This window comes from Anaerosolibacter sp., from assembly GCF_029240175.1.
GTDB lineage: Bacteria > Bacillota > Clostridia > Peptostreptococcales > Thermotaleaceae > Anaerosolibacter.
Genome location: NZ_JARBTM010000003.1, coordinates 1 through 57671, shown reverse-complemented (window position 1 = coordinate 57671; position 57671 = coordinate 1). Strand labels below are relative to the sequence as shown.

The 57671-nt window shown below is 41.2% G+C and carries 51 protein-coding genes (1 of these 51 running past the window's edge); 7 read left to right on the top strand and 44 right to left on the bottom strand.

Annotated features, from left to right (window positions below; translation table 11 throughout):
* The 36 genes from K0R93_RS02450 to yabG form a co-directional block, all read right to left on the bottom strand.
* A protein-coding gene (locus tag K0R93_RS02450) for a hypothetical protein (protein ID WP_300297391.1) crosses the window boundary here: on the bottom strand, window positions 1-644 show its 5' portion. It extends 382 nt beyond the left edge of the window; the window shows 644 of its 1026 coding nt (coding positions 1-644); its start codon is at window positions 642-644; its stop codon lies off the left edge, out of view.
* A 182-nt stretch (window positions 645-826) separates the two neighbouring features.
* Entirely contained in the window at window positions 827-2080 is a 1254-nt protein-coding gene (gene ablA, locus K0R93_RS02445; RefSeq protein WP_300297061.1) for a lysine 2,3-aminomutase, read from the bottom strand.
* A gap of 167 nt (window positions 2081-2247) precedes the next feature.
* Complete coding sequence (locus K0R93_RS02440; RefSeq protein ID WP_300297059.1) at window positions 2248-3285, bottom strand: zinc-binding dehydrogenase; 1038 nt, start codon at window positions 3283-3285, stop codon at window positions 2248-2250.
* A gap of 403 nt (window positions 3286-3688) precedes the next feature.
* Window positions 3689-5092 carry a sigma-54 interaction domain-containing protein gene (locus tag K0R93_RS02435; RefSeq protein ID WP_300297056.1) on the bottom strand — a complete coding sequence of 468 codons (1404 nt, stop codon included), beginning with the start codon at window positions 5090-5092 and terminating at the stop codon, window positions 3689-3691.
* A gap of 218 nt (window positions 5093-5310) precedes the next feature.
* Window positions 5311-6093 carry a DALR anticodon-binding domain-containing protein gene (locus K0R93_RS02430; protein WP_300297053.1) on the bottom strand — a complete coding sequence of 261 codons (783 nt, stop codon included), beginning with the start codon at window positions 6091-6093 and terminating at the stop codon, window positions 5311-5313.
* 10 nt (window positions 6094-6103) lie between these two features.
* On the bottom strand, window positions 6104-6520 hold the full coding sequence (locus K0R93_RS02425) for a DUF1934 domain-containing protein (RefSeq protein WP_300297050.1): 417 nt from the start codon (window positions 6518-6520) through the stop codon (window positions 6104-6106).
* 158 nt (window positions 6521-6678) lie between these two features.
* Window positions 6679-7788, bottom strand: a complete 1110-nt coding sequence (locus K0R93_RS02420; protein ID WP_300297047.1) for a D-alanine--D-alanine ligase — start codon at window positions 7786-7788, stop codon at window positions 6679-6681.
* A gap of 345 nt (window positions 7789-8133) precedes the next feature.
* Window positions 8134-8310 (bottom strand): small, acid-soluble spore protein, alpha/beta type, encoded by a 177-nt coding sequence (locus tag K0R93_RS02415; RefSeq protein WP_300297045.1) that lies wholly within the window; start codon window positions 8308-8310, stop codon window positions 8134-8136.
* 13 nt (window positions 8311-8323) lie between these two features.
* Window positions 8324-9688, bottom strand: a complete 1365-nt coding sequence (ypeB, locus tag K0R93_RS02410) for a germination protein YpeB (RefSeq protein WP_300297042.1) — start codon at window positions 9686-9688, stop codon at window positions 8324-8326.
* Window positions 9689-9707: 19 nt separating this feature from the next.
* Window positions 9708-10415: a spore cortex-lytic enzyme gene (gene sleB, locus K0R93_RS02405; RefSeq protein ID WP_300297039.1), complete on the bottom strand. Its 708-nt coding sequence runs from the start codon at window positions 10413-10415 to the stop codon at window positions 9708-9710.
* 279 nt (window positions 10416-10694) lie between these two features.
* A complete protein-coding gene (spoIIR, locus tag K0R93_RS02400) occupies window positions 10695-11390 on the bottom strand; it encodes a stage II sporulation protein R (RefSeq protein ID WP_300297037.1) in 696 nt (231 codons plus the stop codon).
* A gap of 106 nt (window positions 11391-11496) precedes the next feature.
* Window positions 11497-12669, bottom strand: coding sequence for a Ger(x)C family spore germination protein (locus K0R93_RS02395; protein ID WP_300297033.1), 1173 nt, complete (start codon window positions 12667-12669; stop codon window positions 11497-11499).
* Window positions 12662-13771 (bottom strand): GerAB/ArcD/ProY family transporter, encoded by a 1110-nt coding sequence (locus tag K0R93_RS02390; RefSeq protein ID WP_300297030.1) that lies wholly within the window; start codon window positions 13769-13771, stop codon window positions 12662-12664. The genes K0R93_RS02395 and K0R93_RS02390 overlap by 8 nt, the downstream gene beginning before the upstream one ends.
* Window positions 13755-15344 carry a spore germination protein gene (locus tag K0R93_RS02385; protein WP_300297027.1) on the bottom strand — a complete coding sequence of 530 codons (1590 nt, stop codon included), beginning with the start codon at window positions 15342-15344 and terminating at the stop codon, window positions 13755-13757. The genes K0R93_RS02390 and K0R93_RS02385 overlap by 17 nt, the downstream gene beginning before the upstream one ends.
* Window positions 15345-15359: 15 nt before the next feature.
* Window positions 15360-15581 carry a CLC_0170 family protein gene (locus tag K0R93_RS02380; RefSeq protein WP_300297025.1) on the bottom strand — a complete coding sequence of 74 codons (222 nt, stop codon included), beginning with the start codon at window positions 15579-15581 and terminating at the stop codon, window positions 15360-15362.
* A gap of 405 nt (window positions 15582-15986) precedes the next feature.
* On the bottom strand, window positions 15987-16661 hold the full coding sequence (locus K0R93_RS02375; protein ID WP_442870169.1) for a GntR family transcriptional regulator: 675 nt from the start codon (window positions 16659-16661) through the stop codon (window positions 15987-15989).
* 2 nt (window positions 16662-16663) lie between these two features.
* Window positions 16664-17533 carry a 4-(cytidine 5'-diphospho)-2-C-methyl-D-erythritol kinase gene (gene ispE, locus K0R93_RS02370; RefSeq protein ID WP_300297021.1) on the bottom strand — a complete coding sequence of 290 codons (870 nt, stop codon included), beginning with the start codon at window positions 17531-17533 and terminating at the stop codon, window positions 16664-16666.
* A gap of 279 nt (window positions 17534-17812) precedes the next feature.
* The gene (locus K0R93_RS02365) at window positions 17813-19387 is read right to left on the bottom strand and encodes a DUF3794 and LysM peptidoglycan-binding domain-containing protein (RefSeq protein WP_300297018.1); all 1575 of its coding nucleotides are present in this window, start codon (window positions 19385-19387) and stop codon (window positions 17813-17815) included.
* A 167-nt stretch (window positions 19388-19554) separates the two neighbouring features.
* A complete protein-coding gene (locus tag K0R93_RS02360) occupies window positions 19555-21834 on the bottom strand; it encodes a YcdB/YcdC domain-containing protein (RefSeq protein ID WP_330684990.1) in 2280 nt (759 codons plus the stop codon).
* Between the two features lie 269 nt (window positions 21835-22103).
* Window positions 22104-24461: a YcdB/YcdC domain-containing protein gene (locus K0R93_RS02355; RefSeq protein WP_300297012.1), complete on the bottom strand. Its 2358-nt coding sequence runs from the start codon at window positions 24459-24461 to the stop codon at window positions 22104-22106.
* Window positions 24462-24726: 265 nt separating this feature from the next.
* Window positions 24727-25674: a carbamate kinase gene (gene arcC, locus K0R93_RS02350; protein ID WP_300297009.1), complete on the bottom strand. Its 948-nt coding sequence runs from the start codon at window positions 25672-25674 to the stop codon at window positions 24727-24729.
* Window positions 25675-25687: 13 nt separating this feature from the next.
* The gene (gene argF, locus K0R93_RS02345; RefSeq protein WP_300297007.1) at window positions 25688-26683 is read right to left on the bottom strand and encodes an ornithine carbamoyltransferase; all 996 of its coding nucleotides are present in this window, start codon (window positions 26681-26683) and stop codon (window positions 25688-25690) included.
* 161 nt (window positions 26684-26844) lie between these two features.
* Window positions 26845-28077, bottom strand: a complete 1233-nt coding sequence (arcA, locus tag K0R93_RS02340; RefSeq protein ID WP_300297004.1) for an arginine deiminase — start codon at window positions 28075-28077, stop codon at window positions 26845-26847.
* 471 nt (window positions 28078-28548) lie between these two features.
* Entirely contained in the window at window positions 28549-28815 is a 267-nt protein-coding gene (locus K0R93_RS02335; protein WP_300297001.1) for a Veg family protein, read from the bottom strand.
* Between the two features lie 200 nt (window positions 28816-29015).
* A complete protein-coding gene (gene spoIID, locus K0R93_RS02330; protein WP_300296998.1) occupies window positions 29016-30452 on the bottom strand; it encodes a stage II sporulation protein D in 1437 nt (478 codons plus the stop codon).
* 31 nt (window positions 30453-30483) lie between these two features.
* A complete protein-coding gene (locus K0R93_RS19245) occupies window positions 30484-30657 on the bottom strand; it encodes a sporulation peptidase YabG (protein ID WP_334297383.1) in 174 nt (57 codons plus the stop codon).
* 195 nt (window positions 30658-30852) lie between these two features.
* On the bottom strand, window positions 30853-31593 hold the full coding sequence (locus tag K0R93_RS02320; protein WP_300296993.1) for a YkgJ family cysteine cluster protein: 741 nt from the start codon (window positions 31591-31593) through the stop codon (window positions 30853-30855).
* A gap of 351 nt (window positions 31594-31944) precedes the next feature.
* Window positions 31945-32685, bottom strand: coding sequence for a 3-oxoacyl-ACP reductase FabG (gene fabG, locus K0R93_RS02315; protein ID WP_300296990.1), 741 nt, complete (start codon window positions 32683-32685; stop codon window positions 31945-31947).
* Window positions 32686-32992: 307 nt separating this feature from the next.
* On the bottom strand, window positions 32993-34714 hold the full coding sequence (locus tag K0R93_RS02310; protein WP_300296987.1) for a sigma-54 interaction domain-containing protein: 1722 nt from the start codon (window positions 34712-34714) through the stop codon (window positions 32993-32995).
* 145 nt (window positions 34715-34859) lie between these two features.
* Window positions 34860-36038 (bottom strand): acetyl-CoA C-acetyltransferase, encoded by a 1179-nt coding sequence (locus K0R93_RS02305; RefSeq protein WP_300296984.1) that lies wholly within the window; start codon window positions 36036-36038, stop codon window positions 34860-34862.
* Window positions 36039-36210: 172 nt separating this feature from the next.
* Window positions 36211-37665 carry a recombinase family protein gene (locus tag K0R93_RS02300; protein WP_300296981.1) on the bottom strand — a complete coding sequence of 485 codons (1455 nt, stop codon included), beginning with the start codon at window positions 37663-37665 and terminating at the stop codon, window positions 36211-36213.
* Window positions 37666-37859: 194 nt separating this feature from the next.
* The gene (locus tag K0R93_RS02295; RefSeq protein ID WP_300296978.1) at window positions 37860-38702 is read right to left on the bottom strand and encodes a methyl-accepting chemotaxis protein; all 843 of its coding nucleotides are present in this window, start codon (window positions 38700-38702) and stop codon (window positions 37860-37862) included.
* A gap of 101 nt (window positions 38703-38803) precedes the next feature.
* Entirely contained in the window at window positions 38804-40198 is a 1395-nt protein-coding gene (locus K0R93_RS02290) for a GntP family permease (protein ID WP_300296975.1), read from the bottom strand.
* Between the two features lie 94 nt (window positions 40199-40292).
* Window positions 40293-41846, bottom strand: coding sequence for an acyl CoA:acetate/3-ketoacid CoA transferase (locus tag K0R93_RS02285; RefSeq protein ID WP_300296973.1), 1554 nt, complete (start codon window positions 41844-41846; stop codon window positions 40293-40295).
* 391 nt (window positions 41847-42237) lie between these two features.
* Window positions 42238-42657 carry a MaoC family dehydratase gene (locus tag K0R93_RS02280; protein WP_300296970.1) on the bottom strand — a complete coding sequence of 140 codons (420 nt, stop codon included), beginning with the start codon at window positions 42655-42657 and terminating at the stop codon, window positions 42238-42240.
* Between the two features lie 207 nt (window positions 42658-42864).
* Complete coding sequence (gene yabG, locus K0R93_RS02275) at window positions 42865-43593, bottom strand: sporulation peptidase YabG (protein WP_300296967.1); 729 nt, start codon at window positions 43591-43593, stop codon at window positions 42865-42867.
* 168 nt (window positions 43594-43761) lie between these two features.
* Between yabG and K0R93_RS02270 the strand changes: the two genes are divergently transcribed.
* Window positions 43762-44559: a glycosyltransferase family 2 protein gene (locus K0R93_RS02270; RefSeq protein WP_300296964.1), complete on the top strand. Its 798-nt coding sequence runs from the start codon at window positions 43762-43764 to the stop codon at window positions 44557-44559.
* Between the two features lie 115 nt (window positions 44560-44674).
* On the opposite strand, the gene K0R93_RS02265 is transcribed toward K0R93_RS02270, so the two are convergent.
* Together K0R93_RS02265 and K0R93_RS02260 are read right to left on the bottom strand one after the other, a co-directional pair.
* Entirely contained in the window at window positions 44675-45670 is a 996-nt protein-coding gene (locus K0R93_RS02265) for a CotS family spore coat protein (protein WP_300296961.1), read from the bottom strand.
* A 316-nt stretch (window positions 45671-45986) separates the two neighbouring features.
* On the bottom strand, window positions 45987-46757 hold the full coding sequence (locus K0R93_RS02260; protein ID WP_300296959.1) for a YhcN/YlaJ family sporulation lipoprotein: 771 nt from the start codon (window positions 46755-46757) through the stop codon (window positions 45987-45989).
* A gap of 203 nt (window positions 46758-46960) precedes the next feature.
* Here K0R93_RS02260 and K0R93_RS02255 point away from each other — a divergent pair, with 203 nt between their 5' ends.
* Window positions 46961-47149 (top strand): DUF6954 family protein, encoded by a 189-nt coding sequence (locus K0R93_RS02255; protein ID WP_300296956.1) that lies wholly within the window; start codon window positions 46961-46963, stop codon window positions 47147-47149.
* Between the two features lie 96 nt (window positions 47150-47245).
* On the opposite strand, the gene ltaE is transcribed toward K0R93_RS02255, so the two are convergent.
* On the bottom strand, window positions 47246-48274 hold the full coding sequence (gene ltaE / locus K0R93_RS02250; RefSeq protein WP_300296954.1) for a low-specificity L-threonine aldolase: 1029 nt from the start codon (window positions 48272-48274) through the stop codon (window positions 47246-47248).
* 434 nt (window positions 48275-48708) lie between these two features.
* On the opposite strand from ltaE, the gene K0R93_RS02245 reads away from it, so the two are divergent.
* Window positions 48709-49821, top strand: coding sequence for a glycosyltransferase family 4 protein (locus K0R93_RS02245; protein WP_300296952.1), 1113 nt, complete (start codon window positions 48709-48711; stop codon window positions 49819-49821).
* Window positions 49822-49898: 77 nt separating this feature from the next.
* Window positions 49899-50132 (top strand): hypothetical protein, encoded by a 234-nt coding sequence (locus tag K0R93_RS02240; protein ID WP_300296949.1) that lies wholly within the window; start codon window positions 49899-49901, stop codon window positions 50130-50132.
* A 15-nt stretch (window positions 50133-50147) separates the two neighbouring features.
* Here K0R93_RS02240 and K0R93_RS02235 read toward each other — a convergent pair whose 3' ends face one another.
* From K0R93_RS02235 to K0R93_RS02220, 4 genes are read right to left on the bottom strand one after another with little or no spacing between them, the layout of a single operon-like run.
* On the bottom strand, window positions 50148-51206 hold the full coding sequence (locus K0R93_RS02235; protein ID WP_300296946.1) for a CotS family spore coat protein: 1059 nt from the start codon (window positions 51204-51206) through the stop codon (window positions 50148-50150).
* Window positions 51196-52206 carry a CotS family spore coat protein gene (locus K0R93_RS02230; protein ID WP_300296943.1) on the bottom strand — a complete coding sequence of 337 codons (1011 nt, stop codon included), beginning with the start codon at window positions 52204-52206 and terminating at the stop codon, window positions 51196-51198. Before K0R93_RS02230 ends, K0R93_RS02235 begins: the two co-directional genes overlap by 11 nt.
* 12 nt (window positions 52207-52218) lie before the next feature.
* Complete coding sequence (locus K0R93_RS02225) at window positions 52219-52632, bottom strand: hypothetical protein (protein ID WP_300296941.1); 414 nt, start codon at window positions 52630-52632, stop codon at window positions 52219-52221.
* Window positions 52633-52646: 14 nt separating this feature from the next.
* Window positions 52647-53657, bottom strand: a complete 1011-nt coding sequence (locus K0R93_RS02220; RefSeq protein ID WP_300296938.1) for a CotS family spore coat protein — start codon at window positions 53655-53657, stop codon at window positions 52647-52649.
* A gap of 144 nt (window positions 53658-53801) precedes the next feature.
* Between K0R93_RS02220 and K0R93_RS02215 the strand changes: the two genes are divergently transcribed.
* The 3 genes from K0R93_RS02215 to K0R93_RS02205 all read left to right on the top strand — a co-directional run bounded on the left by K0R93_RS02215 (window position 53802) and on the right by K0R93_RS02205 (window position 56730).
* On the top strand, window positions 53802-54917 hold the full coding sequence (locus tag K0R93_RS02215; protein ID WP_300296936.1) for a glycosyltransferase family 4 protein: 1116 nt from the start codon (window positions 53802-53804) through the stop codon (window positions 54915-54917).
* Between the two features lie 83 nt (window positions 54918-55000).
* Window positions 55001-55699 (top strand): YkgJ family cysteine cluster protein, encoded by a 699-nt coding sequence (locus K0R93_RS02210; RefSeq protein WP_300296933.1) that lies wholly within the window; start codon window positions 55001-55003, stop codon window positions 55697-55699.
* Window positions 55700-56403: 704 nt separating this feature from the next.
* Complete coding sequence (locus tag K0R93_RS02205) at window positions 56404-56730, top strand: CGGC domain-containing protein (RefSeq protein WP_300296930.1); 327 nt, start codon at window positions 56404-56406, stop codon at window positions 56728-56730.
* A 25-nt stretch (window positions 56731-56755) separates the two neighbouring features.
* Here the strand turns inward: K0R93_RS02205 and K0R93_RS02200 are convergent.
* On the bottom strand, window positions 56756-57671 hold a 916-nt coding region (locus tag K0R93_RS02200), incomplete at its 5' end, for a mannose-1-phosphate guanylyltransferase (RefSeq protein ID WP_300296927.1).

Sequence of the window (57671 nt, the reverse complement as noted above, 5' to 3'; positions counted from 1 at the left end):
GTCTCATACCCATGGTTGATGAGGCAAAAACCCTTTTCTTCTATGATTGGTTCTGCGATTTGCTGTACCAGCAGGTCCTCTAGCTTAGGTAAGGAAAATATCTGGGTTTGATGGATGGTACGTTCAACCACCTGCCCCATATCTCTGCTCAAGACAGCTCCCGTTGCCAACAGGGCAGCCTCGGAAACAGCAGGAGAGGCTGCGGCAACACGATCAATGGCCCCGTCCACGATGACAAGATCCGCACCTAAGACCAGCAGCCTATCTGCTATTTCTTTCATTTCCTTATTGGTTCCCGGTCCTGCAACCTGTACATGGCCAGGGGTCTTTGCCTGGACGATGACAATCCTGCCCATGGCAGTTCGGTGGTCTGTGACCTCCAATATTTCCAGTCTTGCTTCTGCATGCTTTATGGTTTCTTCTGTGGTTGCAATCAACGTACCCTCATCTACATAGATCAGTGGTTTCTCGGTAAAGGTTACAATATCCTGTTTTTCCCCATCTCTTCCCGTGGAGGTAATGCCTAGTCGAATCCCCCGCTCCATGGCTTCATCGATCAAGGCATTCAGGGTCATGGTCTTCCCAGCATTTTTCGCCATCCCCACCACCGAGATGATCCGATACTTGTTTTCTATGAGATCCATTAACTGCACATTGCTTCCACCTTTCCTGATTTTCGGTGCACGGTTCGCGGTGCTCGGTGTTCGGAAAACCATTCTACTGCTTCTAAGTTTCGATTATTTAATCCGCAGAATAATACTCTATAAGTTTCCCAGAAGCCTACCCTAACCACCGGTCACCGGATCCCGGGTCCCGCGTACCGTCTTTATTCATGATGCCCGCGCTTGTGTCTATCTAAATCCCCTGGTTCTAGGGCCACTTGGTTTCCTTGCAGCAATCCGCCTACTCCCGTTAGTTTATGAGATTTTTCGCCTTTGCATACTGGGCATTGACATTCATCCTTATAAGGCTCTGGTTGAGTGTATGTTGTGATTACACCCTCGAAGTTTCTTAGGATCACCTTGTCTGGCGATTGGGAAATCATGTATTGCGGCATTACTGGAATCTTTCCGCCGCCGCCAGGTGCATCCACAACGAAGGTAGGCACTGCATAGCCAGAAGTATGTCCTCTCAAACCTTCGATAATTTCGATTCCCTTGGCTACTGGCGTTCTAAAGTGTTCGATGCCTACAGACAGGTCACACTGATAGATATAGTATGGTCTTACCCTCATTTTCACAAGGTTATGGACCAGGTCTCTCATGATATGAACACAGTCATTTACACCCCTTAACAATACAGATTGGTTTCCAAGTGGAATCCCTGCATCTGCCAACAGCGTTAACGCCTTTTTCGCTTCAGGTGTCATTTCCTTAGAATGATTAAAGTGTGTATTTAACCAAATTGGATGATATTTTTTCATCATGTTTACCAGTTCAGGTGTGATTCTCTGTGGTAGTACCACTGGCGTTCTAGAGCCTAATCTTACCACTTCAACATGAGGAATTTCTCTAAGCTTACTGATGATGTACTCAAGACGCTCATCACTTACCAGTAGGCAGTCTCCACCAGATAACAATACATCTCGTATTACTGGCGTATTTCGAATATACTCAATCGCCATATCAATGCGGTCCATTGGCATTACATCGTCCTGCTGACCTGCAAATCTTCTTCTTGTGCAGTGACGGCAGTACATAGAACACATATCCGTGATCAGAAGCAGTACTCTATCAGGATATCTGTGGGTTAACCCTGGTACTGGAGAATCTGTGTCCTCGTGAAGTGGATCGTCCATATCTGCATCACTCTTGCATGTCTCAGACATCGTAGGTACAGCCTGCTTTCTTACAGGACAATTTGGATCATCTTTATCCATAAGAAGTGCGTAGTACGGTGTGATACCCATTCTTAAGATCTCCAAGGATTTTGTAATTCCCTCTTCTTCTTCAGTTGTTAAATTAACTACTTTCTTTAGATCTTCCACATTATCAATTCTGTTCTGTACCTGCCAATGCCAGTCATTCCATTGCTCATCTGTAACGTCTTTCCATAGTTCTATTTCACTGTAGTGTCTCATTCTTTTTTAATCCCCCTCGAATTTTGGTAGATAACAAGTATTTTGTGCGTTCTATGTTTTCTCAAATTCTGGTTAGCCGTTAGCAGTTAGCGGTATTAGGGTAGTAAGAGCTGCGGAGCACTTGCTGAAAACCGCTAACCAGCTAACTTGCTAACCGCTAACTTCTCCTACGCGTACAGCTCTTCGTAAATTTCTCTCAGTTCTTTGCTTTCTCTCATGATTTGTAGTGTGATTTGAGCATGCCCTTTTGTGTAGCCGTTTCCTACGATCATGGTAACGTCTGATCCTACACCTTCTGCACCTAAAGCTGCCTTTGTAAAGCTTGTTGCCATACTGAAGAAATAGATAAGACCATCCTTCTTTGTTGCCAAGATACTTGTCATTTCTGTATCTGGTACATTTACACAGTTGATGGTGATGTCTGTCATTTCACCATTGGTGATTTCTGCAATCTTCTCCATGACTTCCACTGGCTTCGTAGCATCAGCAGAAATGTACACATCAGCAATATTTGCTTTTCTTGCACGATTTAAGCTCTTCTCGCTGCTGCCTAAACAGATAACCTTACCTGTAACGCCAGCTCTTCTCTTTGCTTCATAACAGCACAGCATACCTGACTTGCCAGCACCGCCGATGACCAACACTGTATCTCCAGGCTTCACCAATTTCGCCGTTTGGGCTGGAGCACCTGCCACATCAAGTACAGATAATGCAAGGTTTTCTGGTAAATCACTTGGTAATACCGCGTAGATACCGCTTTCAAATAATACAGCCTTACCCTTGATATCTACTTGATCTATGTTCTTTCTTACTTCCAATATGTCGTCGATTCTTAATGGTGTCAGAGAAAGGGAAACCAACGTTGCCAGCTTATCTCCCACCTTTAAGTCTGTTTTACCTTCCAATGCAGCGCCAATCTTCTCTACAGTCCCAATCAGCATTCCACCTGAACCTGTCACTGGATTCTGATGTTTTCCTCGATCTGCCACGATGCTCAGCATGATTTCCTTAATCTTTTCAATATCTCCCCCTGCTTGTTCCTTGATTTGTGTAAAGCTTGCAGAGTCAATATTCAGGGTCTGTACATCGATAAGTATCTCATTATCGAAAATCTCCATGTTGTTATCAATCTTTCTCGCTGGCTGTGGCAGTGCACCAACCGGCTCAATTACTCTGTGTGTTCCATAAGGACATCCTTTTTTCATGTTAAATTCCTCCTATATTTTATTTTTCATAGATTATCTTTTTAAAGTCCAGTCCCTATTGTTGCAAAGAATATGCCAAAGTATGCAGTTCTAAACTTTTATCTGCCAGTGACCAGTAAGGAAACCAGTATTTTCAGTGACTCAGGCAGGAAAACGATATCCCAAATTGCCAGCAGATGCCTACGAAACAGCGATTTTAAAGGTTACCTTCTGCCCATTTTTCGGCATGCGATGTATTATTATCGGATGAACAGGGTCGTCCAACCCTACAAAACCATGTTCTTTCAATGCTTTTCCTTGTTTTTGTCATTCTGAGCACAGCGAAGAATCTAGATTTTAAGCCATTCAGAAGCTCTTTAGATCCTTCGCTGCGCTCTGGATGACAGGAAGTGTTTACGGAACACTATCTTTTCAGACCATATTTTCGTATCTTGTACTGAAGGGTTTGTCTAGGAATATCTAATTCCTCTGCTGTATGACTAACATTCCAATCACAATCCACTAGGGACTGGGCAATCATCTGTTTCTCCAATGCCTCTACCGCATCTTTTAAGGAATGGTTTTCCTTATTTCGCCGAACCTCTTCTACACCTTGCAGCAGATATCGAAGCCGTTGAGGCAGACCTTCCAGAGTGATTTCATCCCCATCCATCAAGTTCATAGCACCCTCAATTACATGCTCCAGCTCACGCACATTTCCAGGCCAATCATATTTTTTCAGCAAGGCGATTGCCCTTTCAGATATTCCTCTTACTCGCTTATTGAACTGGTGGTTAAATTTATCAATAAAATAATGGGCCAATAGTGAAATATCCTCTACTCGCTCCTGTAGTTCCGGCATCCGCAGCTCCACTGCGTTGAGACGGTAGTACAGATCTCTTCTAAGCTCCTTATTTTCTAGGGAAACACTTGGTTCTGTATTGGTGGCCGCAATAATTCGGACATCCACATGCCGGGTTTTTACTTCCCCAACCCTGCGGATTGTTCCGTCCTGAAGAACCCGCAAAAGCTTCACTTGCAGTTCCAAGGGCATAGAATTGATCTCATCTAAAAACAGTGTTCCCCCATCAGCCAGCTCAAACAACCCTGGTCGATCCTCTGCCCCTGTAAATCCTCCCTTTACGGTGCCAAAAAGAATCCCCTCCAGCAGTGCACTTGGTAGTGCCCCACAGTTTTGAGCAATAAAGGATTTGCTCTTTCGGCTGCTGGCATTATGGATAGCTTGTACCAACAGCTCTTTTCCCGTTCCAGTTTCTCCGTATACCAAAATAGGCGAAGAAGTCTGGGCTGCCTTCAATGCAACGTCCTTGATATCCTGCATGGCTTTGCTCCGGCCGATCATGTCTGAAAAAGTATAAACGGCACCGCTGCTTTCCTTTCGACGCTTTTTTTCCTGATCCTTGTAAAGCTTTTCTTGGAGATCTACCAATTTCTCAGACAATTCCTTCACATCGGTAATGTTTTTTGAAATCTCAATGGCACCTACGATCTTACCCTTAGAGGTTATGGGAATAGATGAGTTGATGGTAGTGATTTTCTTTCCCTTATAATTGATAAAGGTTTGTTGATTGTTAAAGATCGGCTTCCCCGTACGGATGGCTTGCAGTAAGGTACTGGTATCTGGCGACAAGGAAGGGTATATTTCTAGTATGTGCCTCCCAATAGTGTCCTCCTTATTGATATCCTCCAGCTCTGCCGCCGTCCGGTTATAATAGATGATCCGACCCCTTGGGTCAATAATCTGAATTCCCTCACCTACATAGTCCAGGATAATCTCCATATTTTTCTTTGAAAAAATTAAATCCATCGGCTATTCCTCCGCTCAATTTTCGTCAGTACATGCCCAATTTTCGTCAGTCGTGGTAAATAAATATGCGACATAAATGCCGCAGATTCAGATTGAGATCAAGAAAAAACGTAGGGAACGTGCCCCTGTGCCGTTCCGATTATTGCATTGTTAAATTGAATGCGCTCCACAGTAGCCATGCCATACCCATGGAAGGCCACAGGGGGCCTTCCCTACAACTACATTCTTTCAGGTGCTTCTATTTCAAAGGCTTCTAAGATGGTTTTGATAACCAAGCCCATGGCTTCTAGGATTCGCAAAGCACCATAAAGTTGCTTTCTGTCCAACTGACGAAACAAGGTCTTTTCATGGAGCTTAAAAAACAGTTTTCCCAATCCTATGCCGTAATTCAATACTTCATCTGGTTGATCCTGCTTCTTGGCGGCTTCAACATATTGAGAAAAGTCCCCCAGTCTTCGAAGAACCTCTTTTTCTAAATCTGTTTTCCCATAAACGACTTGTTCTTCGGCAGCTTCTTCCAGCTTGAATCCCTCTTCTCTCAAAAGCTTTAGGATTGAATGAATACGGCTGTAGACGTATTGCATATCCTTCAAGTCACCCTTGAATTCAGCTTCCTCTAGCAGGATATTCAGCCGTCCACGCCAATGAGCAGCTACATCTTTCTTTGAAAAAATCTCTTCGTAATCAGCTGCTGGGCCCGTTAACACTCTATAGAGACATTGATCCCCCAGGAAGAGGTTCACAAACCCAGGCTCTGCCACTGCGATTCTCTCTATCCACGGATATTTAACCACCAAGCGCTGCTGCAGATCTAGGGCAACATCCATGGGCTTTCGATGAAGGCCTTTTGCTGCCTTTAAAGCAATATTGGTGGTATAGTCTCCAAACTCTTTATTTTTAGGAGCTTCCACAGATATTTCTTCCTTAGAAGACATAGATACTGAAGCTTCCTTTAAAATCTCCCAAATTCCATCGACAATCTCTTCTCTAAAATTCCTCATGGGCTCTTCCTTACATGATTCTTATATTTAATGTGTTCTGGCTTTCCATGACACCCCGGAGGCTCACATCATATTCGATGTTGATGTCCCCTTTGTTGTGGTCTGAGATACTGGCTTCCATTTCCTTTGTGATAATCTCCATATCAAAGTCTCCATAAGGCGTTTGATATCTGGTAGAAAACCGCTTCCCTTTTTCAAAAATGATCTCTGAATGGGCGGTGCCAAATCGTCTCATGGAAATCTTATCCTTTACAACCTTCAAGGTAGTGGTACAACCCTCCATACCAGAAATTTCGGTTTCCTCATAAACCAAGTATAGGGCATTCTCTTTTTGATAAAGCTTTCCTTCTGTTACCAGCTCTATACTATTCTCTTCTCCATCATAGCTTTGCTGAGTTCCTTCAATACGAAGCATTACATTCTTCATTGGTTATTTCACCTCATATTTCTTTCTTATCCATATATAACTTTCCATCTAATTTCTGTACTTATCAATATTCAAACTGCTATCATTCGGTGATCGGTGCTCGGTTCGCGGTGTCAGGAAAAATCCGTGAAACCGTGTACCATGTACCGCGTACCGTCTTATCTATCTTCATACCGCTCTATGGCCAGCTGGATCAAATGATCGATTAACGCATCGTAGGGGATACCTGTGGCGCCCCACAACAATGGATACATGCTGTATCTTGTGAACCCTGGCAGTGTATTGATTTCATTAATATATACCTGTTGGTTCTCCTTGTCAAGGAAGAAGTCCACTCTGGCTAAGCCGGTACAATCGATGGATTTATATGCCTTGACTGCCATAGCTCGGATTTCTAACGCCTTCTCCTCAGGTATGTCAGCGGGAATTACCATCTTCGACTTCCCATCATCGAAATATTTGGCTTCATAATCATAAAACTCATGGGATGGTATGATCTCTCCCACTACAGAGGCCATGGGGTCATCATTTCCCAGAACAGCACACTCTACCTCTCGGCAGTTGATAAATTCCTCAATAAGAATCTTACGGTCGTGCTTAGCAGCCTCATGGATTCCTTTAATCAGTTCTACCCGATCATGGGCTTTGGAGATACCTACGCTTGAGCCTAGATTTGCAGGCTTTACAAAAACAGGATATTGAAAGTTTTCTTCAATCAAGGCTACATACGTGGATTCAGATTCTCTCCATTTACTCCGCATCACCACCATATACTTCCCTTGGGGCAATCCTGCCATCTCAAAAATTTTCTTTGTATATACCTTATCCATGCCCACTGCTGAAGCCAGCACGCCTGCCCCTACATAGGGAATATCGGCCATTTCAAATAATCCTTGAATGGTACCATCCTCCCCAAAGGGACCATGAAGCACAGGAAAGATTACGTCGATCTGCTCTCCTAGATTTGGTGGAATTCCCTCTACAGAAAGAGCTACCCCTTCTCCACCCATGGGTACAACTGAAAATATATTGTGCTGAGGGTCTTCTCTCAAAAGCTTGTTAGAAATACCTTCCCACTCTCCAGATTCTATCTTTTCTATCGGTCCATTGTACAACATCCAATGCCCTTCCTTTGTAATACCCAAGGGAATAATGTTGTATTTTTCTTTGTTCATCGCTCGAATGACTGAAGTTGCAGACATGAGGGACACCTCATGTTCTCCGGATTTCCCTCCGAATACCACTGCTACATTTAACTTTTTCGACATCATTGCAACCCCCTTCTCAGGGATATTACACCCCATTTTATTCTTCATATCATTAATATTCTATACCTCTAGTAAATATTATTCAAATGTTTTTTAAGGGCCAGTGCACGGTGTCCGATACGCGGTGTCACGGATAGTATGCCATATATATTGGTTTTCATGTTTCAGCATAAATAGAAATAGGGAGAATTGCTCTCCCTTTTCTTGCAGAACGACGGGGGCGCCGTTCCCTACAATTATTTCCAACACTCCAACGGTCGGACAGGGTCGTCCGACCCTACAAAAGTCTTTTTCAATTTCTTTTATCTTCTCAGCTTCTAACTTCTAACCTCTAACTTCTAACTCCTACTGCAGCTCGTTTCTTCCTACTCTTTCTAAAGTCTTCTTTACAATATTGCCACAGTCCCTTGAGCTTACACGGCCCCAGCCGCCGTCTTGCATGACTGTGTCATAGACACCCAGTTCTTTTGCAACCTCTCGCTTGATATGATCTGGGATTTTTCCTCTTGTTGTATTTTCCATAAAATCACCTCTTTTACATCATTAGGGAACCATTTTCCATCTTAATATATTTTAGAATCTTTTCTTCTTCACCAGTGTCGGCATTGATGTAGATAAAGAAGGTATCTCCTTTATAATCCGCCTTGAACTCATAACAATAGATTTCCCCATGGGCACTGGTAGGAATATACGCCAATCGAGGTTCACCTTCGATTGTCGCCCGAATACTCACCTTTTCCCGAGCTTGTTCGGGCGTTAGCTTTGCTTCTTTAATATCCCGCTTATAATTTGCTGTTAGAAAATGACTGGAATCAAAGCCCACAATTTCTCCATTATCCAAAGCTACTTTTACTTTGATCAAGTCTGGATACATCAGTACCCCATCCTGTTGATAAACATAATTGATGAGGGCAGCACCACCATAGTTTGTTAACGTATAGGTAGCCACCATATTCTTAAAGCCTTTTTCCTCTAAGAATTTTGTGGCATGTTTTATAGCTTGCTTGGGAGAAATATTTTTCTTTTCCACCTCACGATTATTTAAGAGCCATACCACATAGCCTTTTCTTTGACTAATATCTATGTAGACAGGGTTGCTTTTGCCTTCTTTTTTATTTTCAGGCACAACCTCAAAGCTATAGGTATCTATTCTCCCTCTACCATTGGTTAACTTCTCTACCTTGTCTACTTTTTTATCTCCTAGAACGCTTTCTACTTTCTTTTTGGCTTCTGCTTCTGTAATCTTATCGCCTTGCAGTCTAGGTCGCATTCCTGCAATCACGTGCTCAGAGAACGGACCATCATAGATCAGCTCTGGATAATCCACCATTCTCTCTTCGAACTTCTGGAACTTTACTTGAATGGGATTTTTCTCTTCTGCCTGCTTGTTTAATTTTCTACCGCCTTCCTTACTTAATTCTCCAGGCAACACCAAACCTGTCAATACTGTATCTTGAATGTCATGGAGATCCGTGGTTAGCTCTTGGGCATAGTTATGAAGTTTTTCCAAGCTATCGATCTCTTTTTCGGTCAATTGATGTCCTTCAATGCTTCTTTGGGCCAATGCGAAGGTATAATCACCTACCTGACTTAAAAACTTTTCTGTTTTTGTGATCTCTGCATGCCGTATAGGCAGCTGGGACAATTTTTCTTGAGCATTGTAAGCATTCTGCCAAATATTGGAATACAGTACTACATTTTCTTTGGTTTGACTGGATACCATCAGCTTCGAAATATCTGATGTGATGGATTCTACACTCCCTGTTAAGTCATAATACATACGATGAAACTGATTGTTCAAAAATGTACGATATTCTCTTTTCTCCTGATATTGGGTATATCCCCATACTCCCGATACGACGAGAGCCAGTGCCAAAACCGTTGAAAGGGCGCGTTTCATCTCTTCACCACCTTTTTTTCTAGTTTCCAAACCAGTGCTTGCCTATTTTCTTTTCCACAGTTCTTGACCAAATCCATTTGCTGGTTGCTGTGGCCGGATTCCAGTAATAGAGGGTTCCTCCTGTTGGATCCCATCCATTCAACGCATCCCGGGCCGCTTTCAGACAGCTTGGATCAGCAGGCAAATTGATTTGTCCATCATCCACCGCTGTAAACGCCCCTGGCTGATAGATTACACCCGCAATGGTATTGGGAAAGGATGGATGGCGGGTTCGATTTAAAATCACTGCGCCTACTGCCACTTGACCAATATAAGGTTCTCCCCTTGCTTCTCCTGTGATGGCCTTAGCCATAAGTGTAACCTCATCATCCCTAGCAATATTCCCTCTGCTAGGTTTGTATTCCGCAGGTGCAGCCTTCTGCTTCACAGGAAATCCTAATTTTTCTGCTGTGGCTGGCCCCACCACCCCATCTTGAGATAAACCATGCTTCTTTTGGAACGCCTTTACAGCATTAAATGTACCGCCCCCATAGACTCCATCTACTGGTCCAGCATAGTAACCCCAGTTTTTTAGGGTAGTTTGAAGCTTTTTGACTTGATCCCCGCTGGAACCCCAGTAAAGGGTTTCTTGGGCTGAGCCTACAGCAAAATAACTATCCAAGGCGAAAGCTCCTACAGTAAAGACGAAAATCAATATACAACATGCTGCCAATGCAACTTTTCTCATGCTGTTCCTCCTTTCTTGATTAAGATAGATGTTAGAAGTAGACCCCCTAAATCCATCCCATATATTTTTCAATTGGAGAATGTATTTCAATTTTATTTTTTGTAGCAGATTTATCAATTATTCTCGTTTACATGGATGGTTATATTTGACACATAAAAAAGAGAAGAACGCCGTTCTTCCCTTTTTCATATATTTTTAATTTTCGGAATGGAACAGGGGCCATTCCCTACGAATAATTCTCTATCTTTTAACCTTAACCTTAGCCTCAACCTTATATGACTATCTCATCCCTACCACCTTGCCAAAGTTCGCCTTGGCGGTTTCGATGATTTCTACTACCTTGAATTTAAGCTTAATGGGAATCTTGTCCTCGCTGGAGGCGGTCTGGATCATCTTGAATTCTTCTTCTGTCAATACGTTCATCATTTCCTGCTTGGTTTTCTCACTAGTCAAGCCCTTTTCGATATCAATGAAGCATAAAGGTGGGAATAGGACACACCACCAGTTCGCACCCTCTGCTTTGCCAATCTCAACCCGCAGTGCCTCGTAGGTACCCGCTGGAAGCGTAATGCTGCCATAGTTTTTCGTTGGAAATACCACATCGCTCAAGCTGGCTTTTACTCCATAGTCACTGCCATTTCTTTGAATTTCGGCCAAAGCAATCTCTTCAATTTCTTCTATATTATCTTTGATGATTTTCCTTGTCTCATCCAAGCTCTCAGATTGCTCAAATTTTGGGTTCATGGCTGCAATGATCTGATCTCTTACCTTCAGCTTCAAAGCTTGATCCTCTGGGGAATCGCTGTTGGCCAAGACATGGAATCGAATCAAGCTGTCTTTATAGCTTTTCTGATTTTTATACACATCCCCTGTCAAACTATAAAATATGGATGTCGTTAAAAATATAAAAATAAGTCCCAGTATAAATCTCGTTCTCGCCCTATGTACATCTACTACTTTGTACATCCTTTCCATAAAAATCCCCCCATTGCTAATCTTTTATTCTACTCTCAGTATTAGCAAAGAGGGGAAATTTTAAACTGGTTTCTATAAATTTTTCCTTGGAAGTTTTAGGATATTTTTATCGTGTAGTGCCAATTCTTCGAATATCGGTCTCCACATTGGCTTCTACCTTAACTTTAGGATACACTTCCTCCCAATTGTCCCTTACCTCATCCCAAAGATCCGGTTCATGCTTTCGCAATTCTTCATTGATTTGAATCAAATCAGCATTAAACTCCTTTTGACTTCTTATAAAGGTATCCTCCACTTGGTTTTTAATCTTTTCTGAAACTGCCTTTGCAACATCTCGAAGATATTCATCTTCATAAGTATCTCCTATTAATTCAAATAGGTGCTGACTTAGTTCCCCTTCATTTTCTATATCAAAGACCGCATAGATTTCTCCATCTCTTACCTCCACCTTTACGGCGGTTCGAGAATTATAGATCATGACAGGTATAAACAGTTCATTCACCCTCACGGTAATCTCTGTGTTTTTCACTTTATCCATCATAAACATGATAGCTCCCGTTTCCAGTTCTCCCAACCAGCCTATCTTTTTATAATCCTTCAATACCGCTGCTCCCGCTACTTTCAATTCGTCTTCTGATCCCTCTAGCTGTGGTGTGATGGCTGCCCTACTTTCATGGAGGGCCCGAAGAATATATCCGATATCCGCATCGGCAATCTGAGATGTCCTCATGTTCTGTTCAATAATATCTCTGACAAATAACCCTGCCACAGGCTGTCGCGCCAATTTTACCTCTAATAAATCCTTGGCCTTTCCCGAGGCAATCATATAATGTATCTTTCTTCCGATCATGGCGTTTCTTTCTATATAATCAAATACCTCCCGCATGAGTTGTTCATCTTCTGCCAAGCTGTTTCCAATGACAATCAGCTTTAGGTGACCAAAAAAAAGATTCCCCCCCAGCTTCGTAGCAACCTCGCTGTTGATGTCGGTAATGGTTCTCCCTATGGAAGTTGCCTTAAACACAGGCTCCCCTTCGCCTTTGCCAGCAATCACTGACGTATTGGGGTATCGATAGGTCACGATATATCGATTTCTCGATATTTGTTCAGGTTCTGTTTCTTCTTCTGCCCCATCCTTTTCCTGTTCTTCCTGGGGATCAAACTTGTCAATACCCATGGCACTTACAAAGGCCCGCTGCTCAATCTCTACCTTGTCCCAACAGCCGGTGAGTAGGATACAGCTTAACAACAAAATGGAAATTTTCCTCCATCTAGGCACTTTTCTTCCCCCTTTTGTCCTTCTTGAAAAAGCTCATGATCAAGAGAGCCACAGGAATGATGGTTATATATAGCGTGCCCATATAGAAGGCATATAGGTCCATAAACTCCGTGACTTGGGCGATATTATCAGGAATCATGGCAACAAAATAAATAATGGGCAGCAAAGGGAGCACCAGATAATTCTGTTCTTTGGACTTGATCGCTTGGCTCAAGGTCAAACTGGCACCAAAATAGGCCACTGCCAAGGTCATAAATACCGAGAAAATCCAAATGGCCATGATAAATGCCTCAATGTTTTCTAAGAATGCCCCGGGAATATCCACGGTTTTAAAAAGCTCCAGGGCCGGCCAGGTAATATGGGTGGTTTCGATCAATCCAAATCTGGAAACCGTAAGCCATGTAACCGATAAATAGAACCAAGTGACCAGACCCACAGTGAGGAGTACGCTCTTATGGACTTTTTTGGTGTCCTTAACAAAGGATCCATACAATAAGATGAATTCAATCCCTAAATAACTGAAAAATATAGTAGGTACAGCCTTTACAAAATCCATAAAAGGTGTTCTAATTATCGGTAATATGTAAGATACATCCAGTTCTGGCAAAACAGGCAATACCATGAGTATAGCAATGACCGTAGCGATGGGGAATATCACCTCCGCCATCCTGGCGATGGTCTCAATGCCGCTTCGTGCCAAATAGACAGCCAACACCAGCAGGGTAACACTCAGCACCTCCAAGGGTGTATTAAAAAGAAGATATTGCTTGGTAACCTCCCCAAATATCCTAACTTCTGCTGCACAAAAAATCACTAAATAGAAAGAGAATCCTAGGGTAATCAACGTTCCTATTGGCTTTCCAAACATAGTCTGGGTCAGCTCTAGGTAGGTTTTACCCGGAAATTTTTTTACCACAAAGGCCATAACCAACCCGACGAACAATGCAGCCCCTGAAGCTGCAAGCAGTAAGATCCAGTTATCAGGTCCGGCTCCCTCCACCACCAATCTTGGCAAGGACAAGATCCCTACCCCAATGATGGTCACAGAAAGAATCGCTGCAAACTGACTGCTTAAAATAACGTCATTATTTCTGCTTCCCATTCCCATCACCTTCTTCCGTTAATATTTCCTGTGTATCATAGGCTAACCGCTGACTATCCCCCGCATGGAGATACTGGGGCCGATTTTTCATATATCGCAAAGGCGCTCTGATAAATACATCCTTAAAATCCTGCGGTGTGGCTGCGCTGCCTACAAAGGGACTTAGATAAGGTACACCAAAGCTCTTGAGGTTACATAGATGAATCAAAATCGCTATAATTACCCAGATCACGCCGTACAATCCTAAAAATGCTGCAAAAGCCATCATTACAAATCGCAATAGTCGGTAAGAAATGGCTAAACTATAGCTGGGAGATGAATACCCTGCAATGGCTGTCAAAGCCACCACAATGACCATCAGGGGACTAACGATCCCGGCTTCCACCGCTGCCTGTCCCAACACCAAACCGCCTACGATACCAATGGTGGAACCAATAGGCCCCGGCAGCCGAATGCCCGCTTCTCTTAGCAGCTCCAGAGCGGCCTCCATGATAAAAGCCTCGATAAAAGCGGGAAAAGGTACGTTTGCTCTGCTTCCTGCCACATACATGGCCAAATCCGTTGGCAGCATACCTGGATGATAGGAGGTAATGGCAATATATAAGGAAGGCATGATCAACGAAAGAATCAGTGCAGCAAACCTTAACATTCTTATAGCCGATGCAATAAAGGGTCTTTCATAGTAGTCTTCAGGGGATTGGATCAGCGTAACCACCGTTGCTGGCATAATCAATACAAAGGGCGTATTGTCAACTATAACCGCCACCCTGCCCTCATAGAGGGCTGCAGCCACAGTATCGGGTCTTTGGGTATGCTGCATTTGTGGAAAAGGGGAACGCCAGCTATCCTGAATCAGCTGTTCGATATAGCCGCTTTCCATGATGGCATCAATATCAATAGCATCGATTCGCTCCTTTACCATTTTTAAGATATCCTTATTCACAATATCTTCAATATAGAGGATGGCGATGTCAGTTTTGGACCGCTGTCCCACCTGCATCTGCTTGATCTTAAATTTGGGATCACGGATTCTTCTACGAACCAGAGCCGTATTTACCCGCAGGGTCTCATTAAAACCATCGGAAGGCCCGCGAATCACCTTTTCCGTATCTGGCGCATTGACACCCCGCATAGGCCAGCCCTTGGTGGCGATGACCAAGGCTTTATCCCAATGGTTTAAGAGGAGGATGGATTCCCCGGATAGGATCATATCGATAGCCACTTGGATGTCATCGATCTCCTTCAAATCTGTAACGGCCACACTGCCATTTTTGATGGTTTCATATATCTTATCCCTTAGGTCAGGAACCTCCATAGGGGCAGTCCTGCATAATACCATCAAGTTTTGCAGTATATGTTCATTCAATAGGTTTTTATCCGCAAGACCTTCCGCATAGACCAGTCCAAACTTCATGTCTTGCTCCTGACCCACCATGAACTCTCGATAGATGATATCATCCCCATCCTTGAGGATTTCCTTGATTTGGTCTAAATTGTTCTGAAAATCCTTTACAATGGGTATCTTAGGTATGGGATTCTCATTTTTCTCAAATAGTTTATCAAAAAAACCCATGGCAATCCTCCTCTCTTACAATATCTTAAGTAGAATAAAGAGCCCAATACCACCGACCACATACCCTGCTCCTATAAATCTAGCAATCTTGGCCTCTCTTTTAAGCTTCTTTTCTGTCAATTGTTTGTAACTAATAAATGCTTCAAACAAGCCAATCAACACGACGATGACCATCACATGAAGGCCATAAAAATCCTGAATCTCTTTATAAAATAGGTCCAACCATTTCAATAGCAAAATTCTTCACCTTCTTCAAAGATTTTCTATCCTCTATAATGTTTGCATCTAACGGTGATGCTATACAAAAAAATAGAGAGGACCGAAGTCCTCTCTCCACAAGGTTAAGATTGTAAGGAATTATTGATCTGTTGCTGATTTGTAGAACGATGTGCCAAAGATTGATGTTTAGCTTAGTAGGGGCGATTCACGAATCGCCCTCAGACCCGATACCACACCCTTCTGTCATCCAGAACGTAGTGAAGGATCTGGGTTTAGATCTTTGAGATCCTTCGCTGTGCTCAGCATGACAGCAACTATGGCACTACCATTCTGCTAACATTGGGCGATTCGTGAATCGCCCCTACAATTTTATTAGTCTTGGTCTACGACAGTCCCATCGTATCCTTTCTCTATTACACCACTTTACCGTCCTTTATCTGCAAAGGTGATGATGGTATTTCCCAACATATCGATATGGTGCTGGGTTACCTGCTGGGCCTGGGCCGCATCACGATTGGCAATGGCTTCTAGAATCGCCTGATGCTCCGCCAGCAACTCATTGGTTTTATTATATTCCGAGAAATAGGTGATCCGGAAACGCTGCACCTGTTCCTGCAATCCTTGGGCGATCTGAATCAATTTATTGTTGCGGGTAGAGCGAAGGATTCTGTCATGGAACTGCATGTCCTTTTCGATCAAGCTTTCTGTATCTCCGCCTTCCATGGCCCTCTTGAAGTGGTAGGAAATCAACTCCAATTCCTCCAATTCTTCTTCGGTCATACGTTCCGCTGCCAGATAAGCCGCTAAACCCTCCATGACACTGCGGACTTCTAACACGTCGAGGATATCCTTTACCGATACATCGGCCACATAGGCACCCTTCCTTGGCACCATGGCAACCAAGCCTTCCAGCTCCAGCTTTCGAATGGCCTCCCTAACCGGAGTGCGGCTGACACCAAGCTGTTCTGCCAATTGTACTTCCATTAATCTTTCTCCAGGCTTTAAATCTCCATTTAAAATTGAATTTCTTAGATGCTCAAATACTACATCCCGGAGGGGCTGATAATTTTGAAGCTTCAATCCGCTTAATCCGTTAATACTCATAGTCCTTCCACCCCACTAAAAGTTTTCACCACATAGGTCTGTTTGTAGACCTTGTTCAGGTTATCAAAGGCACTTTTCGCCTTGTTGTAGTCCTTATACAGGCCAAATACCGTAGGGCCGCTGCCGCTCATGATGCTCCCCAGGGCATTGTACTCCAACATCCTTCTTTTGATATCTCTGACAATCGGATGCATTTGCTCCGTTACCTGTTCCAGCACATTCTTAAGATTTCCTGCTACAGTTTGTATATCTTTTCTACACAAAGCATCCAATATCCTCTCTGTATCAGGGTGCTGTTGAATGTTATTTATATTTAAATTTTTATATACATCGGCAGTGGATACACCGATATTGGGTTTGCACAATACCACCCATGTGTTCTCAAGGCCTTGGATGGGTGTCAGCTTTTCCCCAATCCCTTCTGCTAAAGCAGCGCCTCCTAGGACACAAAACGGTACATCGGCACCTAACTGCAATCCAAGGGCCATCAGCTCCTCCTTGCTTGCGCCTAGATTCCATAGGCTGTTTAATCCTAACAGCACAGCTGCTGCATTGGTGCTTCCTCCAGCCAATCCCGCCGCCACAGGTATATTCTTTTCAATATATATATATATGCCCTTCTGGATATGATATTTCTCCTTGATTAGCTTTGCTGCTCGATAGGCAATATTTCCTTCATCCGCAGGAATAAACTCACAATTGCACTGGAGTCTAATACCCTCCTCAATCTCCCTCAAGGTAATCTCATCATATAGATCTACCTGCTGCATGATCATCTTTATTTCATGATAACCATCTTCCCGTCTTCTTAGTACATCCAGTGATAGATTTATCTTTGCTCTTCCACGTATTTTAAGCTCACTCAAACTTTTCACCCCATATAAGTCCAGTCTCGTATAGTGTAACACCTATTTAGCATTTGATGTATAGATCTAAAGATATTATACAGGAAAATAAGTAATTGGGGAAATATTTTAGGAGATTAAGGTTGAGGTTAAGGTTAAGGTTTTTAAGGCAGTTCTTCGAGGCTTTCTCTACAGAATTGCCCAAGCTGCTTAACTTCAACCTTATACTGTCTTTATCTTTTCCTTAGCCTCAACCTTAACCTCAACCTAAAAGAATCCGTGCAATGCACGGATTCTTCTCTAAAACTTATATTCATATGTCTTTTGAATCACCAATCGATCCCCTGATTTGATCATGCTTGGATCTTCAATATCGTTGGCTGCTACCAATTCGTTGACTGTGGTATTGTAGCGTTTCGCAATCTTCCATAGGGTATCTCCTGGCTGGACAAAGTAGATGGTGATACTTGGTCGGCTCTTTAGATCAACTACTTCTTCGGATTCCTCTGCGTTCACCAGAAGCTCTACTTGGGCCTTCTTTGTGACCACACAGGATGCCCCAACGTTTACCTTGATCTCTACCTGGGTTGGATTGATAAGACTATAATCCACATCATTAACGGCTAAATTCACATCAGCATTCATGTTATCATCTACACCAGGCATTTCAATAAAGTGGCGGAATGGTACCTCTTGTCGGAAGCTATGTACTGGCTGATCCTTATCTTGAGAAAGATAAAGCACATTGGCCTCTATGATCCCTTCAATCACATTCTTGTCTTCTACCAACCGGTAATCTGTCATGACTGGCTTCACATTTACATTAAATACCTTAAATGCTTCTGGGAACTGATCAGGCACTTCAAGCATTTCTTTTACTACTGCATTGGCAGAATTGCTGCCCACAGTTAAGTTGTAGTTTACTTTTTTCTTGTCAAGCTTCATGGCCTTGCTTGGAGAATAGGCATCTACAATGACTTCTTTCTCTTCCAGCTCACTGACTGCAGCATGGACTTTTACAATGGCTTCCATTTCAAAGAGCATTCTATCTCCATCAACATTTTCCTTTACATCGGTGTATACTTCGTCTACTTTCAATGCTACTTTACAGTCCATATGGGCCATGGCCGCTGGAATCTCAACAAAGTGTGTAAAGGGCACTTCATGCTTTACAAGGCATAGAGGATTACGCTCATCTTCTCCCACATAAAGGGTATTTGTTTTGACGACGCCCCCTACGATTACTTTGCCATCAGTTACCTTGGTTTCCTTTTCCACTGCATAGGCATCACAGCGTAAAATTTCTCGAATCTCTGGCATATTTTCGTCAATCTCAAAGTTCTCTCTCACGATGGTATCTGCTGCATTACTTCCCACCATATCACTATAACGTACCTGCTGTTTAAGCAGCTGAATATCAGGTACCCCCTGGATTTCCCGTAAAATATCCATTTTGGAAACACCATAGCTCTTCCCTGATAGGTTTAGGACAATCTTAACGGCTACTTTTCTTTCATTGACGATGTTAAAATCGATATGTTCAATATCTCCAGTTACGTCACAATTCATATCTGGGGTTGTGCCCTGGATATCAATGTTTTGACTAAAGCTGGCACTGGCATTCATTCCATAGATAGGCTGGTCTCCCATATCGGAAGCATACAAAATCTTAAATTGAACAGACCCATCCACGATGATTTTGTCTTGAACTGATTCTTTACTCGTTATATTCACGATCCCATCCACTGATAATATCCGTGATATATCAGGCTTTACATCAGGAACGACAATATCACCCTCCACTAAGGCCTGTGCATGCTCTTCTCCTACCAACTGGTCTATCTTCAGTAAATCTCTAATCAATTCTACAGCCATTCCTTTTTCCTCCTTTATACCTTGAATTTCCTACTATAATAATATTTATCGGATGCAAAAATATGTTATGTTTTTTCCAATGTCCAAGGCTAACTCGTCTCTATATATGTATGACAGTCTAAACAAAAAAAGAAGTGGAAAATGAAACTTTTCCACTTCTTTTGCTTCTAACGAATTGGCTGGATGTTCTCCATTGCCTTATACACTGCTATGGCCATTTCTACCATGGTTGCATTGTCTTTTGGCCTGATCTTTCCATCCTGGTCATTGATAATCTCTAAACCAGTACAAAGAGCCATGGCTCCAAGGTATTCAGGGTTTACCTCTCCTTTGTCACTATAAGGAAGGGTATAGATTCCTTGTATCTTCGCCACATTCTCATATCTAAGCAGCCTGACCATCAGATTTGCTAGTTCTTCTCGAGAAATCTTTTTCTCTCCATCGAAGACCATGGACTTATTCTCTAGGATACCATAGAGCACTGCCATTTGAAGGTATTTATATTCACTATCCTCTGCCTTATAGTCTCCAAACTTCAACGTATCAACACCCCGAAGTCTATAGGTCTCATATCCTTTGGCATTCACCATGATCTTGATGGCTTCCATGAGGGTGATTTCTTTGTCCATATCAAACTGGCTCACATCGATGATTCCTTGGTTTGCCAAAATATTTATCTCTTTTTCTGCCCAGTGGCCCTTGATCTTTTCCTTAAAGGAATTCCCCTTGCTACTGATTACCCCACCTTGATAATCAATTTTCTCCCCAGTCAAAGCGTCCACATTGGAATACGGCATATACATATAGGCAGTATCACGATTCAGTCGATATACCAGTTTAACTTCCTCAACTGGCTTTTGAGGATCTGATGAGCTGTTATACAAGGTATATATTAAGTTAGGCCCGTAGTCTTCAAAGAAGATCTCCAGGGCTTTGTCTTCTTTGATTCGATCTGCTGGATTTGGAAATACTGCATAGTCATTCCACATACATCGTATGGATTGAAATTGTCCTGTCTTTCGATCCAATTCAACAGTAATTCCATCCTCCGGGTATGCAATGCCGTTGACAAGCCTTGGAAAGCTAAAGTAATAATATGGCTGCTCTATTTCCTTTCCATTGACCAAATATGAGGATTTTATATAAGCACTCTTTGTTTCAATTTCCTTTATTTTATGAGGGAAGTATTCTTTGATGCTTTCTATAGCCTTATCGTATCCCTCTTCCCATGAAAGAACAGGTTCAAATTTTTCTTCCATGTCCCTCCAATTGTGGCTAGTGAGGTTGATGAGCTCCCCGGTTAGGGCATCGATGGTGATTTGGCCCCTGTCATTATAACGAGTATCTCCATCTTTTTTAACAAACTGTCCAGACCAAGCTTTTTTCCCAGAGGATTCCCAATAGTCTTCATTTTCCATGTATCGTAAGCTCTCTATTTCATAGCCTTCACCAAATGTTTTCTCGAGCTGCTCCTTCATGATTTGAGCAGCTTGACTTTCATCCATTTCTTTTGTCCGTGCTTCTATCTTCTTCCCACTATTGAAAATTTCTTCTTTTTGTTTTTCACTGATGTCCTTCTCCATTTTGTCTTCTTGCTTTCTTGCTGGCCATATGAGGAATTTTCCTTCTTTCGCATCCACTTGATCACCTGTGGTAAATGTAGGATAATATGCCAGCTTAATCGTCTTTATGGGGCTGTTATAATCATAGGGCTGTGGTCGATGCGGCATATATCTCAATTCCATTTTTAGCTCTTTTTCAAATAAAGTTTTTGCCTTTTCTTCACCAATGACTTCCTTCACCCCTGGAAATGTCAGTCCATCTCTCCATCGATAGGAAAATCCTGTGATCTTTCCTTTAATGCCATCCACCTCTACAGTCATGTAATTGGGTTCAAAGGATAGCCCGTTCACCGTTTGCACATATCGAAAGGAATAATTGGTAGAATAATAGGAACCTGGACCGTAATTCATCGCCCCGTCGCCTACCAATTTCACCTGTTTATATATTTCTGGATGAAACTTCTGAACAAATTTTTCCGCCAACTGCTTACCTTGCTCCTCTGTGATTGTTGCAATGGCAGCACGTTCCTGACTATGGATATATTCTTGCTGACTAAGGCTGCGGATACTCCCATCACTTCCATCTACGGATACATTGATATGGATGCTCTTTGCATTGTCGTTAAAGTCCCAATTGATATGCCAAAGCGAATTTTGAGGATCTTCATAATCCGATCTCAGCTCCATTCTCGTCTGAAACTTTTTTTCTTCCACCTGAACATCAAGGTATTCTTTTAATCTCTTAATGGCAATTTCCTTTGCTTCATCCTTTGTAATCTTCAGATTTTCCTCATTAATGCCATTATTTTTTTCCTCGCCAAACGCCGGTATCATCATTCCCAACAACAGCACAAGTACAAGGACCATACTAATAAGTTTCTTCATTTTCAATCCATTCCCCCTGTTTTTTTGACTTCCATGTAGGTATTTCCTAAACCTACCTTACAATTCTACCATATTTTACCTAATATTATGAGCAATTGGGTATTTTGTAATAGGAATGTAATAAATACTGCGTAGCAAAGCTACGCGAGGTTGAGGCTGAGGTTAAGGTTGAGAATTTGCTTGTGTACAACGCTGAGGGTCTTTTTCTTAACCTTAGCCTTAGCCTTAACCTTTAACCACAAAAAAGGGAGACTTTCGTCTCCCTTATACTAGCGATTCACATAGCTTAATGCTTTATAAATCATGTCTGCGGTTTCAGCCATGGTGGCTTTGTCTGCAGATCTAAAGCTTCCACTGCCATCTACAAGCTTTAACCCTTGGGCAATGGCTGCATAACCTAACACCTCTGGTTTGATACTGTCCTTATCGGCAAAGGAAACATTGAATATATCACTGGCTTTGGCCAATGCATCATAGCGCAGCATCTTCACCAGCATCACAACCAATTCTTCTCGGTTGATCACTTCGCTGCCGTTAAATTTACCCTCTTTATTTTCAATGATTCCATGTCTCATGGCCATATAGATAAATCGTAGGTCGCTGTCATCTTCACTGACGTCAGAATATTTCACTTCAGCAGCAGCTTCCTTTAGAGGATAATAATAATCCATTCCCCTTGCTGATACCAACATTTTCACCGCTTCTATTCTAGATATTTCCTGATCAGGATTGAAGGTATCCTTATCTATAATCCCTTGCTGTGCCAGGATTTTTGCTTGTTTTTCTACCCAGTGTCCTTTGATTTTCTCATTAAAATCTCCCTGGGAAACCTCAGGCATTGTTCTTCCATTGTAGTCAATGAACTTTCCACTGATGGCATCAATCAAGTTATATTGAGGTTTTAATGATAAAAGCCTATAAATCAATCTTGTATCGTATTTAGGATTTTGGTAATCATTGATTGTGTTGTATCTATAGTATCCTAATTCCACTTCATTGATATCAAAGAACTTATCCTTTGCTGTTTCTAAGGAGATTGCATTTTCTCTGGCAGGGAATTTTAAGTCCTCGTTCCATCTGGAATTAAAGTTCTGGAGCTTTCCTGTTTTTGAATTAAAGCTCACATTGATTTGATTGTCTTCATAAATTATACCATTTACTGTTCTGGTAAAATTGAAATAGTATTCCATCGGTGGAATTTCTCTGCCGTCAATCATTTCATAGTTTTTTACAAAAACCTGTTCTGTTTTGATCTGGTCAATTTTATCAGGCTGGTACTTCTTTACCATATCTATGGCTTTGTTATATGCCTCTTCCCATGTCAATACAGGGTCAAAAGGCTGTCCATATACCATGTCATTCTGCCAGTTGGAAAATGCGATCAATTCTTCTGTTTGGGCATCAATCATCACTCTACCATTATTTATAGGCATAATAGATAATTTGGCATCTACCTTTGGGTCTGCTTTCTTTTCTACCGTAAAGTCAATATTCCAAGCCTTTCTTCCAGCAGTTTCCCAATAACCGTCACCTTCCACATAATTGACGTTATTGATTTTTACATCGCCCTCAATTTCATTCTTTAAAATCTCTATGGCGAGTTCCTTGGCTCTTTCCTGGGTAATCACTTCCGCTTTCTTCACAATAGGCTTTGCGCTCTTTTTGATTTCTGCAATCTGTTTCTCTGTCAATCCCGCTGCTTGAAGCTGCTGATCTTGGTCTTTACCATTCCAGCCTATCATTTTGCCAGTCTTAGCATCTAACATGTTTGCAAAATCATAGCTAGGTCTGTACGCCAGCTTTAGGGATTTTGGAATCGGTTGATAGTTAAACTCGTCACGGATTGGCAGATAAATCAATTCCATTTTGGTCTTATCCCGTAGAATCTTGCTCGCTTCTTCCACGGTCATGATTCCAGACTTGCTTGGAAGCTTCAGTTCATCTTCCCATCGATAGTTGAAATTTCTTATTTCTCCTGTTGCCCCATCTATTCCTACGTTGATATAGTTGGCATCATATTTTGCTTCATCCACAACGCGCTGATAGTTAAAATGGTAGAAGATCGGATTTGGGTTTCCATAAGGTATAGGACCATAATCCTCATACAAAGGCATCAATTTTGTCTGTTTTACAAGTCCAGGCAGGATTTTTTCAATAAATGCTTCCGCCTTCTCTTGTGCTTCTTCTCTGGTGATTAGGGTTTTCTTAGGTGTCTGCTCTCCGTATTTTCCACCATCTTTGTTCATCTCTAATATTTTTCCTGACTTCCCATCAATGGTCACCCCTGCATGGCTGTATTCCATAGGATCGTTGTAATTCCAATACATGGCCCAAACATTCCGCTCTGGATCGTTCCAATCTTTGCGGTACTCAATGTTGGACTGGTATTTCTTATCATCCAATTCGAGATCAAAGTGCTTCTTTAAAGCTTCCTTGGCAATCTCCATCGCCTTTTCTTTGCTAATCTCAGACTTTGATGCATCCTGAATCACCACGGCATTTGCAGGTGCTGATATAGGTGTAACCGATATATTCCCAATGGATATGGTACTATCGGCGAAGACAGGGGCTACTGTACTAAAAGCCAATGTCACAACCAAGCTAGCAGCTAATTTTTTACCTTTCATTGTTTTCTACCTCCTTATGTATTATCTCTTTCTCTTGTCCTTATACCCCATAACAAAATTGCCTATCAGCAATTTGTTTTCCTTTATATATGTATGACGAAAGGAGTTCAAAAAAGTTTCATAGATTGAAAAAAAATTTTTGACTACTGGCTACTAGCTCCTCGCTACTAGCAAAACAAAAGTGATAGTAGGGTTGGCCGAGAAGCGAAAAGCGAGCAGCGAACTGCAAAAAGGATCTAGCACTTCAGCTAGATCCCTTTGATCATTATTCGTATACAAGAACGGTACCTGTTCTGCCTTCGATACCTTCCTTGGCCTTTTCTAAGGAGGTAATCAAGGCTTTTCTGCCTGGTTTTGATTCTACAAACTTCATGGCTGCCTTTACCTTTGGCAGCATAGAGCCTGGCGCAAAGTGACCTTCCTCGATATATTGCTTGGCTTCAGCCACTGTCATTCGATCTAAGTTCTGCTGATTTGGCTTATTGAAGTTGATAGATACCTTCTCAACAGCCGTTAGGATAATCAGATAATCTGCCTCCAAAATTTCTGCGATCTTTTCCGATGCAAAATCCTTATCAATTACCGCTGGTACCCCTTCCAGAACACCGTTTCCTCTGTCGATAACAGGCACTCCGCCGCCGCCAACGGTGATGACAATATGCCCTGCATCCACCAACGTCTTCACAATCGGTGCTTCTACCACCCCTATCGGTTCTGGTGACGCTACCACTCTTCTCCAGCCTCTGCCAGCATCCTCCTTCATCACATAACCCTTTTCCTCCTGGAGTCGTTGGGCCTCTTCCCCAGAGAAGAAGGAACCTACAGGTTTTGTTGGGTTCTGGAATCCTGGATCATTTTTATCCACAATCACTTGGGTAACAACAGCTGCAACGCTTTTATCTATCCCTCTATGATGCATTTCCTCTCGGATGGCCTGCTGTAGATGATAGCCAATATACCCTTGACTCATAGCCCCGCACTCAGGAAAAGGCATGGTAGGTACCCCGGCCGCTGCCTCATAGGTAGCAACGATTTGCCCCACCTGGGGTCCATTTCCGTGGGCAATAATGAGCTCATGGCCATCGGCTATAAGGTCCACCAAAGGCTTTGCTGTTGACTTGGCAGTGATCAACTGGGATTCTGCCGTTGTATCCTTAGGATCTGCCTGTAAGGCATTTCCCCCAAGGGCAATCACAACTCTATCTTTCTTCATGGTTATCTTCCCCCTATGCAATCGTTGCTACCATCACTGCCTTTATGGTATGAAGTCTATTTTCTGCTTCATCAAATACTTTTGAATGCTTGCTTCTAAACACTTCATCGGTAACTTCCATTTCTTTTAACCCATACTTTTCAAAAACTTCTTTACCAACCTTCGTCTCAAGATCATGGAAAGCTGGTAAACAATGAAGGAAAATTATATCTGGGTTTCCAGACTTATTCAGCATATCCATATTTACTTGGTATGGATGAAGCATTTTGATTCTTTCCTCAAACTGATCCTCTTCACCCATGGATACCCATACATCGGTATAAATCACATCTGCACCCTTAACGGCTTCCTCAATATTCTCTGTCAGCTCAATGGTTGCCCCTGTTTCCTTTGCCACTTCTTCCATCGCTGCTACCAGATCTTCTGCTGGGAACAATTCCTTTGGTGCCAATGCAACGAAATGCATACCCATCTTTGCAGCACCGATCAATAGGGAGTTCCCCATGTTATTTCTAGCATCGCCCACATAAACGAACTTCACTTTATTCAAAGGCTTCGCCACATGCTCCTCTATGGTAAGTAAGTCTGCAAGGATTTGTGTAGGGTGGTACATATCCGTCAATCCATTCCATACTGGAACCCCGGCATGCTCTGCCAATAACTCTACGGTTTCTTGCTTAAATCCTCTAAATTCGATGCCATCATACATTCTTCCCAGTACCTTTGCAGTATCTTCTAAGGATTCTTTCTTGCCCATTTGGCTGTCATTGGAGCCCAAGAAGGTAACCCCTGCGCCCTCATCCATTGCCGCAACTTCGAAAGCACATCTTGTTCTTGTAGAGGCCTTCTCAAATAACAGTACAACGTTTTTACCTTCCAATAGTTTTTCTCTTCCACCGACTCTTTTCTTATTTTTCAAGTCCTTGGAAAGATTCAATAGGTATCTGATCTCTTCTGGTGTGAAATGTCTTAAAGTTAAAAAGTTTCTTCCTTTCAAATTCACTGCCATTGGTGTATTCCTCCTTGTTTATGGTTATTTATAATTAATACATTATCTTCATTTGTGTTGATTTGTAGTCATGTCTACGGGCCGCTCGCTACTGGCTACTCGCTTCTCGCTAAAACAAAAGTCTTTTCCGAGTAGCGAGAGGCGAGCAGCGAATAGCGTCTCTATATCTTCTCCCTATTCAGCGGCATGCTCATACACCTTGGACCGCCTCTGCCTCTTACCAGTTCTGAACCTTCAATCTCCACAACCTCTATCCCGTGCTTTCTTAGGGTTGTGTTGGAGGCTTCATTTCGATTATATGTTACCACGACCCCTGGTGCAATGGCCAGGGTATTGGTACTATCGTTCCACTGTTCCCTGGCAGCTGTTACCTCATCGCCACCGCCGCTTTGAATAAATTGGATTGATGGAATGTTCAGCGCTTTTTTCAGTGCATCTTGAAGATTGCCCATGGGTTCTACCTTTGGACAAGTTTTTCCTTCTGTAAGGCAGAAGGCCTTCACCTTATCCTCTACCCCTGGATAAATGGTAAACTTATCATAGTCTACCATGGTAAATACCGTATCTAAATGCATGTAGGCTCGGGTAAAGGGTATCTGTACTGCAATAACCTGCTTGATCTTGTCATCTCCTTTAAAAAGGTTCATGGCTAGATCCTCGATGCCTCGGGCAGAGGTTCTTTCACTACAGCCTACTGCAATAACGTTTTCTCCCAGCACAAGTATATCTCCACCCTCAAGGCTGTATCTTCTGTCATAGTCGTACCAAAGAGGGCTTACTTCTTTCTCAAAGCTTGGATGATGCATATAAATATATTTTAAAATCATCGTCTCTCGGTCCCTAGCATGGGTGTTCATGGAATTAACAGAAAGACCATTCCCTATGACAGCCCCTGGATCTCTTGTAAAATATAAATTTGGCAGGGGATTGATGTAGAAAGGATATTCTTCTTTAATATGATCAACCAACCGCTTTTCCCGGTGTATATCAGGAAAATCCTTTTTATGGAGACCAGCAATCATTATTTCTGCAACTATTTGAGCGTCTTTCTCCATTAAAAATCCTTTGATTAACTCTTCAAGATCTGGATTTGCAATATTACATTTTGTGAGAACCTCTATTACCAAATCTTCTTTTACATGATTATCTTTTAGAATCTCCCCTAGCATATCCTCGTAGTAATATACGGTGCAGCCACGCATCCTCAGTGCATCAGCAAACCCATCATGCTCTTCCCGCATTTTTTTTAGCCATGGAATATCATCGAATAATAGTTCATGTAAATATTGTGGTGTAATTCTTTCTAATTCTCTTCCTGGTCGGTGCAGCATAACAGCTTTTAATTTTCCTATTTCTGATCTCACATCAAGAAATGGTTTTCTATCTGTTGTCAATTTGCTTCCCCCCAATACATGGAATGTCTTCCACCCTTTGTCGATTCATGAATAATCTAACTTTTCTAAATTAAGTATACATTTATTCGGATATGGTTTCAAGTCTTGATTATTCAAGGTATCCCTGCTAATTTCCATAATATGTAATAACTGTGAATATTCATGAGATGAATAAATTGGAATTTTTTAACTGGAATTTATTGTTTTTTTGAAAACCTTCTTGTTTGCTCTAACTATTTCGTAACCGTAGATTATTCATGGTATGTATAAACATTGGAATCCATTCATAAAAATTTTTTTGTATTTCCTAGAATTTTCTGTTAAATATGTATAAAAGAAGGGGTAGGATGAACCTGCCCCTACAAAGGTACAGAAATACCAGTAGGGGTGGGGTTTCCCCACCCATGTATTCTCAAAATTATTCTTATATATTAAAAAATAAACCGCCTATAAAGCTCATTGGCGGTTTATTTAGCTTACTTGTACTTTTTTCTCATCTTTACATAAAGTAATTTCTACTGTTTCTGTCAATATATCTGAATAGCTATATGAAACCCTTCTTACAGTGTTATAGCCTCCGTCAATACATACCACAAAGATGTTAGGATAAGTCGTTTCAAGGATACCTTCTTTAACAGATACCTTCTTTCTTCCTTTATTGGCCTTCAATCTTACTTTCTCTCCAACAAGGTGCTCCACATTCCTTTTGATCTCGGCTATTGTATTTTTAGTAGCCACCTAATCACCTTCTTTCAAAGTATACAGTATTATTATATCACATTGTACATATTTGTCAAATTTTTGGCCAAATATTATACAATGGTTCCAATGGATTGTCAACAAATCTCCATTTCTTGTGGTTGGTAACATTTTCCTAAGAATTTTATGTCAAGCATCTGAACGATATAAGAAAAGAAGAACATTACGTTCTTCTATTTCTATTCATAGCTGTAATACTTGATAAGGGCTTTCCCTATGGCTTCCGCAGCATCTTTTCGGCTTACTTGATCCTGTAGTTTTTGTTCCTCTTCAGGATTTGTAATAAAAGCAACTTCTATCTGAAGTGCTGTGGTTCTTACTTCCCTTAACAAATAAAAATCCGCGATCTTAACACCTCTTTCTGCCGTACCCAAACTTTGGGCTAGTTCTTTTAAGATGAGATTCCCCAAAGTTTCTCCATCACGATCACCCCGATAGTGATAGACTTCGCTTCCCGATATATTTGGATTGGCAAATGCATTTTGATGTATACTTAAAAAGAAGTTTGGTCGTATTTTATTGGCTAAAGCTGCTCTTTTACCCAAGGACACATACACATCTTCCGTTCGGGTTTCATAAACTTCGGCCCCTGCTTTTCGTAGAATTTCAGCCAAGCTGCTGCTAATAGCTAGATTTACATCCTTCTCTCGTACACCTGTTGGACCTTCATTGTCCTCCGAGTTATCTCCGCCATGTCCAGGATCTAACACAATTATTTTTCCACTTAAGGGCATATTTATACTTCTTTTTTCAAATTCTTTGATGGAAACACCTGTAAAATAATAATTTAAAATCTCCTCGGCGTCCTTACCTTCTCTTGCCATAGCATTGGCACCGTATTGACAAAGACCCAATCCATCTCCCTTTCCACCTATTTCGAATTTAAATGAAATCGGCTTCCATCCAAATCTAGTGGAGTCAAGACCAAGTAAGGCCACAAGGTCAGTACCTTTAAAAGTTGTTCCGCTTATTTTCATTTCTATAATACGCCCATCTTCATCTCGTTCTACATTTTCAACCATACCTTGAATCCAAGGACCTTCGATAGATGAAGTTTCCGACATCTTTATTTTCAACTTTTCCTCTATCTCCTCAATGGTCATTTCAACGGTTTGCTTCCAATAGGGTGAATTGTTGCAGTAGCTGCACAGCACTTTACGCAAATACAAAATTTTATTGCCCTTCACGTTTTCTGAGTTCTCCGTGGCTCCACCACAAGTGATATGATATCTAGGTTCGATAGGTTTGTTGTTCATGGTAATAATCTGATCCCCTGTTTCTTTTACTGCCTCCTCTAGTTTGGTCCAATTTATATGAAAATCGCTGCCCCACAATGCCATCAAGCTTTCCTTTGAAATCCAGTCACCACAATGACCTCCTGTACAGAAGTCAGCATCTTCGTATTGACTGCATCCGCTTCCACCTAAAGACTTCACCTGCCTTACAAGGAAGGTTCTCACAATAATCGCCTGCGCTTTTAAGGCTTCCCTTTCAAAGGAAATGGGCATTTGGGCAGCAATCATTTCTTTCATCAATTCTACCATCGGTTTTGAAGCCAGTTGCTCCGTTTGATGGTCATATACTTTTACATAGATCCTCTCTTTTCTATCATCCAAATTTTTCCCCCCCTTTGGCCGTTTGAACTACTTATTGATATGGTGATTTAGGGAGTCCCTGTCTATATTTGCCTCTGGTCTGCAGCCCTCCTACGCCCTTTAATCCCGTGATGGTATTCTCCAAAATCTCCTCAATAGGAATAAACCGGTCCACGCTGGTATACGCGATTTTTTCACAAATAAATACCGGGTCTAAGCAATGGATTAGTGTGGAGTGGAGGATGTAGAACAGGTTAGCAGGTTAGCAGTTAGCGGTTAGCCGAATTGGGGTTGTCCTTGGAAGATAATCAAAATAAAAAAACTTCTAAAGTATCTCACTCTAGAAGTCGTTGTAAATTTAAAGCTTTTTCAGTTTCTGATTTTTCTTCTAACTGCTAACCCGCTAACCGCTAACAAAGCCCTAAATCACCGCCCGCGTCTTCCCCACCAGTTCCTCCAAGGTTTCACTGACGCCGTCTTCTAAATATTCTTTCATGACCTGGAGTCGAAGGGAACTGGCTTCTTCTCGATCAAAGATGGTATAAATGAACCAAGAGATCAATCCTGTACCTAGGTCCTCCTCGGTAAGCAGGCCTCTCATAAAATAGGCAGACTCCATGGTAAAAATATTGTCCACCATATTTTGTCTTTGGTTCCTTTGTATCCTTTTCTTCACTTCAAAGTCCTGGCAATACTGAATCTTGTAGTCTACCACCTGTTTTGGCAATGCAATGCCGTATTTGTTCTTGAACAATCTGGCGCTCTGAAGATTTTCGTTATAGACAGCACGATAGCTGTCTTCGTATTCTTCCTCTGTCCAATGGCCAAACAGCCTGCAGACAAGAGGGCGATAGCTATAGATCATACACATGCCCTCTTCGTTTAAGAATGGACAAGGGTTCTTTTCCACTAACTCTAAGAAGTAATATTGAATGAGTTTTGGGAACAACGCCTCATAAAGGGCACGATTCCCCTGCAGGTACTGAAATATATGAAGGAATTCAACATAATGGGTTTGTACAGATTCCATACAGCATTTTGTGCAGCCATGACAGCGCCCCTGGGGAATGGTACGATAAATCCGCTGTAAATTTTCAAAATGACCGCCGCTCACAGCGGTATTGATGGATTTCTCAATGTTCTTCATGGTTAATTTATTCATGGAAAACAGTCCTATCTAATATTTTTTAGGATTGATTGTAAATCAACCCTATCTCCTATTATATCATTCTTTCCAAGATCTCCATGGGTTTAACATAATTTTTATTTTTAGGGTTGAATAGAAGGGCGGGCAGGGCGACCCTGCCCCTACAGGAAATCATTCATGTCAGTAGGGGCGGGGTTTCCCCGCCCTTGGGCCACAGTTCTCAATCGTGCTGTCATCCTGAACACCAGTGAAGGCTCTTGCATCGGGCGATTCGTGAATCGCACCTACGATTTTAACCTTAACCTCAACCTTAGCCTACTAAATAAAAAAAATGCTAGGGTTTCCCCTAGCACGTTGGTTTGCTTCTTATAATACTACGCCGCCATCGACGCTTAATACTGTACCTGTGATGAATCTTGCTTCGTCAGATGCTAAGAATACATAAGCATTGGCGATATCTTCTGGGTAGCCTAAGCTTTTTAATGGTGACTTATCCTTCATCATATCTAAAACTTTTTCAGGCATTTTTTCTGTCATTGGTGTCATGATAAAGCCTGGTGCCACAGCATTCACACGAACACCCTTTGGTCCTAATTCCTTGGCCCATGATTTTGCCATACCAATTACGCCCCACTTTGTTGCCGCGTAATTCGTCTGTCCAAAGTTACCATAAACCCCTACAACAGAGGATGCATTCAAAATTACGCCTGAACCTTGACCAGTCATTACCTTTGCAGCTGCCTGACTGCAGTTGAACACACCTTTTAGGTTAACATCAATTACACGGTCCCACTGCTCTTCTGTCATTTTTTCAAGCTTTGCATCCGCCGTAATGCCTGCATTGTTTACGATAATATCCAATCTGCCATACTGGGCAACAGCATCTCCAACCATTTTATCAACCTGCTCACGATCTGTCACATTCACAGGCATGCCTACGGCTTCGCCGCCTGCAGCTTTGATCTTCTCAACAACATTTTGTACATCTGCTGCATTTAAATCTGCAACCACTACCTTCGCACCTTCTTCAGCAAATCGCAAACAAGTTGTCTCTCCAATACCTCTTCCTCCACCAGTTACGATAGCTACCTTATCCTTTAATCTCATGATTCTTCCTCCTTTAATGATTAATCATTTCTATCTATTTTATATGCAATAGTCGTGCCAAGAACATCTTTTTCATTATAAACCCTTTGAAGGAAAACCCTTTCCGAATGTTTAAAAGAAACTGTACAAAATATGGACACGATTTCACTTCATATGCTTTTTCCGGGTCTTATAGGGACCCCCATGGTGTTTGCCCAGGCTGACGCAGTGTTCAGTTTGTGTACACCCATCTTAACTGTTTTCAACTTTTCTATTTGGACCGCTTCCTAGGTTTTATTCATTATCTGATAGCGGTTAGTAACATCCATTACAATCCAAACTTCTCCATTTTTTGATATAGACTTGTTCTGCTGATTCCCAGTCGTTTGGCTGCTTCTTTTTTGTTGCCATCCACAACCTTTAGACAGTTTACAATCATGTCCTTTTCCAATCGCTCAATGGCTGTCTTAAAGCCCTCGATATCCGTAGAAGCTACATCATTATTCTCTGTAATCTTTCGGGGTAAATGATGGGCCTCAATAACGGTTTCTTTATCCAATAGATTCAGTGCTCGCTCCAATGTATTTTCCAACTCCCGTACATTGCCCGGCCACCGATAATTCATCAGATAATGCATGGCGTCATCAGAGATATTGGTCACGATGATTCCCATATTATGAGAAAGCTTACTCAGCAGGTGCTTGGCAAGGGATTTAATATCAGCAATTCTTTCTCTTAAAGGCGGCACTTGAATGGTCACTACATTTAATCGGTAATAGAGGTCTTCCCGAAATTTCCCCTCTTCCACCAAGTCCTCAAGCTTCTTGTTGGTAGCAGCAATAATACGTACATCAATACGCTTGGTTTTACTAGCCCCTACCCGTTCAATCTCTTTTTCTTGAAGAACTCTCAGGAGCTTTGCTTGCATCTTTATGTCCATATCGCCGATCTCATCAAGGAAAATACTTCCCTTATCTGCCAGCTCAAATTTACCCAGCTTGCCACCCTTCTTTGCCCCTGTAAAGGCTCCCTCTTCATATCCGAATAGTTCTGATTCCAGAAGCTCTGATGGGATGGCTGCACAGTTGACTTTTATAAAGGGATTGTTTGCCCTGGTACTAAGATTATGAATGGCGTGGGCAAACAGTTCCTTTCCGGTCCCGCTTTCGCCTAAGATCAGTACAGTGGAATCGCTCTTTGCTGCCCTTTTACTGATATTCTTTACCCTCATAATCCCATTGCTGGTTCCTACAATACTTTCAAAGGAATACTTTCCTGCCCGCTCCTTTTTCAATTCATCCCGATAATACTCTAGTTCCTTCTCCATCTTCGTTACTTTTTTTGCCATGGTATTGAAGTCGCTGATGTCTTTAAAATTCACCTTCCCAACAGCCCCTACAACCTCTCCATTCACAACCACAGGAAGCCTTGTGGCGATCATATGATTCCCTTTAATCTCCTGAATATCTCCGATTTCTGCTTTTCCAGTTTTGGCTACAATATGCATTCGGGTATTGGGGATTACTTCCGTCACATGCTTACCAATAGCCTCTTCCTTGGACATTGATACAAAGTCTAGATAGGAGTCGCTCATCATGGTTACAATTCCTTCTGGGTCTACCAGCACGATCCAATCATAGGCTGTTTTAAAAATAGTTTCTAATACCTTAGAATGCTCCCTTTCACTCATTAAAGCCTTATCAATCCGATTGTAGTCCGTCATATCGGTGAATAAAGCCAAGGCCCCGATAACCCGATCTTTATGAAAGATTGGCGTTCGATTGGCGATAAATTCTCTTCCGTTTTTATTGAATACAACACCCAATTCCAATTCCCTGGTACGCATGACCCGATGAAGTGTGGTATCCTCAATCAGTTCGTTCATTTTTTTCCCGATATAGTCACTGGATTCTACGCCTAAAAGCCTAGCTGCTGCTGTGTTTAAATACGTAACATTTTCCTCTATATCGATGGCCACAATCCCTTCACCAGCTATATCCACCAAAGTATTCAATAAACTCTGCACATAGATATGATCATTACGGTCCATCTTCCTCACTTCTCTCCATTGGTTTTGGCTTCTCGCTACTAGCTTCTCGCTACTGGCTTATAAACCATTTAGAAGCGAGGGGCAAGCAGCTATCAGTAAATATAATAATAGGGGATGTCGAATCACCCCCTATCCATTTAAACAATTATTTTCTTTCTACAACAAGGGCTGTTCCCATACCGCCACCGATACACAAGGTAGCTAAACCTCTTTTTGCATCTCTCTTTTCCATTTCATGCAGCAATGTTACCAAGATTCTTGCGCCGCTGGCACCTACTGGGTGACCTAGGGCAATGGCACCACCGTTTACATTTACCTTTTCCTTATCTAGCTTTAAATCTTGCGCAACGGCTAATGCTTGGGCTGCAAAGGCTTCATTTGCTTCAACCAAGTCAATATCCGCTACGGTTAGACCAGCCTTTTGAAGGGCTTTTTCAGAAGAAGAAATTGGTCCTATACCCATAATCGTTGGATCTACTCCTGTAGTCGCATGGGATACGATCGTAGCTAGAGGCTTAATCCCTAACTCATCGGCTTTTTCCTTTGACATAACGACAATCACAGCAGCGCCGTCATTGATACCAGAAGCATTTCCTGCTGTTACAGTACCATCCTTCTTAAAGGCCGGCTTTAACTTCTGAAGGGATTCTAAAGTTGCACCATCTTTGATATACTCATCTTCTTCAAATAACGTCGTTCCCTTTCTTGTCTTGATTTCTACTGGAACGATTTCATCCTTAAATCTGCCTTCTTTTTTTGCTTTTTCTGCTTTGTTTTGACTGGCAACAGCAAAAGCATCTTGCTCATCTCTACTGATCCCCCACTGCTCTGCAACGTTTTCCGCCGTCACACCCATATGATAGTTGTTGAATACATCGGTAAGGGCATCACTGATCATGGAGTCCACAAACTCTCCATGGCCCATTTTGTGTCCCCAACGGGAATTCTTTACAAGATAAGGCGCTGAGCTCATTACCTCTGTACCACCAGCCACAACGATATCGTTGTCTCCTGCAATGATCGTCTGGGCTGCTAAGGATACGGTTCTCAATCCTGATCCACAAAGGATATTTACTGTTGTTGCAGGTACTTCCACAGGGATTCCAGCCTTGATTGCGGCTTGTCTTGCCACCCCTTGACCATGTCCAGCCTGAAGAATACAGCCCAAATATACTTCGTCAACTTGTTCTGGCTTAATCCCAGCCCTTGTAATCGCTTCTTTGATAGCGATGGCTCCTAAATCTCCTGGCGTAAAACCTGCTAAAGCTCCATTAAAACTTCCAATAGGTGTTCTTACTGCACTGGCAATGACCACTTCTCTCATTTTTTTATTCCTCCTCATGTATCTATTCATTTAATTCTACAAATTTATTATGCAATTATCTTGCCAACTTTTTAAACAGATTGATCTATGTCTTGTCTATTTAACATGTCCTCTACGGAACGGCACAGGGGCCGCTCCCTACGACATCATGTTCATTTTTTGTACACTTTCATTATAGCGCAAATCCATAATAGATTTCTATTTTATCTTTCCCAAAAACAACTATTTTCTCAATCAGCTTTTGTAATATCATGTGGTCCAAAGCTTTTAGATCCAAGATTTCTAGAGCTTGACTAACCAACGTCTCGTTGTTTAAAGAAATCCTTTCTTCCAGGTCCCTCATTTTTTCATGCAGAAGTGCTATTTGATTTTCTGTTTCTAACATTTTTCTTCGATATAGCTCCTCGTCCAGCTTTTCTTCGATAAACAGCTCTGCAATCCTACCTCTTTTCGTTTCTAATTTTCTTAAAAGTTTATGATCCCTTTCATTCCCTTGGGCTCTTAGTTCATGGTTTATTTCGTTTTGCAGCGCCAGTAACACAACTCCTTTAGAAATATGTTCCTTTATATACCCTTTTAAGTCCTGGGTTATAGCTTCCAGCAATGTTTTCTCATGGATGTAGGCACCCGTACATCTATCCTTCCCCATTTTGTTCACCGTACCACAAAGATAGGCATCCTTTGCCTTTTTGTAATGCATGGACTTGCCGCAATATCCACAGAATATCAAGCCTGAAAAAAGGTGAGCAGATGCTTTCGATTTTTTTTTGCTTTTCGTTGCTAATCTATGCTGCACTTCTTCAAAAATCTCTTGAGGTATAATTCCCTCATGGGTGTCCACGACTTGGATAATATCCTCTTCTTTATTTCTTTTTCGTTCTCCCGTCAGCAAATCTCCCGTAGCACTTTTATTTTGGACAAGATTGCCCACATAGATCTGATTGGAAAGAATTTTTCGAATGGTGCTCTGATGCCAAATGCTGCTTCCATTTGATTTATTCATCCATTGACTGGGTGTGGGATAGGCCTTGTCATTGAGCTCCTTGGCAATCTTGTATAGGCCATGTCCCTCTAAATATAACTGAAAAATTCGCTGTACCACATCTACAGATATATCCTCAGCCGGTACTATTCTATATTTGTCAATTTTCTTATAGCCATAGGGTGGGACACTGCCATTATAGTGCCCATTTTTTGCCCTGCAGTGCTTACCAAATCGTATTCTTTCACTGATTTTTTCCGACTCCTTCTGGGCAATAGACAGGAGCAAAGTGAACATAAATTCATCATAGGCTTCTGAATCGAACCCATCCTCGATGGTTACAAATCGAAGGTTTAGGGCCTTCAAATCTCGAATAATTTTTAACCCCTCTAATGTATTTCTCGCAAATCTGGAGATACTTTTGGTTAAAATAACATCAAACTTCCCTTTTGTACTGTCCTCTAATAGCTGCTTCATCCCATCTCGGTTATCGATTCGCCTGCCGCTTTCCATATCCTCATAGACTCGATATAAGTGCCAGCCCTTCTCTTGAATGTACTTTTCGAAAAATTTTATCTGATGTGCGATACTGGTTTTCTGGGTTTCCATTTCCGTAGAAACCCTAGCATATACAGCACACCGCAAAATAAATTCCCCCTATTTACTCTTCCACTTGAGCAAAATAATCTCCTTGAGAACTTCTGCGAGGGGCTTTTTTCCTGTGAAATGACGGGTCACCTTCACCTTTTGCTCAGCCATAATAATCCCTCCTCCATGTTTCCTTTATGAAGATACTTATGCTTCATCCCAAAGGAATAGAATAAATAGGGTATCCCACTTTATCCGATTTTGATGGCGATATCCTTTAACTTGCCCACTATCTCAGACAAGGTTTCTATAGATTTTACAATTTCTTCGCTGATTTCGCTCTGTTCCTTGGTATGCCCACTCATGGAACGACTCTTTTCTTCTATGCCTACAGCGGTTGTTTTTACTCCCTGTAGAAACTGTTGGATCTTGTCTACAAAAATCTTACTCTCCGTGGATAGCTTTCTGATTTCTTCTGCCACCACCATAAAGCCTTTGCCTTGCTCACCAACCCGAGCTGCTTCAATGGCTGCATTTAAGCCAAGAAGATTAATTTGATCAGCAATTTTCTTAATACCAGATATGAAATCTGAGGTACTGGCAAGCTGCTCTTTAGAAGCCGCTGCCTCATTGCTCATGGCTTCTCCAATCTCTTGCAAAATATTGGATCTGGCTGCAACGGTTTGCATTGATGAAAACACTTCATTTGTTACATTTTCCAAGTGGGTAGCAGAATTTAAGAGCATTTCCTTCTTGACTGTTTTAATGGCAGTATTGATGCTTCCTACCACTTGGCCCCCTTCGAAGACCGGTTGACAATAAACGATATACGGAATGCCGAATACACTCTTGTCCATTTCTTTTCGTAATGGCTGTTTTGTCGTCATTACATGGAATGCCCCTGAATTTTCCTTCACCACATCACCTATACGGATGCCTAGGTCGAAATCCGAAGGCCATCTTGAAAACAGAAATTTTTCTCTATCTGAAATCGTCATGACGATTTCTTCTCCTTGGATGGTCGTCATTAAATTATAAATGGTTGGCGCCAATGTCAACAGCGCTTCAATCTCTTTATTCCTCATCTTATCCATGCTGTATCCTCCTCAGGCAATCTCATATGTTCTGCTTATCTATAAAATTGATAAGAAGCACAATGCCTTTAGACATTGTGCTTCTGTTTTTATATGGTTTTTTAAACAATACCGATTGTACCAAGGATAATAGCAACGACTGTTGTAGCCAATGGAATAACTACGGAAACCATACCGATGTCGGCATAGGACTGCTTGTGGGTTAATCCACAAATACCTAACAATGTGATAACGGCACCGTTGTGCGGTAAAGAATCCAATCCACCGCAGGACAATGTAGAAATTCTGTGAAGCAGCTCTGGATTCATACCTGTTTGCACTGCCATGTTATAGAAGGTTTCTCCCATAGCACCTAGGGCAATACTCATACCACCAGAAGCAGAACCTGTAATACCTGCAAGAATATTAACAGATACAGCTGTTGTAACCAGCGGATTTGAGGAAATACCTAGCAGCGCACCCTTTACGATAGCAAATGCTGCCAAACCAGAAATAACATTACCATATCCAACCTCAGAAGCCGTATTTAAGATAGCCAGCATAGAACCATAGGCACCTTTGTTTACTGTTTCCATTACATTGATTCTCTTCCAGTTTACGATGATCGTAAATAAGATCGCAACCACAAGGGCGATGATAATACTCCATATACCAATAACACTTCCTGGTGCCGTACCATACTTCTCAAGAACTGGTATTAACGCCTCTGCTCTTGCACCTGGATAATATACTTTGGATAAGAAGAAGTTAAGCACAAGCACCAATAAAATTGGCAACATTGCAACGCCTACTGATGGAAGCTCTTTTTCAACATTCGCCTCAGCTGTAGCAGCTGTTTCATCTGTTATACCCGCTGGCAGATAACCTTCACCATTGGCGATCATTTTCTTTGCTCTCATTGTTATCCAATATGTTCCCAATCCAAACATCATAAGACCTGCAATAAGACCTAGGATAGGTGCTGCATATGCATCTGTCTTAAAGAAAGGAATTGGAATAGCATTCTGGATTTGTGGCGTTCCTGGGAACGCTGTCATTGTAAATGTAAAGGAACCTAAAGCGATACAAGCTGGAATTAAACGCTTTGGTGTACCTGTTTCTCTAAACAACGCTGCGGCTAATGGATATACGGCAAAAGCAACAACGAACAAGGAAACACCGCCATAAGTTAAGATACCGCAAGACAATACAATCGCTAAGATCGCTCTTTCTTTTCCTATCTTCGCTACGATCCAGTGAGCAATCGCTTTTGCTGCGCCTGATTCGTCCATCAACTTACCGAAGATAGCACCTAGTAAAAATAGTGGGAAATAAGTCTTTAAATAGCCTGCCGTATTTTTCATAAATACTTCTGTGTACATCGGTAATAAGTCACCCTGCCCACCCAGCAATACAGCTAGCAAAGCAAGAATCGGGGCCAATACCAATACTGTGATGCCCCTATAGGCCAAGTACATCAATAACCCTAAAGAAATAATAATACCTAAAACACCCATGAATATACCTCCTTATTATAATATTTAATGAGTTTATGATAATGATAATATCATCTAGTTAAGGGTTGGCCCCCAAAGGGGCCATGGAAGGATACTACAATTGTAATCCCATCTTCTCTTCTTTAAAAATCCTTGCATCCATTACTTTTAAGTTTTCACTAATGATTGGTTTGAAATCCATATGGCGCAAAATATCTTTCTCCAGATCCACGCCTGGTGCGATCTCTGTTAATACAACCCCACCATCTTTCAGTTCAAACACAGCCCTTTCTGTAATATATAGTACAGGCTGCTTGTTCTCTGCAGCATACTGACCACTGAAAGTAATCTGTTCTACTTGCTCAATAAATTTCTTTACTTTTCCTTCATTTTCAATGATGAGCTTTCCATCGGCTGTAGTGATTTGCAATCCGCCAGCGGTAAAGGTTCCGCAGAAAATAACTTTCTTTGCATTTTGCGTGATATTGATGAATCCACCCGCTCCTGCGATTTTGGGTCCAAATTTACTTACATTGATATTTCCTGCTTGGTCACATTGGGCCAATCCTAGGAAAGCCACATCCAATCCGCCGCCATCATAGAAATCGAACTGATAAGGCTGGTCAATGATGGCCTCTGCATTGATGGCTGCACCGAAGCTCTGTCCACCCGCTGGAATTCCTCCAATAGGTCCTGGTTCTACCGTAAGGATCATCTGATCGCCCACGCCTTCTTCGTTTGCTACAACAGCAACCCCTTCTGGCATACCGATGCCAAGATTTACAATGGCATTTGGGATAAGTTCCATGGCGGCTCTACGGGCTATAATCTTTCTATCGTCTAATTCTAATGGTTTTACTGAGTTTACTGGAATCTGAATCTCTCCTGTATACGCAGGGTTATAGCTCTCTGCAAAGGTCTGCATATGATTCTTCATATCTGCTACGGGTACGATAGTATCGACATAAATTCCCGGAATCTTTACCAATCTAGGATCTAGAACGCCTGCCTTTACCACCTTCTGTACCTGAACGATTACCTTTCCTCCTGAGTTCTTCACTGCCTGGGCCATGGAAAGGACTTCTAAAGTTCCTACTTCCTTTTCCATAGTAACATTACCATTTTCATCGGCATAAGTACCTCTGATCAAAGCAAAGTCAATTGGAAAAGCTTTATATAGCAAGTATTCTTTTCCTAAAATTTCTACTACCTCTACCACATCTTCCTTGGTCACACTATTTAGCTTTCCGCCTTCTACCCTAGGGTCCACAAATGTTTTCAACCCTACATGGGTAATGGTTCCAGGCTTTCCTGCTGCTATGTCTCTAAAAAGCTGGGCAATAGCTCCCTGTGGCAAATTATAGGCCTCGATTTTATTTTCGAAAGCTAATTTCTGTACTTTTGGTACCAGGCCCCAATGACCTCCGATTACTCTTTTTAATAACCCCTCATGTCCTAGATGATTAAGACCTCGGTCCTTTCCATCTCCCTGACCTGCTGCATACACCAATGTTAAGTTTTTCGGCTCTCCTGATTCCTGAAAGCGTTTCTCTAACGCGATCTCTAATTCTTCAGGAACTGCATTTCCAACAAATCCTGCCGTTGCAACTGTACTATTACTGGTTATGCTTTTTACTGCTTCTTCTGCTGTGGCGATTTTTACTCTCACACCAACGACCTCCCATCTTATGAAAATGTTTTCATGGAATCCTATATAGCAATTATCATGCCAAAAACCAATATTTGCGAAATGGCGCGTTTAAAGACTGAGATTAAGATCAAGATCACGGTTAAGTTTGTAGGGGCGATTCACGAATCGCCCGATATTCATGGTCCACGGGCGATTCGTGAATCGCCCCTACGATTATCCCTCGACCTCAACCTCCACCCCTTGTCGATTCCAATTTTTATGGCGTGTTCATTTTTTTTACATAAGCATTTTTCTTCAATTGCGCTTTTTTCTAGTATTTGTAAGTATTTCAAAAATTCTGAACGTGTTCACAAAGTGAACACGCATCCCTAGCCCATCTGTTTCTGCTTTGAGGGATAAAGATAATATTTTAACAGCTTTCCTTGGGTGCAATGACCACCGCTTCTCCATCTAGGACAATCTTTCCATCTTGATTGTAACAAGTGGTTTTCAACCGTACTCTACCCTTTTCCATCTTTTCAATTACCTCTGCGACAGCCTTTATGGTGTCACCAATATAGACCGGTGCCATAAACTTTAAATTTTGAGATAAATAGATCGTACCTGGACCAGGCAAATACATCCCTAGTACCGCTGAAATTAGCCCAGCTGAGAGCATGCCGTGAGCGATTCTCCCCTTGAACATGGAGCTTTCCGCCACCCGTTGATTTACATGGGCTGGATTTAAGTCTCCAGTGATTCCTGCAAATAGATAAATATCTGTTTCTGTAATGGTTTTTTCAAAATGACCTTGATCCCCTACTTGGATTTGTTCGTAAGATTTACCCATAAAAAATCCCCCTTTTTGTTTGTTAATTGTTTATCCAATTTCTCCTTGATTATATTTGCAATTCTAGTGCCAACTTAAAAATTTCTGATATTTCCTTATCTTCATCATTATTAGTAATTATTTACTTTGTTAATATATTAACCTCCAACCGTTTTCCTATTTATCCCATAAAAAAAGTGTCCTTTTTTTTGGACACTTACTAAACTTCTACATTCTCCACTCCATAAGTATGCGATGGGGTGAACTGGCAAAATTTGCGCCTGCTGATAAGATAGCTTCATAGTGAGATTGGCATGCTCCTGCAAAAATTACAAGATCATCCATGTTTGGCTCATATCTCCTTGCCTCTTTTACAGCCTCTATAAAATACTTGGAGCTCCTGTAGTTTTGAATATTTGTAAAATCCTTGTATCCCCTTAGAAGTGCATCATGACCTGTAATTACCAAAATATCTGGTGCATGCTCCCGCAAAAGATCAGATATAACCCGCGGTTGATCAGATTCGGATATTTGTTTCCCCACAGCTTCAATTTCTAACTGTTTATAGGTTTTTAAGCAAACATCCAAATACTCACCATCTCCATCTAAATGCAATACCTTACCTGGCTTGCCAAAGGGTATGCCCCCTCTGATATGTTCAGGTATTGTTCTTGTCAATCCACCATACCCCTCATATTTCTGATTTCTTTCCTTTAGGATACGCTTTACAAGCTTATCGATTTTCTTACTGTAGGAATGATGAAACTCATCTAATTTATTTAACGGTATCTTTTGGAGATCTTCTTCAGGTGCATCCGCTACAATCCTGAGATCTACGCCCTTCAGCACTACCGTACTTGGTCTTCCTGGGCGTTCCACAATATCTACAATCTTAAACAATATATCATAGTCATATGACTTTCTTGCCACCAAATCTCCTATCCTTAAATAGTTCATTCAATATTTCCTCCCAGATGAATTTTTCTGTAATATCATAGTATGTGGAGAAAATATGTGTGGTGCATAATCACTTTTAAAAGGTCCACTTCGTAATATATAATGACAGATAGGTGATATATAACCTATATCCATGCTTCTAGCCTTATAGGGAAATGGGGTAATTTTATGATTTGTACAGTTGTTCCTGTAAAAGATGAAGAGGAAAAGATCAATCAAACCCTTCATATGCTTTTAAAAACCCAGACAGATCAGATCATCGTTGTACTAAATGGCTGTCAAGATAGGTCCTTTGAAATCGTAAAGGGTATAGATGATCCACGTATTGAATACATCTACTGCAACAAACCCCTTGGCATGGATATTCCTAGAGCTGTTGGCGCTTGGATGGCACTACAGCGAAAAGCAGACGGCATAATCTTTGTAGATGGAGATATGAATGGAGACCTATCTTCCGTTATCGACACGCTCATTGACCATCTTCAGGAAGGTAAAGCTGATATGGTTTTGACAAACTGTTACCCCGAGATGTCCTCAAAAAGTTCTATGGCTCGGATGCTATTATCTTTCCGTAAGCAGCTTAATCTAGAGCTTGATCTTTTTGACAGCATTGGTTATAGTATCCCCAGCCATGGTCCCCATGGTATTTCCAGTAAGCTTTTGACGAAAATATCTATCCCAGAACTGGCTATTCCCCCTGTCTGTCTAGCTTTAGCTGCTAAGAATAACCTGGTGATTTCAGTAGCAGCCTCTATTTCCACAGATTTACTGCAATCTACCATTCGTGACGAATATCACGCCCAGCAGATTACCAAAACCATCATTGGCGACTGCATCGAAGCTGTACAGGTATATCATGGGAAAGAGCGAAATCGGGGATATGATGGTATTGTTTTTACGGGTTATCATAAGAATAGACGCTTTGATTTGCTGCAAGATTTTATTGGACATGGAAGTGTAGAGTAGTGGCTGCTCGCTACTCGCTGTTCGCTTCTCGGAAAAGATATTTCATTTGCTCTTTGCCAGTAGCGAGCGGCGAGCAGCGACTAGCGTTCCTTATTCTATCACCTACAATTCTTCCCTATAAAAATTTTTTATAATATTTTTCTAAAAAATCCATCTGAAAAGGAAGGTCAATGATGCTTTCTGACAGATGCTTTGCAAATATTTCTTCGGTCCAATTGTATTTTTCATAATAATATCGATTACAAATTCGCCAAAATTTCTGTGGAAACTGGAATAGGGTTACCATGAGCCGCATTTCTCTATCTGATACAGTTCGGGTTTGATTGTAGGCTTCGATCAACGTCAATGCCATATCAAAGTCCCAATAAAATCGACGCATATTCCGCATAATAAAATGGGCTAAGTCATAGCATCTAAGTTCGTGCTTGCAATAGTCAAAATCAATCACATGTTGCTTGCCGTTTGAGTCTAGAATGATATTATGGTACGTGTAGTCATGATGACATAAGTAACCTTCTCTGCCTTCCAATTCAACCTGTTGATCATAACTGTGATCTTGGAGCATCTGAACAGCATTCATGCCCATTCGATAGCACATATCAACATTCCTTAAGAAGAGCATATCGACTTTATCCTTCACCGATTTCATTTTTACTAAATTCTTTATGACAATAAGGTCTTCACATCGTTGCAAGTAGGTTTTTGGCCACTTCCCTAGATCTGACTTCACTTTTACTTCTTTTGGAGCCATAAATCCTTTGGATGCCATATGCAGCTTGCCTAGGTTTTCTGCTGCTTCCTTTGCTTCTATAGGGTTATGAAAATCACATTCTCTTCCATCAATCCATCGGGTCATGATATATAGATTGTTTTTATTTTTCACAAAGGGTTTTTGGTATGCGAGCCGATAACGATCTGTATGGTCAAATCCATTTTCAGCCAAGTGTTCCTTTACATTGTATAGAAATAAGAGCTTATCCTCTGTGTAATTGATTTTCTTTAAGCAGAATCGTCCCTCGTTTGTGTCTACCATGTACACTGCCCGGAGGGGAATGATATTATTTACCCTTAAGCCAAATCTCTTTACAATCTCTTTTATTTTCGCATCCAATTTCCATACCTCCCCCCATATATACTATGCCGTGGAAGTGGGAAAGGGTGCAAGGAGGATAGAACTACCAAAAACTTTCCACATTATCTTCTCGTAGTAAATGGCCCCTGTGCCATTCCGTTTAAAGATCTAAAATTTTGCTATTCCAAAACGGAACGCCACAGGGGGCGCTCCCTAGAAGTTGTATCAAACTCAAAATAATAATTACATTTATTTTTATTTAGAAAACAAAGACAGTGGGTGTGAAGCTTATACTTCTCACCCACTGCTCTTTTAATTCTTTTATCTTCTAACTTCTAACTTCTAACGTCTAACCCTACGTTCTTGGGATTGTCCTTCTAAACATAGTCTCTACTTGGTCGATAAAGCCTGTAATTGGTCTTCCGCCGCGGATGTCGTTCCCAAAGCCTCGTAATCTCCCTAGCGTATCAGGATTTGAGGATACATATACTCTCTCGATGGTAGGGATCGCAGTATGGATACGGTTGATTACTTCATCTCTTACATAGTCAGCGTCTTCATCTGCTATAGTTGTTCCTACGTCTACGCCCACATAAGCAACATCATTATTCACCAAAACTACTGCATTTTTTACTCCATTTACTCTTTCAGCTTCTCGGATAATTCTTGTTTCCATGGTGTTATTTGCATCGCCATTTCCTATACCTGTTGTTCCGTTCGTTCCTGGAGTTCCAGGAGTTATTAAATCTGATGTTCTATCAGTTCCTTCATTTGTTCTTCCAGCTATATCTCCCTCTTGTCCTCTAGATCCACCCATGGTATCCCCAGGTGTATTTGCATTATTGTCATCTACAGGTGCCGTATTTCTAGCAATATCATTGGTTGTTCCAGGTGTTCTTATAATTCCATTATTGGTGTCATTTGTTCCCATCCCTGTAGTTCCGCCAGTACCACCGGTTCCTGTTCCAGTACCATCAGTTCCAGTGCCTGTACCAGTACCGCCAGTTCCAGTTCTACCAGGTGCCTGATCCGTTATAGGTCTTCTGGCAGGTGTACAACCTACGATTAGTAAAGAGAAAATTAATAGCACCGCAAAGATTTTAAACCCATTTTTTCTAAAATTCATAGTTGTTCTCCTTTCGTGGATAAGCTTTTTTTATCCTCACTATTATTGTTTAAATTTTTAGATCGCTTTACACCCTGTAAAATCTAATAAATTCCACAAAAAAATACACCTTTAGCAAAAGGTGTATTTTATACTTCTGATATAATATAATAGTATATAGCATAATAAAGTTATTATATCTTTTAAAAGGAAAAGGTGATTTCATGGGCAATCGTACTTTAGGTTATTTGATTTTTCTGGTTTTATTTTTACTGTTAACCTTTTTTGGTATGGGTCCTGTTCTTATGGCCGACGGCTCCCTAAATGAACGGATTATTACCCTGATCTTTGTTCTCTTTGGTTATATGATCCTGGGTGGAGTATTCCGTTTTTGGCGCAAAAAGGGTAAATAGCATTTTTAAAGGTTTCTACTATGCTTACATTCTTACATATACCTCAATGATTACCTAAGCCCTTGATATATTATATATTCTCAAGGGCTCTTCTTTTTATGCAGATAGCAGCTCCTTCATTGTCTGCACCACCCGATGAACATCCTCTGTATTTATCCAGTAGTTGGTCACAAAGCGCATGATCCCATCCTCAGCTGGATTGATCTTGATGCCTCTCTTGAAAAACTCTTCTACCAACTGATCGGAGTCATATCCCGTATCTTGCATATCAAAAAATACCATATTTAAGTGAATATCCTCCATGTCTACCTTGATTCCCGGTATCTTGGCAAGTTCTCTTCCTAAAAGTAATGCATTTTCATGATCTTCTTTTAAGCGCTGCACCATTTCTTGAAGAGCTACGAGTCCTGCTGCTGCCAGGAAGCCAGACTGACGTAAGCCGCCACCCATGAGTTTTCTTCCTTTTCTTGCCTTATCAATAAATTCTTTTGATCCAGCCAGAATAGAGCCCACAGGTGCACACAATCCCTTAGAAAGACAACACATAATAGAATCGCAACACTTGGTAATTTCCTTCACATCTACGCCTAAATAGGTAGCTGCGTTAAATACCCTTGCGCCATCTAAGTGTACAGGTATTCCGTGGGTTTGCCCTATCTCATAGATTTCTGCCATATTCTCTAAAGATATTACTCTACCATTGGAATGGGCATTTTCAAGACAAATAAGCCCTGTACTTGGATAGTGAATATCCTCACCTCTGATTTTTGATGCAACTTCCCGAGGATCCATTTCCCCCTTTTTTGTTGTTAATGTTCTTAATTGCACCCCAGCAATCACCGACGCCCCTCCAACCTCATGCATGACGATATGGGAGTCATCGGATAAAATCACTTCATCTCCTCTTTTGCAGTGGGTGAAAAGAGCCAGCTGATTTCCAAAGGTTCCGCTAGGTACAAACAAAGCAGCTTCTTTTCCCAAAAGTTGTGCAGCATAGGCCTCCAGCTTACTTACAGTAGGATCATCCCCATATACATCATCTCCTACCTCCGCCTTATACATGGCTTCTCGCATAGCATCCGTAGGCATCGTCACCGTATCACTTCTTAAATCAATAAATCTCATTGTCACGCCTCCTTGGTTTGCTCTTACTAAGAGTAATACTCTCTTTGTGGTTTCATTTTCTTCTAAATTATTCATTCTTTTCTCGGTACCCGGTGCACGGTTCACGGTAACCGGTTTTTTGTACTGCCTACCGATGATTCTTTCACTATATGTACAATTTATACGCTAAATATTAATACAATTTCGTTATATTAAATTCCTTCTTGTTATTAAAATTTTTATAATTGTCCTTATGTCACTATAACCCTACTATTTAATCATTCATTTAAGGAGTGTTCAATATCCGTGACACCGTGTCCCGTGTACCGCGCACCGAAAAACTGTACAAATTTCAGATAAAGATAAACCTTATCTCTTACGTGTATCCAAATAGTCAACTTCCCCCTTCCCGCCGCATATAATGATATATCATGTATTTTGAAGGGGGATGAACGATGAAGATCGGTATTGATGGCAGGGGCGCCGTATGGTATAGGGGTACGGGCATTGGGACCTATACAAGTCAGTTATTACAACATTTATATATATTGGACCAAAAAAATACATATTCGATTTTCTATCCACAGGATGCGTCAGTTCCATGGATGGACTCAGCGCATTTTCAATCAATACCTTTAAATACCCATAAGGATACTTATCTTGAAGCTCCTATTGTAGGCCAGCTCCTAATTGATCAGGCTTTTCAAATCTATCATGTACCCCAAAATGGCATCGGCCTTCCTATAGACAAACATTGTGCTTATGTCATCACGCTCCACGATGTGATTCCCTATGTTATGCCCGAAACCTGCAGTAAAAATTACCTAAAACCCTTTATGGCTCAAATGAACCATATCGTAAAAAATGTTGATCACGTGATTACCGTCTCAAACCATGCCAAGAATGATATTTACCAGGTTCTAGGGATTCCTTTGTCGAACATCTCCGTCACCCATTTGGCACCTGAGAAGATTTATCGTCCCATGAATAAAGCTTCTTGTAAAACCTATGTTCAAGATCACTATGGTATTGATCGAGAATATATTCTATATATCGGAGGTATCAGTCCTAGAAAAAATATCGGGGCTATCATCGATGCCTTTCATCTTTGCCAAAAAAAACTCTCAAAAACCTACTGCCTTGTCATAGGGGGTGCCCATGGGCGGAGCTATGACCGGCTGCGCTTACGATGTGAAACCTTGGGATTGTCAGACAACGTCCTATTTCCTGGTTATATTCCATGGGAGGAGCTTCCTATCTTTTATAATGGCGCCTCCCTCTTTATATATCCCTCTTTATATGAGGGTTTTGGATTACCACCCTTAGAGGCCATGGCATGTGGTGTCCCAACCATTTGCTCCAATGTCACCTCTATTCCCGAAGTCGTTGGCGATGCCGCCCTATTGGTAGATCCCCATGATATCGATGGATTGGCAGAAAAAATCACACTGGTGCTAGAGAATCCATCTACTTATACCACTATGATTCATCAGGGTCTAAAGCAGGCAAAAAAGTATAGTTGGGAAAACACTACAAAAAAAACTATGGAAATATACCTTTCTTTCTAAGATTTCTTTAACACTTTCCATTGGACAGAATATATTGGTATGGGAAGGACCCATATCAAAATTAAGGAGGTATATATATGAGCCATAAGCATCACGATAGATGTAAATGTGTAGATAGAGAAGCCGAAAGATGCAAAGCCCTTTTGTGTAAGCTCGAAGAAGAGTATTGCAGAAAAAGATGTGCATTAAAGGAAGCTATCAAAGAAACTGAGTGCCGCTTAAAAGCACTTGAGGATGAACTTGATGCCCTTGATAAATGCTATGAAAAGGAAAGAAGAGCCATTAAAAAACAATGCGAACGTCGTTGCTAGTAAAAATGACCGGGATTACATCCCGGTCATTTCTTTAAAATCCTGTAAAAAGTCTTCCCGCAATTCTCTCCACTCTGATTTATCGATAATTTTTCCAATATAGGTTTCATCACGCCAGCGTTTGTTTTCTAAATAAAACTGGTTAGCAATTCGCCAGAAATCCATGGGAAATTTTAAATATACATAGATTCCCTTCAATTCATCATCACTCAGACTGCTCCATTGATGATATCTATTCAATATATATTCTGCTCGATCTATATCCCAAAAGCACTTCTTAAGATTTCTATGGACCAGACTGGCAATATCATTGATTCTAAGGTCGAAAATACAATACTCGAAATCCAATACAGCTACATCCTGATGGTCGTAAGAAATTAGGATATTATGATAAGCATAATCGTTATGACAGAAGCCCTTTTCATCCTTGGCTTTTTTCACAAGACCTTCATAGTCAAAACTCTTTAACCCCTCATAAGCTGCCAGCGCATCCTCATAATAGTAATCTGCGTGTTTCAAAAATACTTCATCAAATTGGATTTTTTCCTGCTTCTTTTCAGCCATTTCCTTCATGATCATAAGCTCATCACAACGCCGTTTAAATATTTCTGGCCATTTTCCCAGCTGGTTTCTGTCTTCATCTCCATGTTTTGTTATAAAGCCTTTGGATGCATTGTGGAGTTCAGTCAAGGTTTTCACCGCGATATCCAGCTCGATGGGATTTTCGTAATCGCACTCTCTGCCGTCAATCCAGTCCATCATAAAGTAGGTATCATCACCATAGGTTAAAAATAGATCCCCTTCTAGGGTTCTTCGAATCCTGGAGACCTTGTTGAATCCATTCTGTGATAGGTGTTCAATGGCCTCATGGGTGAAATAAATATCCTTGCGGCCAGATTTCATCTTTTTTAAACATTTAAAACCCTGGTCCGTCTCAATTCTGTAGATACCCCTTTTGGGCACAATATCTATTACTTTTAATCCGTAGGCCTCGAACAAATCTGGTGTCAGCATGTATTCTACAAGAATAGTCTTTTCCTCCTCCCTGATCAATTCAATAGGCTCATGCATCATCTCTTATCACCCCGCATAAGTCTAGATTTTTAAAATTTTTCTGATGCTTCTCTATCTTTAGTACTTTTCTTAATTTTTTATGCCAATAACTGTCGGATCCAGTACTTCTATTTTTGTAATAGCGCTCGATGAATTTAAAATACTCATGGGGAAACTGAATATAGGCCTGAATCAGTTTTATATCGTCACTACTCAAGGGGTAGTACCCATGATATATACCGATGATATCCTTCGCTCGTTCATATTGCTCCATATTCACTAAAATCAAATTAGCAATATCTATTCCACGCATGTCATGTTTCGCACCCTCTAGAGTTACGATCTTTATGGATTGATCCTGGGCTTTCACAAAGGTTTTTTTTGTAAAGTTGTTGATGCAGAGTTCCCGCTTCTCCATAGATTCCCTGACCATATCTAAGTAAGGTATTTGCTTTAGCATGCTTACACAATCTATAGCCTGTTCCAAATGTCTATCGATACTCTCTATAATTCCTTTTTCCGTCTTGTCTCGATGATGTTTTTCCCGAATCAGCTGTCTTAGTTTACTTCCCAAAGTAGCATATGCTTGAAAAACCCATGGCCACCGTCCCCATTCGGTTCGGATTTTGCTCCCTGGAATACCTTCAAAATCCTCCGACGACTGGTGAAACAATGCCATGGTATGGATTACCTCATCCAACAGCACAGGAGACTCATATCGAATAAAATCATGATTTCCCCAGGATATGATCTGAAAAAGACCTTCCTCTGCAGCCATGTAAGGCTTCCCCTCTCTAGTGGGAAGCACATCCAATATAGCGTCAAATTCTTTGCCCTTCACATGCTGATAGATAGAATAATGAAAGAGTGCTTCTGCCTCACTATGGTTCATGGCTTTTAGCAAAAATGTCCCTTGGTTTGTATTCAAAATCCAATCTTTGCGCTGGGCTATCATTTCATGGACATCTATACCATAACTTTTTCGGATGCTCACTACTAAAGGCTTCGTATCTCCAGCCATAACTCCCCCCCCTTAGTCGTGACTCTTTTTATATTTAAACTCTTCTCTCAATGCCTTATACTCATCCTCCAACGTGGGATCGAGTCGATCTTCTTTATATAATTTACGTAAAATTTTATACCGCTTTATCTTCTTTTCTTCCAACTCTTCTTTTTTCTTCCTCAACTTCTTCAAATACTTTATTTCTTGCTTTGTTTCTTTAATTTTTTCCTCATAGGTTTCCAAATTCCTATATTGGGCAGAAGTATTTATATCGCCCACTTCCACAAATTCTATGGCTCGTGACATATAGTCCTTCACCATCATTCGTTCCTCATCGGGTATTTGATCCATGGTATCCAGAATAAACTCCAGTTCTTCCATCCATCTTCTGCGATACTCTTCCAAACTGGATATACGAAGAACTTTTCTGTTGTCATCCTCCATATTCCTACTCTCCTTTATACCAAAAATTTTTTCATAAAAACCTCTCGTAAAGGTATATCATCTAAAATCCGATCCAATCTTCTATGAAATACCTCTTCCGCCCAAGGCTGCTTTTCCACATAATATTGAAGACCAATCTGCCAAAACTCCTGGGGGAATTCCATAAATGCCTTGATCACACCTATTTCCTCTGCCAAAATGGGTTTTTCTCGATTGTAAGTGTTCCATATGAAATATGCCTTATCCAAGGCCCAACAGCCATAGCGCATATTTCGAATCAAAAGACTTGCCAAGTCATGGATCGACATATCAAGAATGCAGTAATCGAAGTCAATCAAATGCACTTCTTGATCTTCTGTTATCAGTACGTTGTGATGGGCAATATCATGATGACAGAAGGTTTTATTCCGCCGGCTTTCTTCAGACAGTCTGTAGTAATCTGAATTCTCTAAATGTCCAATTGCCCGTATGCTCCAATCATAGAAATAGTCTGTATAGTGGAGAATCTTTTGGTCAAAGTCATCCTTTATTTCTTTGCCCTGGGCCATTTTCTTGAACAGCTGCAATTCTTTGCAGCGTTTCTGGAAATGCTCCACCCATTTTCCCCAGAATACCCGGCTCCCGATCTTGATACTAGGCTCAAATCCCCTGGCTGCATGATGGAACCGAGCCAGGGCACTGGTGGTTATCTCTAGATCAAAATAGTCATCATAATTTGCTTCCCTACCGTTGATCCATTGACTCATCATGATTACCCCGTCATCCATTGGTATACCTAGTTTTCCATCTTTGGTCTCCATGACCTTTGGAATATGATAAAACCCATGATTTCGTCCATGGGTCATGGCTTCTACGGTGAAAAGATATCTATCATAGGGGGCGTTTACCTTCTTTAAAAGCTTCAGTCCATCATCGGTGAGAAGCTGAAAAACCCTTTTCTTTTCCTCCCATGCAAAAACCTTTATGCCATACTGTTCGATGATAAGCTGTTTTACGTCATTATTTAATATAAAAGGCTTTCCCATCTTTAACACATCCCAATATCAGAGTCCTATTGTATTATATGACTTGAATGGGAATGTGTGACTTGTTCAAGTAACCATCGGGCTCTTTGGTGAATATGATGGTATATTATATGGTTAGTCGATACATAACAAGGAGGTATTCTTATGTTGATTAGTATAGATACCAGAGGTGCAAAACTCTATGCGGGCACAGGAATTGGCACCTATACCCATGAGCTTTTGAAAAATATCTTGAAGCAGGATAAGAAAAATCAATATTTATTTTTCTGGCCCGGAGAGGGTTATGACCAATTCCAGTCACACGCAAATATCGATGTTCATTTGGTTGGTACAAAGAATAAAACTTTCTGGACCTATGACTATATTCCTCACCTTGTGAAAAAAAGCAGTGCACAGCTATTCCATATTCCACAGAATGGTCTAGGGCTTCCCAAGGAAAAATTCTGTAGGTATGTGGTCACTGTCCATGACCTCATCCCTTTCATTCTTCCCGAAACTGTAGGGTACAGCTATCGAGAGCGATTTGTTGAGGAAATGCCCTCCATCGTCGAAAATGCCGATGCGATTATCACCGTGTCCGAGTATTCCAAGAAGGATATCATAGAATATTTTGGTATACCTGAGAACAAAGTAGTGGTTACCCATTTGGCAGCAGATGAAATCTATCACCCGATCAATCATGTAGAAGCGAAGCACTTCATAAAAACTTCCTATGGTATCGATCAAGAATTTATTTTATACCTGGGAGGCTTTAGTGCTAGAAAGAATGTCCTTGGACTGATCCAAGCGTATGCCCAATCTATCAAATCTCTAAATAACACCTATGCCTTGGTGATTGTCGGTGCCCCCAAGGACTCCCATGGGGAGATCATGTCCACCATTGAACGCCTCGGCCTAACGGATCGTGTCATTTTTACGGGCTTTGCACCCTATAGTCATTTGCCTTACTTTTATAATGCAGCCTCGCTATTCATCTATCCCTCCCTATACGAGGGCTTTGGTCTGCCGCCTCTTGAGGCCATGGCCTGTGGCTGCCCGACCATCACCTCCAATATAACATCGATTCCTGAAGTGGTGGATGATGCCGCTATTTTGATTAACCCCTATGATGTGGATGAACTCTCTCAATCCATCATCCAGGTCCTTGAAGACAAGAAGCTCTCCATGGATCTGATCATCAAGGGTTTAAAGCGCGCATCTCAGTTTTCATGGGAAAACACAGCAAAAAATACCCTCAGGGTCTATGAATCTCTTCAATAGTCGAAATATTCTTCTTTTCTTTCCCATCATTGTGGAATAAAATGGAATTGTAAATTGTTTCTACATTTGGAGGTGTATCTCCTATGACAGAAAAAGACCTAGGGTTACCGTTTCAATTAATTGAAGAAGGTATATGTTCAGGTATCACCAACTGTGTCTCTGCCTGCAAAGGCAAGGGACTTTGCTGTCAGGGTTATACCCCTAGATTTAGCCTGCTGGAGTTAGGTCTTTTGTCAGCCTATGATCTATCTCTTGTCAAAGAGATTATACAAAAAGGTACCCCTGTAGAAATCTATGGTTTTGACCCTACAAAAGAGAACAGATTGATGCTGGCATTCCGCTTAGGAGAGAAAGATGGGCCTTGCAGTTTCCTCTCTCCTTTTGGATGCACACTTCCCTATGAAGTGCGCACCCTACCCTGTAGAACCTATCTGTGCTTGAGAGGAAAATACCAGTTGTTTCTCCAAACTCCCCATTATCACAAATATAAAAAAATGGTCAAGTACATTGAAAAATATGACCAATATTTCTATACACTATTTGTAGAAATTCTTGATACTTATCGTTCCCTGCTAAAGGAAGCCCTTGATTTCACGAAGGCGTCCTGGTTAGACCATTTCCTTCCTGTCTTACTAAGAGAAAGCAAACAATATAATACACTTTTTCATAAATTTCTATTATCCAATTGGGACCCCGATTATAAGCCTGAACTTTATTATCATTATACATTCGATAAATTTTGGACGGATATGGAGGGCTTTACAGTGACAAATTCAATCTAAAGAATTTCCAGTTCATTACAGAAATTACATTTGTTTTACGAAATGATTACATCCCATCATTCAGAATATTTTCATGTTATAATGAGGTAACTCAAATTATGGTGGTGATAGGTATGGAAATCCTTCTAATTGTTTTATGTGTTCTTATTTATATTTCTATTGATCAAATCGATACAAAAGAAGAATTGGATCAGGATCCTGCCTGTGATTATATGGAAATCCAGCAGTAATAACCTCCTCCCAATATAAAATACTCCTGTCTACCACAGACAGGAGTATTTATTTATGTTAAGGAAATTATGGTCTTCAATTTCATTAACATTGGGGATTTTTAAAGGGGTTCACCCCTAATACTGCCGCTATACAATCCAATAATTGAGAGGTACATATATCGCAAAGAGTTTGAACCTTCAGCTGATTTAAGCTGTAGAGATTTTGAGAGTCTTACTCGAAGAAATCTCTGCTGCGTCATGAGCATTTGCGGAGCAATTTGCGATTTTTATGTCTAACATTTGGAGGGTTACAGCGAAGCGTCATAGGGAACTATTAGTTCCCTGTGAAGAACAAAAGCATTTCCTTTGATTCTAAAGCATGAAATGCTTTTGTTCTGTCTTTTATGATGAGCATTAATTGATATTTATCACATACCGTTTTTAGAAACCCTATTATAATCTATGTATCAGCACCTATGGGAGGATTTTTTCATGGAGAAAATAGGGATTATCAATTGCTTTGAGGTATCTCAACGCTGCAGCGGCGGCGGATGTACGAGGGCCTTCAACCAAAGGACTGGCGCCTTTGAGGCTTATGGACAGGAGGATGAGATGACTTTCTTTGTCCACTGTAATGGCTGCAGTGAAGAATCTGTTCAGCAGGTTTTAGATAGGGCAGCAGAAATGAAAGGATCAGGCGTCACAGCCATTCATCTTTCCACTTGTATTCGCGCCAGATGTCCATGGTATGATGAATTTATGAATGAATTGTCTAAGGACTTTAAGGTTGAAGGGTATAGTCATGGGAAAAAGAAATAGACAGGAGAGACAATCGTCTCTCCTGTTATATAAACTTTGTAAGTTCTTGCTGCTCCACAAGAATTTTTAATAGTTCTTTAATATCTTGGTCCCGCGATTTATCACAAACCATTACCACATCTCCCGTATCTACTATGATGAGATTGCTTACACCGATAGTAGCGATCAACCGATCCTCTCCAAAAATAATACATTCCTTGGTATCGATTTTTGAATTCAGCGCCTTAACGATATTGCCATTTTCATCCTTATCAAAAAATCTTTCAAAGGCCGTCCAGCTTCCGATATCATCCCATCTGAAATCAGCCTCAATTACGTTAACCCTAGTACTTCGCTCCATGATACCATAATCTATAGAAATCCCATCAATCTCCTCATAGATTTCTTCTAAAACGGTTGTTTCTTCATCTGTTCCAATGGCATCACTGATTTTCATCAAACTGCTATGCAAGTCAGGAAGGAAGCGCTTAATTTCCTCCATCAGTACAGACGCCTTCCATACAAACATACCACTATTCCACAGATAGGTTCCCTTGTTAACAAATTCTATAGCTTTCACCTTGTTAGGTTTCTCGATAAATCGTTTTGCCACATAAACCGGACAATCATATTGGGCGATTGACCTGCCAGCCTCAATATAGCCATAAGCAGTTTCTGGTCTCGAGGGCTTAATGCCCATGGTCATCAAACAGTCCGTTTCTTCCACAATGTTTATGGCATCATGGATCACTTCAACAAATTTATCCTGATCAAAAATTAAATGATCAGAAGGGAGTACCACCATGGTTGCATTAGGGTCTTTCTTCAACAGGTGTACAGCTGCAAGACCTATGCATGTGGCAGTGTCTCTATTCATAGGCTCAATCAAGATATTTTCCGAAAGAATTTCTGGGATTTGGGTTTCTAAAGTATCGATATATTGGCTGCTGGTTACGATATAT

Bases quoted from the DNA above. Each gene is read 5' to 3' on its own strand.
- ablA (WP_300297061.1), bottom strand. From the start codon at position 2,080: ATGAGACACTACAGTGAAATAGAACTATGGAAAGACGTTACAGATGAG.
- K0R93_RS02440 (WP_300297059.1), bottom strand. From the start codon at position 3,285: ATGAAAAAAGGATGTCCTTATGGAACACACAGAGTAATTGAGCCGGTT.
- K0R93_RS02435 (WP_300297056.1), bottom strand. From the start codon at position 5,092: ATGGATTTAATTTTTTCAAAGAAAAATATGGAGATTATCCTGGACTAT.
- K0R93_RS02430 (WP_300297053.1), bottom strand. From the start codon at position 6,093: ATGAGGAATTTTAGAGAAGAGATTGTCGATGGAATTTGGGAGATTTTA.
- K0R93_RS02425 (WP_300297050.1), bottom strand. From the start codon at position 6,520: ATGAAGAATGTAATGCTTCGTATTGAAGGAACTCAGCAAAGCTATGAT.
- K0R93_RS02420 (WP_300297047.1), bottom strand. From the start codon at position 7,788: ATGTCGAAAAAGTTAAATGTAGCAGTGGTATTCGGAGGGAAATCCGGA.
- K0R93_RS02415 (WP_300297045.1), bottom strand. From the start codon at position 8,310: ATGGAAAATACAACAAGAGGAAAAATCCCAGATCATATCAAGCGAGAG.
- ypeB (WP_300297042.1), bottom strand. From the start codon at position 9,688: ATGAAACGCGCCCTTTCAACGGTTTTGGCACTGGCTCTCGTCGTATCG.
- sleB (WP_300297039.1), bottom strand. From the start codon at position 10,415: ATGAGAAAAGTTGCATTGGCAGCATGTTGTATATTGATTTTCGTCTTT.
- spoIIR (WP_300297037.1), bottom strand. From the start codon at position 11,390: ATGGAAAGGATGTACAAAGTAGTAGATGTACATAGGGCGAGAACGAGA.
- K0R93_RS02390 (WP_300297030.1), bottom strand. From the start codon at position 13,771: ATGGGAAGCAGAAATAATGACGTTATTTTAAGCAGTCAGTTTGCAGCG.
- K0R93_RS02385 (WP_300297027.1), bottom strand. From the start codon at position 15,344: ATGGGTTTTTTTGATAAACTATTTGAGAAAAATGAGAATCCCATACCT.
- K0R93_RS02365 (WP_300297018.1), bottom strand. From the start codon at position 19,387: ATGGCTGTAGAATTGATTAGAGATTTACTGAAGATAGACCAGTTGGTA.
- K0R93_RS02360 (WP_330684990.1), bottom strand. From the start codon at position 21,834: ATGAAGAAACTTATTAGTATGGTCCTTGTACTTGTGCTGTTGTTGGGA.
- K0R93_RS02355 (WP_300297012.1), bottom strand. From the start codon at position 24,461: ATGAAAGGTAAAAAATTAGCTGCTAGCTTGGTTGTGACATTGGCTTTT.
- arcC (WP_300297009.1), bottom strand. From the start codon at position 25,674: ATGAAGAAAGATAGAGTTGTGATTGCCCTTGGGGGAAATGCCTTACAG.
- argF (WP_300297007.1), bottom strand. From the start codon at position 26,683: ATGGCAGTGAATTTGAAAGGAAGAAACTTTTTAACTTTAAGACATTTC.
- K0R93_RS02320 (WP_300296993.1), bottom strand. From the start codon at position 31,593: ATGAATAAATTAACCATGAAGAACATTGAGAAATCCATCAATACCGCT.
- fabG (WP_300296990.1), bottom strand. From the start codon at position 32,685: ATGAGATTAAAGGATAAGGTAGCTATCGTAACTGGTGGAGGAAGAGGT.
- K0R93_RS02310 (WP_300296987.1), bottom strand. From the start codon at position 34,714: ATGGACCGTAATGATCATATCTATGTGCAGAGTTTATTGAATACTTTG.
- K0R93_RS02305 (WP_300296984.1), bottom strand. From the start codon at position 36,038: ATGAGAGAAGTGGTCATTGCCAGTGCAGTAAGAACACCTATTGGAAGT.
- K0R93_RS02295 (WP_300296978.1), bottom strand. From the start codon at position 38,702: ATGGATAAGATGAGGAATAAAGAGATTGAAGCGCTGTTGACATTGGCG.
- K0R93_RS02290 (WP_300296975.1), bottom strand. From the start codon at position 40,198: ATGGGTGTTTTAGGTATTATTATTTCTTTAGGGTTATTGATGTACTTG.
- K0R93_RS02280 (WP_300296970.1), bottom strand. From the start codon at position 42,657: ATGGGTAAATCTTACGAACAAATCCAAGTAGGGGATCAAGGTCATTTT.
- yabG (WP_300296967.1), bottom strand. From the start codon at position 43,593: ATGAACTATTTAAGGATAGGAGATTTGGTGGCAAGAAAGTCATATGAC.
- K0R93_RS02270 (WP_300296964.1), top strand. From the start codon at position 43,762: ATGATTTGTACAGTTGTTCCTGTAAAAGATGAAGAGGAAAAGATCAAT.
- K0R93_RS02260 (WP_300296959.1), bottom strand. From the start codon at position 46,757: ATGAATTTTAGAAAAAATGGGTTTAAAATCTTTGCGGTGCTATTAATT.
- K0R93_RS02255 (WP_300296956.1), top strand. From the start codon at position 46,961: ATGGGCAATCGTACTTTAGGTTATTTGATTTTTCTGGTTTTATTTTTA.
- ltaE (WP_300296954.1), bottom strand. From the start codon at position 48,274: ATGAGATTTATTGATTTAAGAAGTGATACGGTGACGATGCCTACGGAT.
- K0R93_RS02245 (WP_300296952.1), top strand. From the start codon at position 48,709: ATGAAGATCGGTATTGATGGCAGGGGCGCCGTATGGTATAGGGGTACG.
- K0R93_RS02240 (WP_300296949.1), top strand. From the start codon at position 49,899: ATGAGCCATAAGCATCACGATAGATGTAAATGTGTAGATAGAGAAGCC.
- K0R93_RS02235 (WP_300296946.1), bottom strand. From the start codon at position 51,206: ATGATGCATGAGCCTATTGAATTGATCAGGGAGGAGGAAAAGACTATT.
- K0R93_RS02230 (WP_300296943.1), bottom strand. From the start codon at position 52,206: ATGGCTGGAGATACGAAGCCTTTAGTAGTGAGCATCCGAAAAAGTTAT.
- K0R93_RS02225 (WP_300296941.1), bottom strand. From the start codon at position 52,632: ATGGAGGATGACAACAGAAAAGTTCTTCGTATATCCAGTTTGGAAGAG.
- K0R93_RS02220 (WP_300296938.1), bottom strand. From the start codon at position 53,657: ATGGGAAAGCCTTTTATATTAAATAATGACGTAAAACAGCTTATCATC.
- K0R93_RS02215 (WP_300296936.1), top strand. From the start codon at position 53,802: ATGTTGATTAGTATAGATACCAGAGGTGCAAAACTCTATGCGGGCACA.
- K0R93_RS02210 (WP_300296933.1), top strand. From the start codon at position 55,001: ATGACAGAAAAAGACCTAGGGTTACCGTTTCAATTAATTGAAGAAGGT.
- K0R93_RS02205 (WP_300296930.1), top strand. From the start codon at position 56,404: ATGGAGAAAATAGGGATTATCAATTGCTTTGAGGTATCTCAACGCTGC.